The sequence below is a fragment of the Streptomyces achromogenes genome, from assembly GCF_030816715.1.
In the GTDB taxonomy this organism is placed as follows: domain Bacteria; phylum Actinomycetota; class Actinomycetes; order Streptomycetales; family Streptomycetaceae; genus Streptomyces; species Streptomyces achromogenes_A.
This window is the reverse complement of record NZ_JAUSYH010000001.1, coordinates 510,772-568,442: the sequence shown is the minus strand read 5'-3', so window position 1 is coordinate 568,442 and position 57,671 is coordinate 510,772. Positions and strand designations below refer to the sequence as shown.

Below are 57,671 nucleotides of genomic sequence, written 5' to 3'. Positions count from 1 at the left end.
CAGGCCAGCCAGCGGCCGTCGCGCATGAGCTCTCGGCCGGTCAGCTCGTCCGCCTCGCGCCAGCTCTGGACGCGGCGCGGGGTGACGCGGAACCAGCGGTATTCCGTGGTGAGGGTGCGCGGGTCGAAGCCCGTGCGTTCGGCGAACCGGTCGCCCTGCCGCGGCGACAGGGCGTCGATGCCGAGGACCTCGGCCTCGCCCTCGATCATGCAGACGTCACGGGTGTGACCGAGGGCCAGCCGGGCGGTCCGGGAGGCCGCCAGGTTCCGGCCGGTCGGGCTGTCCGCCGGGGTGGCCATGAGCAGCGTGCGGCCGTCCCAGTCGAAGGAGAGCGGCACGAGGTGGGGTGTGCCCTCGGGAGAGGCGCTGGCCACCCAGACGTCGACGTCGTGGGCGAGCCGGTGCTCGGTGTCGTGGCGGCGCACCGCGCGGGGGCGGGGGCCGGCGCCCGAGGGCCCGGGCCGCGGGCCCGTGGTCTCGTACGCCGGTGCGGACGATCCGGTCATGGTCGCTCCTGCGGTCGGTGAGGTGATCGTGAGCGGCGCCGGGGAGTCCCCGCCGGGGCTCGGACGCCGTGGTCACAGCCTCTCCCGAGCGCTGTGGCCGCCGCGTCCGTGCTCACCACGGAAAGCACCACGGAAAGCACCGCGGACAGGACACGGAGATGACCGGACCACGGACAGGACACGCGGAGGACCGGACGACGGACAGGACCGAGGAGCGGACCCGGACCGCCTGCGGCCCCGGGGCGACCGCCGCGGATAATGTCCCGGTGTCCACTCCAGCGATCTCGGCCCGGGAAGCGGAAGTGCTCGCGCTGCTCGGCGAGCACCTCAGCAACGCGGAGATCTCCGCGCAGTTGTTCATCTCGGTACGCACGGTGGAGTCGCACGTCTCCGCGCTGCTGCGCAAGCTCCGGGCTCCGGACCGGCGCACCCTGTCCCGGCGTGCGGCCGACCTCGCCCGCGCCGGGCAGACGCGCCCGACGCCCGCACTGCCGACGCCGCTGACGGCGTTCGTGGGCCGGACGCGGGAGCGCGCCGACCTCGCCGAAGCCGTGAAGACGCGCCGGCTGGTGACCGCGGTCGGGCCGGGCGGCGTGGGCAAGACCCGGCTCGCGCTGGCGGTCGCGGCGCAGACGGCCGGGGACTTCCCCGACGGGGTGTGGTTCGTGGATCTGGCCCCGGTCACCGATCCGGGACGGGTGGGCGCGGCGGTCGCCGCGACGGTGGGCACGGGTGAGCAGCCGGGTCGTGGCGTCGACGAGACGGTGCTCGCCGCGCTGGCCGACCACCGGACCCTGCTGGTGCTGGACAACTGCGAGCAGGTTCTCGAGGGCGTAACCCCGTTCGTGGAGCGGCTGCTGACGGTCTGCCCGGGGGTGCAGGTGCTCGCGACGAGCCGCGCCCGGATGCTGGTGCCGTTCGAGTGGGCCTTCGAGGTGCCCCCGCTGTCCTGGGCGGACGGCGAGGAGTCGGAGGCCGTGGCGCTGTTCGTCGAGCGGGCGGCGGCGGCCGGCCGCGCACCGGACGCGACGGCGCGCGAGGGCGTCGCGGCGCTCTGCGCCGGCCTCGACGGGATGGCGCTGGCCATCGAGCTGGCGGCCGCACGCTATCCCGCCCTGGGGCTGGAGGGCCTCACGGCCGGTCTCACCGACCAGTTGCGCATGCTCGCAGGCGGGCCGCGTGCGCACGACCGGCACCGCTCGGTGGGGGCGGTGCTGGACTGGAGCCACGACCTGCTCGACCCGCCGGACCGGGCGTTGCTGCGCCGGATCTCGGTGTTCGCTGCGCCGTTCACGGCCGAGGCGGCGACCGCGGTGGCCGCCTTCGCGCCGCTGGACCCGGCCGCGGTCGCCGACGGCCTCGGCAGACTCGCCGAGCAGAGTCTGCTGACCGCGACGCCGTCACCGGCAGGCGTTCGGTACCGGGCGCTGGAGACCGTCCGCCAGTACGGCGCCCGGCGGCTGACCGACGCCGATGAGCCGGCCGACGTCCGCTCCCGCCACCTCGGCTGGTGCCTGGGCGCCGCGTCCGCCCTGGAGGACGCCCGACGGTCCGACGCGTCGGCGGAGTTCGCGGACGAGGGCCGCTGGGCAGGGTTCGACGCGACGGCCGACGACCTGCGGACGGCCCTGGCCTGGGCGGCCGACCGGCCGGAGCGGCGCGCGGACGCCCGCCGCCTCGCACTGTCCCTGGCGGGCCTGGCCTTCGCCCGCACCCTGGTCGGCGAGGCCCAGCAGCGCTTCGAGCAGGCGGCGACGCTCGCCGACGCGGCGGGCGACCCGGCCGGCGCCGCCGCCGCGCTGCGCCGGGCCGCAGGGGTTGCCGGCTGCCGCAGGCTCGGCGACGACATGCTCCGCCTGCACCGTGCTGCCGCGGACGCGGCCCGCCGGGCCGGCGACTCGGCGGCGGCGGCCCGCGACCTGGCGGCCGCGGCCACCGTCGCGTACCGCTTCTCCAGCACGTTCGCACGGGTCCCCACCGCCCGGGAGGCGGCCGGCCTGCTCGCGGCGGCGCGCGAGCTGTCCCGCGACGGAGGCCCGGCGGCCGGGGCGGCGGTCGCGCTGGCCGAGGCCGCGGTGGTGGCGGACGCCTTCGGCGCGGTCCAGGGCGACACGGACAACACCGCGCACGAGACGGTCGGATACGCCGAGCGGGCCGTGGAACTGGCCCGGCGGGCGGACGACCCGGTGGCCGAGTCCGCGGCCCTCGACGCGCTCTCCGGCGCCCACAGCTGGGCGGGCCGGCCGTTCGGGGCGGCGGGGTCCGCCCGCCGCCGGATCGACGTGCTCGCCGCGGCGCCGCGCACGCCCGCCGCCGCGCACGAGCGCATGGACGCCCTCGCCATGGCGTCCGCGACCGCGCTGGGGGTGGGCGAGCTGGAACAGGCCCGGCGGTGGGGCCGGCAGCTCGCCGGTCACCCGCTGCTTGCCGAGGCCGGCCATCACGCCGTCTCCTGGCTGCTCGTCGCGGACGCCTTCGCGGGCGCCGCCGACGACGTGCTCACGGGCAGCGCGCGCTTCCTCGACGCGTGGGAGCGCGGCGGCCGCCAGCGGTCGTTCTCGCTCGGCCCGGCCGCCGCGTCCGTCGCGATGGTCCACGGGCTGCGCGGCGATCACGAGGCCAGGGCGGCGTGGCTCGCGATCGTCCACGAAGCCGGGCACGAGTCCGAGCACCGCCACGGCTACGGCGCGATCTTCGATGCGACGGTGTCGCTGCACCGCGGGGAAGCGGATGCGGCGCTGGAACGGGTGGCGGAGCCGCCGGACCGGGTGTGGAAGTGGGTCACCTGGGTCTGGCTGCACTGGTACGCGGCGGTGCGGGCGGAGGCGTCGGTGCTGGCCGGACACCCGGACGCCCGCGAGCGGATCGGAGCCGCACGCGCCATCGTCGCCGGCAACTCCATCGCCACCGCCCAACTGGACCGGTCCGAAGCGCTGTTGGACGGCGACCAGGCGCGCATGGCCGCCGCCGCGACGGCGTTCGGGGCGGCGGGCTGCCACTACCAGGCGGCCCGGACCCTCCTGCTCGCCGGGGACGCCCACACGGCGGCCGGCGCTGCGGCGCTCACCGGTCTCGGCCTCGCACCTCGCGCCGACTGAACACCGGCCCCCGGTAAGGCCGTTCGAAAAAGGAGAGGCGGCGGGCCCGGGGCCTTTGCGAGGATGTCCGGGCTCCTCGTCCCGAGAAAGGACCCGCAGACCGTGCCTCGTGCCGTCACCCTGATCCGCTCCGCCGCACTGTCCGACGTCGCCGAGTACGCGTACGCCGCCACGGCGCCCGCGGAGTCACGTCTGATCTTCCTCGCCGGCGCGTGCCCCCTGAACGAGGACGGCTCCACGGCGGCGATCGGGGACTACGCGGGCCAGGCTCGCAAGGCCGTCGAGAACATGCGGACGGCGCTCGCCGCCTCCGGCGCGTCGCTCCACGACGTCATCAGCACCCGGGTGCTCGTGGCGTCGGCCCGGCAGGAGGACCTCGTGACGGCTTGGGAGGTGGTCCGGGACGCGTTCGCCGACCACGACGTCCCGAGCACCCTGATGGGTGTCACCGTGCTCGGCTACCACGACCAGCTCGTCGAGATCGAGGCCGTCGCCGCAGTGCTCGATGCCTGAGCCCCGACGACCGCACCGCGCGCGTCCCGCCGCCCGGCGCAGCCTCGGAAGGCGGGCGCCGCATGGGTGCTGGTGACGGCCGTATGCCGGGAGGCCCAGCAGGTCGGCCCCGCGCCTGTGCGCGCACCGGCTCAGGCCCCCGGCGACCGTCGCGGGAGCGTGCCGCGCGGTCAGGGGTGTCCCCGGGCGCGTGCGGCGCGGCGGGCCAGCGAGTCGAGGACCACCGCGGCGTACAGCACCCCGCCCGTGACCATGAACTGCACCGGGGGCTCGACACCCAGCAGCGCCATGCCGGAGGCGATCGACTGGATCATGAGCACGCCCAGCAGCGCGGACCAGGGCGAGCCCCGCCCGCCGAAGAGGCTGGTGCCGCCGACGACGGCCGCGGCGATGGCGTTGATCAGCAGCATGCCGGAGCCCGGCACCTGGCTCGCCGAGGTGAGCCGCGACGCGACGAACAGGCCGCCGACCGCCGCCAGCGTCCCCGACACCACGAACACCGCGATCCGCACCCGCGTCACGTCCACGCCGGATCGCCGGGCCGCCTCCACGCCGCCGCCCAGGGCGAGGACTTGCCGGCCGTACGGCGTGCGACGCAGGAAGAGGTCCGAGGCGACGACGACCGCGAGGAAGATCAGCAGGGCGAGCGGCAGCCCCTCGAACCGGTTCAGGACCAGGACGGCGGCGAACGCGACGATCGCGAGCAGGGCCGCGCGCGCCCAGATCCCGCCGGCCGGCCGACCGGGCATCCCGGCCGCCTCGCGGCGCCTGCGCTCACGCAGGGAGGCGAGGAGGTAGAGGACCGGGGCGAGCGTCGCCAGGCCGTAGGTGACCGCGGCGGCGCTGAAGTAGCGGCTGGTCAGCGTGGCGACCAGACCGGTCTCGCTGAAGTTGATGGCGGTCTCCGTCCCCAGCAGGTAGAGCATCAGGCCGTTCCAGGCGAGGAGGCCGGCGAGGGTGACGACGAACGCGGGGACGCCGATCCGGGCGAAGGAGAACCCGTGCACCGCCCCGGCCGCCGCGCCGCAGAGCACCGCGATGATCACCGCGAGCCATTCGGGCATCCCGAGGTTCACGTTGAGCGCCGCGAACACGGCCCCCGCGAGGCCGGCGAGCGAGCCCACCGACAGGTCGATCTCGCCGATCAGCAGCACGAAGACGATACCGACGGCGATCATGCCGGTGCCGACGATGTCCACGCTGAGCACGGACAGGTTGCGCGGCGAGAGGAAGTTGTGGTCGAGGATCTGGAAGGTCGTCCAGGTCACGGCGAGAGCGAGCAGGACGGGGACCGGGCCGAGGTCGTGTGCGTGCAGCCGGCGGCCCACCGCGGCGGCGCGCGCCCGGAGAGCTTGCGCGCCCCGCCGTGGCCCCTCGCGCATCCGGCCTGCGTCGGGCGCGGCCTCGTCGGCGTCCGCCCCGTTCTCCCTCCCCGTCACGGCCAGGTCTCCTCGGCCCGGGTCGAGCGGTGGCCGACGGCGTTGTCCGACGCGCCGGTGATGGAGGCGATGATCTGCTCCTGGGAGGCGGTGTTCACGTCGAACACACCGTTGTTGCGTCCGAGACGCAGGACGGCGATCCGGTCGGCGACGGCCTTGATGTCGCCCATGTTGTGGCTGATGAGGAGAACTCCGAGCCCCCGGTCGCGCAGCTGCTCGATGAGGTCCAGGAGCTGACTGGTCTGCTCGACGCCCAGGGAGGCGGTGGGCTCGTCCAGCAGGAGGAGCCTGGGCTCGCCGAGCAGCGATCGGGTGATCGCGACGACCTGCCGCTGCCCGCCGGACAGGGCGGCGACCGGGACCCGCACGTCGGGGATGCGGATGGACAGGGTGTGCAGCAGATCGCGGGTGCGACGCTCCATCTCGACCTCGTCGAGGACGCCGAGCCGGTGGATCTCCCGGCCGAGGAAGAGGTTGCCGACGACATCGAGGTTGTCGCACATCGCGAGGTCCTGGTAGACGGTCGCGATGCCCAGGAGCTGTGCGTCCTGGGGGCGCTTGATCTGGATGGGGGTGCCGCGCCACTCGATGACGCCCAGGTCGGCGGGCCCGACGCCCGAGATCACCTTGACGAGTGTGGACTTTCCGGCGGCGTTGTCGCCCACCAGGGCGACCACCTCCCCGCCCCGGATCTCCAGCTCCACGTCGACCAGCGCCTGGACGGCGGCGAACCGCTTGGAGACGCCGCGCAGCGCCAGCAAGGGCTGAACCGCCACGGGCCACCTCCTGTCGGTTCCGGCAATGCCCGTCAGATGAGTCCGGCTTCGGCGCAGGCAGCCCGGAGACTCGGTGGACATATCTGAGCGATGGTGTACATACCATCCTTTACCAGAGTCTCCTTGATGGTGCCGACGGTGACGGAGACGGCGGGGAGCAGGACCGCGGGGATGTCCTTCGTGGTGGTGTTGCTGACGGCGCCGGTGGCGATCGATCCGACCGAATCGCCGCGTCCCACGGCGACGGCCATCTCGACCGCCGCGTCGGCCGCCGGCTTGAACGGCTTGTAGACGGTCATGTACTGGTCGCCCCTGACGATGCGGCGCACGGCGACGAGGTCGGCGTCCTGGCCGGTGATCGGCGGTAGCGGACGTACCTCGGCGGCCCGCAGGGCGGAGATCACGGCGCCGGCGAGGCTGTCGTTGGCGGCCAGGACGCCGTGGACGGCGTCCCCGCCCAGTGCGGCGATGGCGCTGCGCATGTCGACGAAGGCGTTCTCGGGCCGCCAGCCGACGACGTCGTACGACTTGCCGACCTTCACCTTGCCCCGGAGGACGGAGAGGGCTCCCCGCTTGAACCAGGCGGCGTTGGGGTCGGTCGTGGCGCCGTTCATCATGACGATCTGTCCGCCGTCCGCCTTCGCCCCCATGCCCTGCAGAAGCCCCTCGCCCTGGAGCCTGCCGACCTGCGCGCCGTCGAAGGTGACGTAACCGGAGATCGGGCCCTGGGCGAGCCGGTCGTAGGCGACGACCGGGATGTCGGCCCGGTGTGCGGCCTCGACCGAAGGGCGCAGCAACTCCGGGTCGACGGCGGCGACGATCAGTACGTCCACCCCCCTCGTGATCATGGATTCCAGCTGCTGCCGCTGGACCGCCGGGTCCGGTGTCGCGGCTACGGTCACCGGGCAGGACGGGCACAGTTCCTTCAGCTTCTGTTCGATCAGGGGCCGGTCGAACTGCCCGAAACGGGAGGCCCCGCCGCCCGGGAGCAGCAGGCCGACGGTGGGGTTGTCCTCCCCGTCGCCGCTTCCGCCGCTTCCGCCGCAGGCTCCTGACAGGGTCAGCACGGCGGCGACCGTGAACGCCATGAACGCACGGACGAGGGACCGGCCCTTCCCGGCCGGAAGGCTGACACGAGGACCCATCTTCGGTTCCTTAGGGGATTTTTGTCAGATTTTATCCCGTGATGAACTACTGCTGCCAAGCGTAGTCAGGCCCGTTGCCCTGTCCCGTTCCGGGCGGCGAACGGCCTATCGCGAACGCCCTCGCGAACGGCATCCCGAAGGGTCCGTCGCGGGCCGATCGAAACGGCCCCTTCAGCCCCGGGCGGAGGCGGAGGGGCCGGGAGGCGGGCCGCGCCGCCGGGCGGTCAGGACCCGAGGCGGCGATGGTCTTCCTCGTCCCACTTACGGGTGTCGCGCGGCTGGACGTACGGCTCCTCGTCGGCCGGGTGCCCTCCGGCGACGGCGCGCTGGCGCACCAGTTCGGCGTCGAACTCCAGTCCGAGCAGAATCGCCAGGTTGGTGATCCACAGCCACACCAGGAAGACGATCACGCCTGCGAGCGTGCCGTACGTCTTGTTGTACGACGCGAAGTTCGCCACGTAGAGCGCGAACCCGGCGGAGGCGATCATCCAGATCACCAGCGCGAGGAAGCTCCCCGGCGTGATCCAGCGGAAGCCGCGGACCTTGGCGTTCGGGGTCGCCCAGTACAGCAGCGCGATCATGATGGTGACCAGAACCACCAGTACCGGCCACTTGGCGATCGACCACGCGGTCAGTCCGGCGTCGCCGACGCCGAGCGCGGTGCCCGCCTGCCGGGCGAGACCGCCGGTGAACACCACGATCAACGCGCTGATCACGGCCATCACCATGAGGACCACGGTGACGCCGACCCGGACGGGCAGCACCTTCCAGACCGGCCGGCCCTCGGGGACGTCGTAGACCGCGTTCGCGCTGCGGATGAACGCGGCGACGTAGCCGGACGCCGACCACACCGCGAGCACCAGACCCACGATCGCCATGACCGAGCCCAGCCCGCTGCCGCCCTGCATCTGCTGCACGGCGTTGCGCAGGATGTCCTGTGCCGGCCCTGGGGCTAGCTTCTGGATGTTGTCCAGCACCTGCTGCGTCGCGGACTGGCCGATGATGCCCAGCAGTGACACGAGTGCGAGCAGCGCCGGGAACAGCGCCAGGATGCTGTAGTAGGTCAGCGCCGCCGCCCGGTCGGTCAACTCGTCCTTCTTGAACTCCTTGAGGGTGCCTCTGAGCACCGCTTTCCAGGAGTGCTTGGGCAGGTCCGTCGGACTGTCCGGGGCCCGCTCCTCGACCTGTTCGTCCGGCCCCGCGGTATGGGCCCGCTCCTCGACCTGTTCGTCCGGCCCCGCGGTATGGGCCCGCTCCTCGACCTGTTCGTCCGGCCCCGCGGTATGGGCCCGCTCCTCGACCTGTTCGTCCGGCCCCGCGGTGGGGGCCCTGCCGTTCTCTGCCTCCGGGGCGGCCGTGCCGTGCCCGTTGTGCCGTCCGTGCCGCTTCAGTGTCCGTACCATGCCGCTCGGGTATCCGCCCACAGGCGGCCTATGCGCATATTTGTCATATATCGGACTTACGTGTCGGCCGGGCCGGTGACGCGGGTCCGGGCTGCCTGCGTCCGCCCCTGCTTCGGACGTTCGCCACCCCGGTCCGACGCGGGCCAGACGTACGGCAGATCGTCGGGCACGTCCGGGAACCGTGCCGTGTAGAACGTCGGATCCTTGCGCACGAGCGCCGACCGGTGACTGCGGTGGAAGGCGGCGTCGCCCAGCCACGGAGGCAGCTCTCGGGCCTCGGCGAGCTCCTCCTGGGTGCGCACACCGGGCCGTCGGCCGGGGAGGTCGGCCATCAGTGAGGCGGCGCAGGTGTCCGCGCGACCGGTCGCCGTCCAGACGCCGCAGATCTCCAGGCCGTAGCGCACCAGGGCCTCCTCGTAGCCGGTCCACATGCGCACCGCCGGATGGTGGCGCCACCCGTAGCCCGCGACGGTCAGGCCGCGCAGCACCTGGAGTGCCTCGACGCGCTGTTTGCCCAGCCGCCGCGGATCCAGGGCGGCGGCCGACGCGGTGAAGTCCGGATACGGCAGGAAGGTCTGCATGGTCCGCTCCGCGTACCCCCGGCTGCCGCGACCTGCACATCGGGCGGCCAGGGGACCGGTCACGGCCTGCGTGTTTCGGGCGGACGCCGGCACGGAACCCACATGTCGCCGGGACACCGGGGAAACCGACGGTGACCACGACGCACATCAGGGAGGCGCGGACCGCATGGATCGTGACGAGGCCGAGGCCCGGCTGCTCGACGGGCTGACAGTGGACGACCGTCGGCCGGAACAGCCGGTGCTTCTCGACGACACGGGCCGGCCCATCACGACATGGCGCGAGAACTACCCCTACCACCGGAAGATCAGGCGCAGGGAGTACGAGCGCGCCAAGCGCGTCCTGCAGATCGAGATGCTGAAACTGCAGCGCTGGATCAAGGACACCGGCGGTCGCCTGGTCGTGATCTGCGAGGGGAGGGACGCGGCCGGCAAGGGCGGCACCATCCAGCGCTTCACCGAACGTCTCAATCCCCGGGGGCGCCCGCATCGTGGCGCTGCCCCAGCCCACGGAGCGCGAGAAGGGGCAGTGGTACTTCCAGCGGTACGTCGACCACCTCCCCGGACCGGGGGAGATCGTCTTCTTCGACCGCTCCTGGTACAACCGGGCCGGGGTCGAACGGGTCATGGGGTTCTGCACGCCACGCGAACACGAACTGTTCCTCAAGCAGTGCCCGCTCTTCGAGGACATGCTGGTCGAGGACGGCATCATCCTGGTGAAGTTCTGGTTCTCGGTGTCCCGGGCCGAGCAGCGGACGCGGTTCGCGATCCGCCAGGTCGACCCGGTGCGCCAGTGGAAGCTGTCGCCCACCGACCTCGACTCACTCGACCGCTGGGACGAGTACACCACGGCCAAGGTCGAGATGTTCCGCGCCACCGACACCGGCCACGCGCCCTGGACGGTCGTCAAGAGCAACGACAAACGACGGGGCCGGCTCGAGGCCATGCGCAGTCTCCTCCACCGCGTCGACTACGCGGCCAAGGACGCCGGTGCGGTCGGCCGTCCGGATCCGCTCATCGTCGGCGCCGCGGCGACCCTCCTCGAGCCGGGCGAGGAGGACACCGCCCTGTCGCCGACTCCGCTCACCCCACAGACCGAGGGCCCCGGACGGCATCCCGGCGGCACGGCCTGACCCGCACCGGCAGAGCCTGGTCGCGTCGCCCACGCTGACCCGGGAGCGCCCGGGACGTGTCCCGGGACGTGTCCCGGGTCGTGCCTAGAAGCGGCGCCTGCGACGTCGCAGGTAGCCGGCCGCGGCCAGCAGGCCCGCCGTGGCGAGGGTGGCGCCGATGCCGACGTCCCAGCCGGACGGCCCGGCGGTGACGGCGCCGCCGACGCCTCCCCGGACGCCCAGGGTGGGCAGCGGGGCTGCGCTGCTCGAGGCGCGCGCGGAGCTGCTCACGACCGGTGCGGGGCTGGCCGACCGCGGCGCGGGGCTGCTCGTCGCCGGCGCCAGCGTGGGCAGCGACCGGTGGGGAAGGACCTCGCAGGCGATGCCGTCGTCCGGTCCCCGGTCCTCGTCGAGCCGGTTGGGGTCGCTGGGGTCCTGGTCGAAGACGGCCTGGGCGTCTTCCTGGTAGGTGAAGTCGCCGCAGTCCAGGTCCTGGGCGTGGGCGACGCCGCTCAGCAGAGCGACGGTCAGGACCGCGGCGGCTATGCCTGCGACGGTGGCGCGGCGTGGCATGGGCGTCTCCTCCCGGCCGAGGTGGCCTTCGCCTCGACGCTAGGCAACGACCGGCGCCACCGCGCGGGGCGAGGGGCCGAACGGGGTGCACCGGGTCGTCGACGACTGCGCCGGCTCCCGGACGTCACCGTGGAGACCTCGACGGGCAGTCGGCCCCCTGCCGCCGTATCGCCCCCGGAGGCCGGGCGGCCTGCGCCGGGGACGGGCCGCAGCTGAACCGCGTCACCGACGTGCGCACCTGCGGGGCCGCCGCCCCCGACACGGTCACCCGGCCCGGCCCGGCCCAGCTCCGGCCCCGGCCCAGCCCCAGCCCGGTCCGGCGGGGCGCGGTCCGCTCGCCTGTTCCGTTCGTCCGGTGCGCGGACGGTCCGTATGCCTTTCTCGCCGACCGGCGGGTACTCGGCCGGCACCGCATGATGAAAAGGGGTGATGACGATGGCTGAGACGGGCCGGTACGGCGTGACCGGCGACCGCGGCGCCCGGAGCGCCGAGGACGGCGGTGAATCGGTCGGCGCACTGGTGCACCGCGCCTCGCAACAGCTGAGCGAGCTGGTGCGCGGCGAGATGCGGCTCGCGCAGGCCGAGATGGTCGAGAAGGGAAAGCGGTACGGCAAGGGCGGTGGACTGTTCGGCGGGGCCGGGCTCTTCGGCGTCCTCACCCTGCAGGCGCTGATCGCCGCCGCGATCGCCGGACTCGCGGTGCCGCTCCCGGTGTGGGCCGCCGCCCTGATCGTCACGGGCGTGCTGGCGGTGATCACCGCCGTGCTGGCGCTCACCGGCAGGAAGCAGGTCGGCCGGGCCGCCCCGCCGATGCCCGAGCGCACCGTGGAAAGCGTGAAAGCCGATGTGTCGGAGATCAAGGAGAGTGCCCGACGATGACCCAGTCCTCCCAGAACGAACCCACGAACCCCGATGAGCTGCGCCACCGGGTCGAGCGGACGCGCCACGAGCTCGGCGCGACGCTCGAGTCGCTGGCCGCGAAGACGGATGTGAAGGCCCGCGCCCAGGAGAAGGCCGCCGAGCTGAAGGGACATGCCGTCGAGCTGAAGGAGCAGGCGGGCGCGAGGGCGACGCACCTGTCCGAACAGGCCAGGGGCAAGGCGGCCGAGGCGGCCCACGCCCTGGAGGAGAAGGTCCCCGCTCCGGTGAAGGACAGGGCCGCCGCGGCCGCGGGGCAGGTCAGGACCAGGGCAGGGCAGGCCGAACAGCTGTGGCAGGACAAGGCGCCCGAGCCGGTCCGCGACCACCGCAAAGCGGTCATCGGCCTCGCCGCGGCCGCCGCCGCCCTCGCCTTCGTGCTCCTGCGACACGGGCGGAAATAGCCCCGACGACGCCCCGGGCGCCGCCACGCTCACCGAGCGGGCGGCGCCCTTTCATGTCCTCGGACCCCCTCGTTCATGTCCTCGGACCCCCTCGGCCCTTTCCGGGTTCGCGCCGACTCCTTGACCGGCGGTCCGCCCTCCACGATGCTTGTTGCGACTCATGAGGTGTGTGCCGTAATAAGCAACGCCAGTCCCTGTTTTCGCAGGCGCTCGTGGGTTCCGTAGTTGTCGTAGTTCTCGTATCAGCCGAGGAGTGGCCATGACGCACCAGGTCCGTGCCGTCGTCGCGCGGGGCAAGGGCGCCCCCGTCAGCCTGGAAACGATCGTGGTGCCGGACCCGGGTCCGGGTGAGGCGCTGGTGAAGGTCGAGGCCTGCGGGGTCTGCCACACCGATCTGCACTACCGCGAGGGCGGCATCAACGACGACTTCCCCTTCCTGCTCGGCCACGAGGCGGCCGGCGTGGTGGAGTCCGTGGGGGAGGGTGTCACCGACGTCGCCCCCGGCGACTTCGTCATCCTCAACTGGCGTGCCGTGTGCGGGCAGTGCCGGGCCTGTCTGCGCGGCCGGCCCTGGTACTGCTTCGCCACCCACAACGCGAAGCAGAAGATGACGCTCCTGGACGGCACCGAGCTCTCGCCCGCCCTCGGCATCGGCGCGTTCGCGGAGAAGACGCTGGTGGCGGCGGGGCAGTGCACCAAGGTCGACCGGGCCGCCTCCGCCGCCGCGGCCGGACTGCTCGGCTGCGGTGTGATGGCGGGCATCGGCGCGGCCATCAACACCGGCCAGGTCGGGCGCGGCGACAGCGTGGCGGTCATCGGCTGCGGCGGGGTGGGAGCGGCGGCGGTCGTCGGGTCGAACCTGGCGGGCGCGTCGAGGATCGTCGCGGTGGACATCGACGACGCCAAGCTGGAGACCGCGCGGAAGCTGGGCGCGACCCACACCGTGAACGCCAGTGAGACCGACCCGGTCGAGGCCATCCGCGAGCTGACCGGCGGCTTCGGCGCGGACGTGGTGATCGAGGCCGTCGGCCGTCCGGAGACGTACGTGCAGGCGTTCCACGCCCGCGACCTGGCCGGCACGGTCGTCCTCGTCGGCGTGCCGACGCCCGAGATGAAGCTGGAACTGCCGCTGCTGGACGTCTTCGGCCGCGGCGGCGCCCTCAAGTCCTCCTGGTACGGCGACTGCCTGCCCAGCCGGGACTTCCCCATGCTCATCGACCTCTATCTCCAGGGCCGTCTGGACCTGGACGCCTTCGTCACCGAGACCATCGCCCTGGACGAGGTCGAGAAGGCCTTCGAGCGGATGCACCGCGGCGACGTGCTGCGCTCGGTGGTGACCTTCTGATGGCCGGCGTCACCGTCGAACGGCTCGTCACCTCGGGAACGTTCGCGCTGGACGGCGGGGTCTGGGACGTGGACAACAACGTGTGGATCGTCGGCGACGCCGAGGAGGCGGTGGTCATCGACGCCGCGCACGACGCCGAGGCCATCGCCGACGCCCTCGGCGGGCGCACCCTGCGGGCCATCGTCTGCACCCATGCCCACAACGACCACATCGACGCCGCGCCCGCGCTCGCGGACCGCACCGGCGCCCCGATCCTGCTGCACGGCGCCGACCTGCCGCTGTGGAAGCAGACCCACCCCGACCGGGCGCCCGACGGCGAGCTGGCCGACGGCCAGGTCCTCACCGTGGGCGGCGTCGAGCTGACCGTGCTGCACACCCCGGGCCACGCCCCGGGCGCGGTCTGCCTCCACGCACCCGCTCTGCGGGCCCTCTTCAGCGGGGACACGCTCTTCGCCGGCGGCCCGGGGGCGACCGGGAGGTCGTACAGCGACTTCCCGACCATCGTGGACTCCATCCGGGACCGGCTGCTGACCCTGCCGGGCGACACGACCGTGCACACCGGTCACGGGGACACGACCACCGTCGCGGCGGAGGCCCCGCATTTGCAGGAGTGGATCGACCGGGGGTTCTGACCTCCGCCGACGCGGAACGCGCGCCCGCTCCGGCCCGGTGGCAGGGCAGAGGCGGGCGCGGGCTCATGTGTCCCCGACGGTGCGAGGCCGTCGTCATGGGCCCCGCACCGTCCGGGGCCGGGACGCCCGGCCCGGAGCAGTCCCCGGAGCCGGCGCGCACCTTCGCGTTGTTGCCTATAGAGCTTGACGTTTCCTGATACGCAACGATGGTCTGTCGCCCGTCCCGCCTCTCGGATGCCTTGACAAGCATTCCGGGCGACCTCAGACTGTTGTTGCGCTTATCGCAATCCGTTTCGCTATATGCACCAGCGAACGAGGTGTCATGATGATTCCCGCGTGCCGTCTCGCCGATCTCCCGCGAGGCGAGGCCTACCGGCTCGACATCGACCCGCCGGTCTCGGTGTTCCACACCGACGACGGCGGGCTCTTCGCCATCGACGACACCTGCACCCACCAGGACGCCTCGCTCGCCGACGGCTGGCTGGAGGGCTGCGAGGTGGAATGCCCCCTGCACGCCTCGAAGTTCGACCTGCGGACCGGCGCGGTGGACTCCCCGCCGGCCAAGCTCCCCGTGCGGACGCACGAGGTCGTCGTCGAGGACGGCATGATCCACGTCCGGCTGTCCCTGGAGGCCCCCAACCTGCCGCCCTGCATCGCGGCGCGGCTCGCCCCGGGCGCCGCGTGAGAACGGCGGCCGTGGTGGGCGCCTTCGCCCGCCGGACTGCCGGCGGCGCGCTCACTGCGCAGCAAGGGCTACGGCGGGCGGCTCGTCGCTCTGGTCCGACCACTGCCGAGTGAGGATCCAGTTCGCCGGTCCCGCGGCCGCCGGACCGCTCAGCCCAGGTAGCCCATGCGGCGGCTGATCTCCTCCGCGCCCTTCAGCAGCACCGGGGACAGCTCGTGCAGACGCTCGTCGGTGAGCCGGTAGGAGGGCCCGGAGGCGCTGAGAGCGGCGATGACCTCGCCGTCCCGGTCGCGGATCGGCGCGGCCATGGCGTGCAGGCCGATCTCCAGCTCCTCTCGCGCCCAGGCGTAACCGCGCTCACGGGCCTCGGCGAGGTTCTTCTCGAGCTTCGTCCGCGCCGTGATGGTGTGCGGGGTGACCTTCTTCAGGCCGGCCTCGGCGAGCAGTGCGGTGCGCTCCTCGGCCGGCAGGTGGGCCAGCAGGATCTTGCCGCTCGATGTGGCGTGCAGCGGGGTCAGCTGGCCGACCCAGTTCTGTGCCGTGACGGCGCCGGGGCCGTGCACCTGGTAGAGGTTGACCGCGTAGTGCTCCTGGAGTACGGCGATGTTGACCGTCTCGCCGATCTCCTCCGCCAGTTCCTCGCAGACCGGGCGGCCCTGCTGGGTGATGTCGATGCGCCCGGTGACCGCGCCGGCCAGGCGCACGATCCCGAAGCCGAGCCGGTACTTGCCGCGGTCGCCGGCCTGTTCCACCAGTCCGCGCGCTTCCAGGGCGCCGAGCAGGCGGAACGCGGTGGACTTGTGAACATCGATCTCGGCCGCGACCTCGCTGACGCCCGCCTCGCCGCGCTGAGCAAGGATCTCCAGGACGCTGATGGCGCGGTCGACCGACTGCACCCCACCGGCCTGGGGGGTGGATGATTCCGCGTCAGGGCTGTAGTTGCTCACAGCGAAACTATAGGCGCAGTAAACAACGCGATTGCAAGTGTCGGGACCGAGAAACAGGACGCCGGACGTCGCGTGGGGCGCAACGACATGCGTATAGCGGGACAGTAATGGTGTGTCCGTATCCACGGCGCGAGCGGGACGGGGCGCCACGGCAGCGCAGCCGGCCTGCCGACGGAGGGAGCCGGATCGTCCCCGCCACCCCCCCCGTGACGCGTGGTGCCCGTACCGCTCAGCGGAAGACGACCGTGCGGTTGCCCTCGACCATCACGCGGCTCTCGCTGTGCCACTTCACGGCGTGCGCGAGGACCTGGGCCTCCACGTCCCGTCCGACCGTGACGAGTTCGCCGGGGTCCAGCGAGTGGTCCACCCGGACGACGTCCTGCTCGATGATCTGGCCCTCGTCCAGGTCGGACGTCACGTAGTGGGCGGTCGCGCCGATGAGCTTCACCCCGCGGTCGTAGGCCTGCTCGTAGGGGCGGGCGCCCTTGAAGCTGGGCAGGAAGGAGTGGTGGATGTTGATGGCGCGGCCTTCGAGCTGCTTGCACAGGTCGTCGGAGAGGATCTGCATGTAGCGGGCCAGCACCACCAGGTCGACGTCCAGGTCGCGGACGAGCTCGAGCAGTCGTGCCTCGGCCTCGGCCTTGGTGTCCCGGGTCACCGGGACGTGGTGGAAGGGGATGTCGTACGTCTCCGCGAGCTTCTCGAACTCCCGGTGGTTGGACACGATCGCGGGGATCTCGATGTTGAGCGCGCCGGTGCGCCGACGGAACAGCAGGTCGTTCAGGCAGTGGCCGAACTTGGACACCATGATGAGTGTCCGGGTGGGCGTGGAGGCGTCGCGCAGCGTCCAGGAGATCCGGTAGGCCTCGGCGACCGGGCCGAAGCGGTGGCGCAGGCCCTCCAGGTCGACGTTCGGGTCGGAGACGTCGAAGTGGACCCGCATGAAGAAGCGGTCCTGGAGCCGGTCGTCGAACTGCTGGCTTTCCAGGATGTTGCCGGAGTTCCGGACGAGGAAGCCGCTCACGGCGTGGACCAGGCCCGCTCTGTCGGGACACGAGAGCGTCAGGACGTACTCACGGCCAGGTTGCGGTCGAGGGGACATGTGCGGCCTCCGTCGGTGCGTATTGCACAACATGGTGAGCGATACGCAACATGTTCGATGCGGAGACCCGTCCGGTCAAGGGTGGCCCCAGAACTGCTCGCCGAGCGCAATCGTCATCCGCCAACCCCTTGACGTGCGTCGGTACATTCGCAAAGGTGTTCCACCACGAGCAATTGGGTGCACAATGCGCAACGACGTTCTCTTGAAAGGCTCGGGGCGTGGCAGACCTGTATGTGGATGGTGAGTGGCGGGACGCGCTGGCGGGTGGGCGTCGGGACATCCGGTGTCCCGCTGACGGCACGCTCGCGGTGACGGTGTCGGAGGGTACGCGTCCCGATGCCGAGGCGGCGATCGCGGCGGCCCGTCGCGCCTTCGACGAGGGGTCCTGGCCGCACACGTCCGAGCGGGAGCGCGGTGCACTGCTGCTGCGCACCGCCGACATCGTCGAGCGGGATGCCAAGGTCTTCGCCCGGGCGGAGTCGCTGGATACCGGTAAGCGGGTGGTGGAGAGCGAGTACGACATCGCCGACGTCGTCTCCTGTTTCCGTTACTACGGCGGGATCGCGGGCACCGACGCGGGGCGGGTGATCGACACCGGCCGTGACGACGCCGTGAGCCGTGTCGTGTACGAGCCGGTCGGGGTGTGCGCGTTGATCACGCCGTGGAACTATCCGCTGTTGCAGGCGAGTTGGAAGGTCGCTCCGGCTCTCGCCGCGGGCAACACGGTCGTCCTGAAGCCCAGCGAGCTCACGCCCTCGACGTCGGTCCTGCTGATGAAGGCGCTGGAGGAGGCCGGGCTGCCGGCGGGGGCGGCGAACCTGGTGCTGGGCGCCGGCCCCGAGGTCGGCGCACCGCTCGGCGAGGACCCCCGTGTCGACATGGTCTCCTTCACCGGCGGCCTGGACACCGGCAGGCGCATCATGGCCTCGGCGGCGGCGACGGTGAAGAAGGTCGCGCTGGAGCTGGGCGGCAAGAACCCCAATGTCGTCTTCGCGGACGCCGACTTCGAGACGGCCGTGGACTTCGCCCTCACCGCGGTCTTCCTGCATTCGGGCCAGGTGTGCTCGGCGGGGGCCCGGCTGGTCGTCGAGGACCGCCTGCACGACCGTCTCGTCGACGAGATCGTCCGCCGGGCCCGGCTGATCCGTCTCGGCGGCCCCTTCGACCCGCGGGCCGAGACCGGGGCGCTGATCTCCGCGCGGCACCTGGAGAAGGTGGAGGCCTACGTCGCGGCGGGCCTGGTCCAGGGCGCGGTGCTGCGCGCTGCGGCGGGGAACGCCCGGGCGATCCGGCGCTGGCGGGTGGCCACTACTACCTGCCCACGGTGCTGGACGAGTGCCGGCAGGACATGCGCGTGGTGCGTGAGGAGTCCTTCGGGCCGGTGCTGACCGTGGAGCGTTTCACCGACGAGGACGACGCCGTGCGCATCGCCAACGACACCGAGTACGGGCTCGCCGGGGCGGTGTGGACGCAGGACGCCGGCAGGGCCCAGCGGGTCGCGCGGCGGCTGCGGCACGGCACGGTGTGGATCAACGACTACCACCCCTACGTGCCGCAAGCGGAATGGGGCGGTTTCGGGCATTCGGGTGTGGGCCGGGAGCTGGGACCGACCGGCCTGAACGAATACCGAGAGCCCAAGCACATCTGGCAGAACATCCAACCCCGGCCGCAGCGCTGGTTCAGCGGCTGAACGCCGAAAAGAGGTCGATCGTGACCCCCACACAGACCGAGGCGCCGCAGCGGCGCGGCACGCTCCCGGACTCGGACGGCACAGCGGTCATCTCCGTGCGCAATCTGTGGAAGGTGTTCGGGCCCAAGGCCGACTCGATACCGGGCTCGGCGGAGATGTGCGGGCTCACCCGCCGCGAACTCATGGACCGCACCGGCTGCACCGCCGCCGTGCGTGACATCGACTTCGACGTCTCGCCCGGCGAGGTCTTCGTCGTGATGGGGCTGTCGGGCTCCGGCAAGTCGACCCTGGTGCGATGTCTGACCCGGCTGATCGAGCCCACCGCGGGCGAGATCGTCTTCGAGGGCGAGGACATCCGGCAGGCCGACGACAGGCGGCTGCGTGATCTGCGCCGCCGCAAGTTCTCCATGGTCTTCCAGCACTTCGGGCTGCTGCCCCACCGCCGGGTCGTCGACAACGTGTCCTTCGGTCTGGAGATCCGCGGCATGGGCCGGTCCGAGCGCACCAGGCGGGCCCAGGAGGTCGTCGAACTCGTGGGCCTCGCCGGCTACGAGAACTCCTACCCCGACCAGCTGTCGGGCGGTATGCAGCAGCGTGTCGGCCTGGCCCGGGCGCTGGCGGGCGATCCGGACGTGCTCTTCTTCGACGAGCCGTTCTCGGCGCTCGACCCGCTGATCCGCCGCGACATGCAGAACGAGGTCATCCGTCTGCACCACGAGGTCGGCAAGACCATGGTGTTCATCACCCACGACCTGTCCGAGGCGCTCAAGCTGGGCGACCGCATCCTCATCATGCGCGACGGCAAGATGGTGCAGTGCGGCACCGGCGACGAGCTGGTGGGCGCCCCCGCCGACGACTACGTGCGCGAGTTCGTCAAGGACGTGCCCCGCGGTGACGTGCTCACCCTGCGCTGGATCATGCGCCCGCCGGCCGACGGAGACCCCCTGGACGGCCCCGAACTGGGCCCCGACGTCGTGGTGCGGGAGGCCACCCGGGCGGTGCTCGCGGCCGACAGGCCCGTCAAGGTCGTCGAGAACGGCACACTCCTCGGCATCGTCGGCGACGAGGAGATCCTCGCCGTGGTCGCCGGACAGGAAGGCGGCGCCTGATGACCGTCGCCCTGGAGAAACCGGAGAAGTCCGGGACGGCGGCGCCGGTCGCCCCCGTCAGGAGCCCGCGCACCGTCGGCCGGCGGCCCCTGCTGATCGCCGCGATCCTGGTCCTGTGGCTGGCGCTCTTCGCCCTGCTGCGCGGGAAGCAGACGCTGTCGCTGGCGGCGGCCGATCTCACCGACCTGCACCGGTGGTTCAACGACGTCAACGACTCGATCGGCGCGAACCGCGACACCAACCCGCTGTTCCTGTACTTCTTCAACGAGATCCGCCTGGTCATCGACACCCTGGTGACCTTCGTCCGGGAGCTGATCTCCCAGCCCTCGGACGCCCGGCCCCTCCCGCAGATCGGCTGGCTCGGCGTGGTCGGCATCGCCGGCTACGTCTCGTGGGCCTTCGGCAACTGGCGGGTCGCCCTGCTGGCGGTGGCCGGCTTCACCTTCTTCGGGCTGCAGGGCCTGTGGCAGGAGAGCATGGACACCCTGGCGCTGACCCTGTCCTCGGTCCTTGTGGCGCTGCTGTTCGCGATCCCGCTCGGGGTGTGGGCGGGGCTGTCCGACCGGTTCCACCGGATCATGACGCCCTTCCTGGACTTCATGCAGACCATGCCGACCTTCGTCTACCTCGCCCCCCTGACCCTGTTCTTCCTCATCGGCGGAGCCTCCGCCACCATCGCCACGGTGATCTACGCGGCCCCGCCGGCCATCCGCATCACCGCGCACGCCATCCGGTCCGTCCCCGAGACCACCGTCGAGGCGGCCGAGTCGCTGGGGGCGACGCGTCGGCAGGCGCTGGTGAAGGTCCTGCTGCCGATGTCCAAGCGGACCGTGGTGATGGGCGTCAACCAGTCCATCATGGCCGCCCTGGCCATGGTCACCATCGCCGCCCTGATCGACGCGCCGGGCCTCGGCAAGACCGTCGTCCAGGCGCTCCAGTCGCTCGACGTCGGCACCGCCTTCAACGCGGGCCTGTCCATCGTCGTCATGGCGATCGTGCTCGACCGGGTCACCACCGCCGCCAGTGTGCGCGCGGAATCCGCCCGGCGCTCCCAGAGCCGCCTCGCGGCCTGGCGCCGGCCGTTGCTGGGCGCAGGCGCGGCCGTCACCGCGGTTCTGGTGTACCTGTCGCACACCTTCGTGTGGGCGGCCGAGTTCCCCGGCGAGGGCGGTCCCGGCAGCTCTGTCGCGAGCGCCGCCGACTCCGCGACGACCTGGGTGCAGGACCATCTCTCGGGGGTCACCAACGCCTTCCGGGACGTGCTGACCAACGGTCTGCTCAACCCCTTCCAGTCTTTGCTCACCGACTCCCCGTGGTGGCTGGTGGGCGTGGTGCTGATCGCGCTCGGCGCGGTGCTCGGCGGCCTGCGGGCCGGCATCACCACGGCCGTCTGCGTCGGCCTGCTGGTCGGCACCGGCATGTGGTCGGACGCCATGACGACGCTGGCCTCGACCGTCTTCGCGACGGTGCTGGTGATGCTGCTCGGCGTCGTCTTCGGCGTGTGGATGGGCCGCAGCACCCTCGTGGACCGGGTGCTGCGGCCCACCCTGGACGCGGCGCAGGTCATGCCGCCGTTCGTCTACCTGGTGCCGTTCCTCGCGCTCTTCGGCGCGACCCGCTTCACGGCCATCGTCGCCGCCGTCGTCTACGCGGCCCCCGTCGCCATCAAGATCATCGCCGACGGGGTGCGGAACGTGCCCGCGGCCACCGTGGAGGCGGCCACCTCCGCCGGGTGCGACACCTGGCAGATCATCACCAAGGTCCAGCTGCCGATGGCACGCAGCGCCCTGACCCTCGCGACCAACCAGGGCCTGATCTACGTGCTGTCGATGGTTGTGGTGGGCGGCCTGGTAGGCGCGGGCGCCCTCGGCTACGACGTCGTGGCCGGTTTCTCGCAGGGACAGCTGTACGGGAAGGGGCTCGCCGCGGGGCTGGCCATCGTCCTTCTCGGAGTCATGTTCGACCGGATCACTCAGGCAGCGGCGCGGCGAAGCAGCGCGTAAGGAGCTACAGGCCATGGCAAGGCAAGCGAAACACTGGAGAACCGCCGCGGTAGGCGTGGCGGTCCTCGGTCTCACCCTCACCGCCTGCGGCGGTGCGAAGGTCGGCGACAGCTCCTCGGGGTCCGGCGGCGGCGCGGACGGGTCCGGCAAGTGCGGCACCTTCAACCTCGCGGTCAACCCGTGGGTGGGCTACGAGGCGGACGCCGCGGTCGTCGCGTACGTCGCGGAGAACGACCTCCACTGCAAGGTCACCAAGAAGGACCTCAAGGAGGAGATCGCCTGGCAGGGCTTCGGGACGGGCGAGGTGGACGCCGTCCTGGAGAACTGGGGCCATGACGACCTGAAGAAGAAGTACATCACCGGCCAGAAGACCGCCGTGGAGGCCGGCCCTACCGGGAACAAGGGCATCATCGGCTGGTACGTGCCGCCGTGGCTGGCGAAGGCGCATCCCGACATCACCGACTGGAACAACCTGAACAAGTACGCCGCGAACTTCAAGACCTCGGAGTCGGGAGGCAAGGGCCAGCTTCTCGACGGCGACCCGTCGTACGTGACCAACGACGAGGCGCTGGTGAAGAACCTGAAGCTGGACTTCAAGGTGGTGTACGCGGGCAGTGAGACCGCGCTCATCCAGGCCTACCGCAAGGCCGAGAAGAACAAGGAATGGGTGATCGGCTACTTCTACGAGCCCCAGTGGTTCCTCTCCGAGGTGCCGCTCGTGAAGGTGAACCTGCCTGCCTACAAGACGGGTTGCGACGCCGACGCGGAGAAGATCGCGTGCGACTACCCGGTCTACACGCTGGACAAGATCGTCAGTGCGAAGTTCGCCAAGTCCGGCAGCCCGGCCTACGACCTCGTGAAGAAGTTCAACTGGACGAACGACGACCAGAACGTCGTGGCCAAGTACATCGCCGTCGACAAGATGACCCCCGAGGCCGCGGCCAAGAAGTGGGTCGAGGCCAACCGCGCCAAGGTGGACGCCTGGATCAAGTGAGGCCGCCTGGACGCATGGTCCCCGCTCGACGGTTCCGGCGACCCCGGCAAGTCGTCCGCGTCCTTCCGGTGGAGGGCGCGGATCGGGGTACCTGGCCGACATGGCATCGAAAATCGATCACGCTGAATCCGTGCGTGCCGTGCGGCAGTTGCGGCGCATCCGCCCCGTCTACGCAGGCGGCGCCGTCCTGTGGGCCGCGTCGGCGGGCTGGACGGGATGGGAGGACCCGGGGAGCCGTCAGATGTGGGTGTCGGTGCTCTTCCTCGTCGTCTTCACGGGACTGCTGTCCGTGACGTCCCTGTGGCTGGGCCGGGGGCGGCTCTCCCGGGCGAGCGAACCGGTGCACCATGCCGCGCCGCGCAGGACCGCCTGGCGCCCTCACGTCAACGCCTGAACCACCGGACGACACGGACGACTCGGGGCCGGCGCCTGCTGGAGGCGCCGGGGTTCCCTGCCGGCACAGGCTCCGGCCCCGAGCTGATCAGCCACCTACCCGTAGGCCGGCCGACGATACGGGCGGGTGTGTGAGCGTCGGGTGAGGTTGCTGCGCACATGCGGGTGGGGCGCACCGGTGTCCGGTGCGCCCCACCCGTATTTTCATGCCGCGTCCGCCGGCGTGTGTCGGCGTGTGCCGACCCGCTCTACCAGCGGTACCAGCGGCCCCGTGTCCCGCCTGCCCCGGTCGACCGGGCGAAGAAGCCGACCAGCCAGACCACGAGGACGATCACGGCGATCCACCACAGCGCCTTGAGGGCGAACCCGGCGCCGAAGAGGATCAGGGCGAGCAGAAGAACCAGCAGCAAGGGAACCATGGTTATCAACCTCCGTTCCGCCGTGTGCCCCGCCCCGCGCCCCGCATGCCTCCCATCTTTATCTGTTTCTTATCTCCCGACGGGGGCACGCTGACGGGTTCGCCGCCTCGGCACCGTCCGCCGCCTGCCCCGCGTCACCGCGGGCCGCTCTTGTGACCCTCCGCGTCGACCGCGTCGCGCCGGCCCTCGTTCTCCCCCTGCTCGATCTCCGCGAGCTCGGGGTGGTGCAGGTCGAAGGCCGGGGACTCGGAGCGGATGCGCGGCAGCGCGACGAAGTTGTGGCGCGGCGGCGGGCAGGCGGTGGCCCACTCCAGTGAGCGGCCGTACCCCCACGGGTCGTCGACCTCGACCTTCCTGCCGTATCTCGCGGTCCTCCAGACGTTGTAGAGGAACGGGAGAGTGGACAGGCCGAGCAGGAAGGCGCCGATGGAGGAGACGGTGTTGAGGGCGGTGAAACCGTCGGCGGCCAGGTAGTCGGCGTAACGGCGGGGCATGCCCTCGGCGCCCAGCCAGTGCTGCACCAGGAACGTGGTGTGGAAGCCCACGAACAACGTCCAGAAGTGGATCTTCTCCAGTCGGTGGTCGAGCATCGTGCCCGTCATCTTCGGCCACCAGAAGCTGAAGCCGCCGAACATGGCGAAGACGATCGTGCCGAAGAGCACGTAGTGGAAGTGGGCGACCACGAAGTAGCTGTCGGTGACATGGAAGTCCATCGGCGGCGAAGCGAGGAGGACGCCGGTCAGACCGCCGAAGAGGAACGTGACCAGGAAGCCGGCCGCCCACAGCATCGGCGGCTCGAAGGAGATCGACCCGTTCCACATCGTGCCGATCCAGTTGAAGAACTTCACGCCCGTGGGCACGGCGATCAGGAAGCTCATGAAGGAGAAGAACGGCAGCAGCACGGCCTGCGTGGCGAACATGTGGTGGGCCCACACGGTCGCGGACAGGCCCGTGATGGTGATGGTGGCGCCGACCAGCCCCATGTAGCCGAAGACCGGCTTGCGGGAGAAGACGGGGATGATCTCGCTGATCACCCCGAAGAACGGCAGGGCGAGGATGTAGACCTCGGGGTGGCCGAAGAACCAGAAGAGGTGCTGCCACAGGATCGCCCCGCCGTTGCCCGGGTCGAAGACGAGCGCCCCGAACTTCCGGTCCGCCTCCAGGACGAGCAGGGCGGCCGCCAGAACGGGGAAGGCGAGCAGGACGAGCACCGACGTCAGCAGCACGTTCCAGGTGAAGATCGGCATGCGGAACATGGTCATGCCGGGGGCGCGCATGCAGATGATCGTGGTGATGAAGTTGACCGCACCGAGGATGGTGCCGAACCCCGCCAGCGCGAGCCCCATGATCCACAGGTCGCCGCCGAGATAGGCGGTGTGGTCACCGCCGCTGAGCGGGGTGTACGCCGTCCAGCCGAAGTCGGCCGCGCCCTGCGGGGTGAGGAAACTGGAGAGGACGATCAGCCCGCCGAAGGCGAACAGCCAGTACGCGAACATGTTCAGCCGGGGGAAGGCGACGTCCGGGGAGCCGATCTGCAACGGCATGATCGCGTTGGCGAACCCGGCGAACGTCGGCGTCGCGAACAGCAGCAGCATGATCGTGCCGTGCATGGTGAACGACTGGTTGTACTGCTCCTGGGACAGGAACTGCAGCCCCGGCCGGGCCAGTTCCGCTCGGACCGCCATCGCAAGCGCCCCTCCGGCGAGGAAGAACGCGAACGACGTCACCAGGTAGAGGTGACCGATCTTCTTGTGGTCGGTCGTGGTCAGCCAGGACACGACCGCGTGCCCCCGGCTGCGGCGCTCGGCGGCGGGGACGGGGGCAACGGGTTCGGTATGGGTCGCCATCAGATTCCTCGATCGGCAGCACTGCACGGGCGATGAGGGCGAAGGCCGACAAGGCCGCTCGTGTGCCCCGCCCCACCGGTGGAGCTTCGGGCGTCGGCGTAACCCGCCCAGCGCAAAGTAGTCCCGTCGGCACCTGCGCCCCTTCCGCCGGGACGCGTTTGTGGTCACGACGGGTGAGCGGTTCATCCGCCCGGCCGAGCCGGGACGTCCCCGGCGTTTCGCGCGCCGTGCCGGCGAGGGGGCGCAGGCCCTGTGCCGACGCGACGCGGTCAGCCCGTGCGTCCGTGCCCACCCGCGCCGGCCCGCCGGCCGCCCCGGTGAGCGGGACGGCCGTCGAGCCGGCCGGGATCCCGCCGGCCGGCGCATGGTCCGCGCCTGTGCGCGGGTGGAACCGCGTTCGCGTCATCTCGGGCCCCTGGGACGGGAGTTGTCCTACTGTTGAGGGATGGCGCTGCATCACCACAGTGAGAACGCGTGGCGGGTGAGGGTGGACGACGAGCGTGGGGCTCCCTGCGGTGCCGGGGTGCTGCTCGACGACCGGCACGTGCTGACCTGCGCTCATGTCGTCCGGTACGCGGGAGCGCAGCCGCAGGGCACGGCGTCCTGCGTACGGATCAGGAGTGTGGCCTGCGGTCCGGAGTGGACCCGCACCGCGCGCGTGGTCCCCGGATCGTGGGTGCACGAGCACGGCACACGGCGCGGGGACGTGGCGCTGCTCGTACTCGACGAGCCCGTCGACTGCGCGACCAGGACCACCCTGTGGAAGGTGCCGATCTCCGGCGGCAGGGTGCGGGTGTACGGCTTCCCGCAGGCCGAGCCCTACGGCATGGCCACCGACGCCGAACTGGCCGGTTCCGGCGGACGGGAGGGTGAATGGGGCCTGCTGAGGCAGATCCGCGCCGGTGACCCGTGGATCGAGGCGGGCTACTCCGGCGCCGGAGTCATTGCGCTGGACGGCGAGTTCAAGGGCAGAGTCATCGGCATCGTGGTGGCCGACTACGTCAACGGCGACGCCCGGGCGGCCTGGATGCTGCCGACCGAGACGCTGCTGACGTACCTGCCGAGCATCAAGGAGTTCACCGGCGGCCACCGTACCGACGAACTCGGCCCGTCCGGCGGCGAGTTGCCCCAGGACGTGCTGCACGACCCGCTGCGTCTCGCGCTCACCCAGGAGCTCACGCGCCTGCTCGACGGCGACTGGTCGGGCACCGTGGCCGTCGGCACCGACGCCTCGGTCGGCGCGGGCTCCTCGTGGCTGGTGCGACTCGTGCGCACGGCCGACCCGGCGGCCCGCGCGACCGTGTCCGACGCCGAGCTGACCGAGGCCCCCGGGGACACCGTGCTGGGACTCGGCTCCATCGACGCGGCGTACGACGCCTGCGGCAGGTCGGTCGCCGAGGTGCGCCGGTACCTGACGGGCCGGTTCGGACTGCGCGCGGAGGACGACCGCGAGGCGGTCCGCCGGCTGGCGCGTCGCCGGCCTCCCGCCTGCCTCGTGGTGGGCCGCGTCGACCGGGCGGCCGACCCGGACGCACTCGTACGGGATCTGCTCGGGCCGCTGGCCCGGCGGGCCCGCTCGAGCGGCCTGCGTCTGGTCCTGGGTTTCGAGGACCGGCCCCCGCAAGACCTCGCCCATGACGTGTCCCTCGACCCGGCCCCCATCGTCGGTTCGGCCTCCGCGAGCGTGACCTCGGCCCAGGCGCAGACGGCGGTCGGACAGCTCGCCGCCGAGGAGGAGGCGGCGGCCCGGCTGTGGGCGCGGTGGGGCGAGAAGTTCTTCGGCGCGCCCCGCCCGCCCCGCAGCGCCGCACCCCGCCTGCGGATCCGGCTGGCCGTCGCCCGGACCACCGAGCCGAACGCCGAGCTCACCGCGGTCCACGACCGGGCCCTCGAAGCCCGCGCCGAGGTCGCCGCCTTCGACCGGGCGCTGCGGCGGATGGTCGACGACTACGCCGACCTCTGCACGAGCCTCGAACTGCACCGGGTGCGCGCGGCGCGGTTGTTCGGCGAGGAGGACCGGCGGCTCGCCGAGCTGTACGCCCCCGCGGCGCGCGCGCTGCAGACCGTGCCGATCGACCTCGCGGCCGCCCGCAGGCGGGTCCGGCTCTACATCGACGAGGTCAACCGCCGGATCGACGAAGGGTGACGCCTTGCTGAGGTGCAACCGCCCCGACTGCGGCCTGGGCGAGATCGACAAGCAGGGCTTCTGCCCGAAGTGCGACAAGCGCCCGCTGCCGCGGGAAGGCGCCGTCTCGCCCGCCGGCGTGGCGCAGGAACAGCGCGCAGGCTCGGCGCGGGGCGTCAGCGTCGGCGTGGCGCAGGTGCGCCCGGACCCCTGGTACGGCCTCGACCTGATCGATTCCGGCCTCACCGCCGACCCTCCTGACCCGCCGCTCCCCGTGGCGGGCCCGGTCGCCGAGGAGCACCGGTTCTGCGCGAATCCCGTCTGCGGGCAGCCGGTGGGCCGAGGGCACGGCGGGGAGCCCGGCCGCACCGCGGGCTACTGCGCGAACTGCGGAACCCGCTTCGACTTCGCCCAGCCGCACGGCCTCACCATCGCCGGCCGCTACGACGTCGAGCGGGTCCTCGGCTCGGGGGCCTACGGCGCCGCGTATCTCGCACACGACCGCAACCTCGAGACGCAGGTGGTCCTCAAGGCGCTGAACCGGTCGGTGGCCAGGACGGCCGAGCACGAGCGGGACGTGCTGGTCGGGCTCCGGCACGACAGCATCGTCCGCATCCTCGGCTACGAACCCCAGGGGCCCCACCTCGTGCTCGAGTACGTGCCGGGCGTCGCCCTGTCGGCGCGCGACGGAGACCGGCTCGAGACGCTCCTCGCGCACGGCGTCCGCCTCCTCCAGGCGCTCGACTACCTGCACGCCAGAGGGCTGCTGCACTGCGACGTCAAACCCCTGAACGTCATCCGGTTCCGGGAGGAGGGCTCCGCGGGCTCCGCCCGGCCGCTGGACCGGGTGCGGCTCATCGACTTCGGTGCGGTGCGCTCCCAGGAGGAGGCCGGTCCGATCGTCGCCTACACCAAGGCGTACGCGCCCCCCGAGGACGACCCTGAGCACGTGAAGCCCACCCCCGGATTCGACCTGTACGGCCTCGGCATGACGCTGCGGGAGGTGTGCCGCTCGCACGGGATCGACCGAGCGGCGCCGGGAGTCGACTCGCTGATGCTGCTGCTGGACCGTGCCACGGACATCGTCGTGCCCGAGCGACGATTCGTTTCGGCACGCCAGTTCGGCGAGCAGCTCAGCGGGGTGGTCCGGCAGATCGTGGCGGCGCCGCCGGTCGGCCGGCAGGTGGCCCGCCCGTCGGCGCTGTTCGGCTCGATGACGGAGCCCCTGCACGGCGGGCTGGGCACGGCGCGTCCCCTCGACCACTGGGTCCGGGCGACCGTGGCCGGGGACGCCCTGCTGACCCTGCCCGCGCCGTTCTCCTGCCCGGGCCCTCGCGACATGGCGGGCGCACTCCCCACGCCCCTGTCCGACCCCGACGATCCGCGCATCGGCGACGCGGCCGGAAACGCGCTGGCCGAGAGCCGGCTCGCGCTGCGCCGCAGGGACGTCACCCGGGCCGCGCAGGCGCTCACGCGCGCGGGACTGCCCGACTGGCACTGGCTGCACGCCTGGTACTCCGGCCTGATCGCGTTGGCCCGCGAGGACGTGCCCAGAGCCGCCGGCCACTTCACCGAGGTGCGACGGGCCCTGCCGGGTGAGCTGATCCCGCAGCTCGCGCTCGGCCTGTGCGCCGAGTTCCGCGACGACCACGAGGTCGCCCGCTCGCACTACGGCACCGTCTTCGACACCACGCCCGCGCTCGGCGCGGCCGGTTTCGGGCTGGCCCGGGTGCACCTGCTGTCCGGCCGGCGCGCGGAAGCGGTGGCCACCGCGGAACGGCTCACCCAGGAGTTCCGCTACGAGCGCGAGGCGCGGGTCGCGATCGTCCGCCTGCTGGTCACCGTCCCCGCCCGGCAGACCCCACCCGCCCCGCCGACGCACGACGACCTGACAGACGCCCGTGCGGCGCTGGACGGCCTCCAGGTGGACGACGCCGCGGCCGCCGGCCTCGAGGCGGAGATCCGGTACGCCGAGTTCCTGCGCGCCCACGACCGGCTGAGGCTGTCGGAAGCGGTCCGGGGGCTGGGTGCGCACGCTCCCACCGAGCGCGCGTACGTGGCCCTGGTGGACCTGGCGAACCGACTGCGCCCGGCGCTGGAATGGAGGTGGCCGGCGTTGCGCAGGCGAACCGGTCGTTCCCGTGTCGAAGCGAGACCCGACACGCTAGGCTTCTGAGTCGCTACGCACGGGCACGCGGAGATGCGCAGGATCACGGGGAAACACGGGACACAGTCGGGTGGTGCCGGTGGGGGACAGGCCGCCGTTGACAGGGCTCAGCTTCGAAGTGGACGTGGACGCGCCTGCCGACCTGGCCCACGACGCGACGCGCGCCGACGCCCTCGTCACCGTCCGGGCCCGTCCGGCCGCCGGGCAGGCGTCGCGGACGCAGACCGCCGAGGTCCTCATCATGGACAAGTCGCTGTCCATGGCCGGGCACGGCAAGCTGGACGAGGCCAAACGCGCCATGTGCGCGGCCGTCGACACCTTGCGGGACGGGACACTCCTCGGGATCGTCGCGGGCCATCACGAGGCCGAGGTCGTCTTCCCCGTCACCGGCCGCCTCGCGTCGGTCGACGCCGACACCCGGCAGGAGGCCAAGAGCCGGATCATCGGCCAGCTGGCCGAGGGCGGCACGGCGATCGGGAAGTGGCTGGCCTGCGCGGACCGCCTCTTCGCGTCGGTGACCTCGCCCGGCGTCGTACGCCACGCGGTGCTCTACACGGACGGCAAGGACGAGCACGAGACGCCCGAACAACTGGGCAGCGTCCTGGAGACGTGCACCGACCGGTTCGTCTGCGACGCGCTGGGGCTCGGCGAGGACTGGAACTACGCGGAGCTGCTCAGGATCACCCAGGCACTGCACGGAAGCGCGCAAGCCGTAGTCACCGCCTCCGACCTCGCACAGGACTTCACCCGGACCATGCGGCAGGCCCAGCGCATCGTCGTGCCCCGTGTCTACCTGGGCCTGCGCCTCAACAGCCGGTTCCGGCTGGGCTTCGTACGCCAGACCCGCCCCGTGGAGGCGGAACTGACGGCTCGCCGGCAGCACGGCGACGAGATCCACATACCCCTCGGCTCCTGGCCGCCGGAAACCCGCCAGTACCAGGTGTCCCTGCGTTTCGACCCCGACACGCTGACCGTCGAGGAGGACCTGCGCGCCGCCCGCATCACGCTGCACTCCGAGCAGCCCGACGGGACACGCGTGCCGTGCAGCGAGCCCGGGGCCATGGTCGTACGGCGGCGCGGGACACCCGGGTTCGGCATCCCGCCGTCCGCCGATCTCACCCGCGTGGAGAACGAGCACGAGCTGGGCATGGCGATGCGGGCCTGCGCGGACGCCCAGCAGAAGGGGCAACGCGAACGCGCGGACCGGGAACTGCGTATCGCGATACGACTGGCCGAGGAACTCCGCGACACCGCGCGCCTGCGGCTGCTGCGCTCGGTGTCGGTCATCGGCCCCGACAACCTGCCGCACATGCACAGCGACGTCTCCCGTGGCCAGGTGCAACGACTGGGACTCGACTCGACCAGGACCGCGGCCCCGCCCGACGACGCGGTGGGGCTCCCGCCCGCCGACGGCGACGTCGTCCGCCGCTGCCCCCGGTGCGGTACGACGCCGTCGACGCGCTCGGCGAAGTTCTGCGAGAAGTGCGGCCACCCCCTCGACGCGACGGCGGACGAGCCGGACGGCGGGCCGGTGGACGCCTCGTGAGCGCCACGGCCGGCCGGCCCCGGCGGTCCTTCCACGAGAGGGCCTCCGAGGGGCGGCGGCGGGCGCGCGCCGTCCATCCCGTCAGAGTGCTGCGGTGGCTCAGGGCGGGCGTGCTCGCCATGGTGGCGGCCACGGCGCTGCTGTACCTGCTGGTGTCGGCGCAGGCCGGAGAACAGATGGCCGCCGCCAGGCGCACCGAGGCAGCCGTCGAGGACATCGAACAGGCCCGCGGCACGGCCGTCGCGGCAGAGGCGGCGCTCGCCAAGGTCGCCGCCACCCGGCAGGTCACGCTGATCGGCACGGGCACCGAGTTCGCCAACGACACCGCGCGGGTGAACACCCTCGTCACCTCGGCGGCCGGGGGCAACGCGGCGGGCAACCGGGGACGCACCCAGTTCGAGTACGTCCAGGGCCAGTTGACCACCTGCCTGCAACTGGCCAACACGGCGGTGCGCGACTACGCCCGCAGCGGCCCCGGCGTCCTCGACTCCGCGCGGCTGGCCCTGACCGCCCCCCGGGCGAAGGACCCGCGGACGGGGGAATGGATCCCCGGCACGGGTGGGCTCACGGCCTCCCTCACCGACCTGAAGGACCTGCAGAACGAAGCCCTCGACGCACAGAAGCGGTCGCGCTGGCTGAACCCGGTCTACGTCCGCTCCCTGCTCGTCGGGCCGACGGCCGTCATGCTCGTCTGCGTCCTGGCGACCGGCCGCGTGGTCGCCCGGCGCTTCCGGCGGTTCGTCGGCCTGCGCCTGGTCGTCGCCCTGGCCGCCACCGCGGCGGTCGGGATCACCGCCAGCCGGCTGAGCCGACGCGACGCCCTGGCCCTGCACCAGACCCCGCTGCTCGGGCACTGGCTGACCACCACGCTCGCGCTGGGCCTCCTCGCGGTCGCCGCGGTGCTCGCCTACCTCGGCTACCGCCCCCGTCTCTCCGAATACAGGTTTCCGCGCCCATGAAGAAGACGCTGACGGCGCGGCTCACGCGCTGTGTCCTGGTCCTCGGCCTGCTGCTGGCCGCGGCCGGCTGCGGCGGCGGGTCCGGGCGGCCCGACCGGGTGACGATCATGATTCCCTGGTCCGGCGACGAGTTCCAGGCCTTCTACTCGGTGCTGACGGCGTTCGAGAAGGAGACCGGCATCCAGGTGGACGTCCAGGTCACCCGCGCCCTGACCCAGCAGCTCGACGCCGCCGTGACGGCCGGGGCTCCGCCCGACCTCGCCATGCTGCCGAGCGTGGGAGCCGTCCACGGCTACGCGGAGAGGGGGAAGGGGAAGCAACGCGGACTGCAGCCGCTCGACGTGCCCACCGGCGCCTATCTGGAGCCCTTCCGCGGGCTGGCCACGGTGCGGGGCGAGGTCTACGCGGTGCCCGTCAAAGTGGACGTCAAGAGCCTCGCCTGGTTCGCGAGGGCGGCGACCGGACGGTCCGGGCCGCCCGATCTCGGCACGCCCGGGATCTGGTGCCTGGGACTGGAGTCCGGACCCACCTCCGGCTGGCCGGGCGCGGACTGGATCGCGGACATCCTCCTCGCCCGGACCGGCGCCGGGTTCTACACGAAGTGGCTGACCGGCGGTGAGAAGTGGCGGTCGACCCAGCTCGACGAGGCGTGGACCACCTGGCGCGCCCTCATGGGCGACGGCGTGCGGGGCGCGGCCGTCCGCAACTTCGGCGAGGCGGCCGCGGGAATGACCACGGCGCCCCCCAAGTGCTCCCTCGCGCACGGCGCGCTGTCCGCCATGGGCTTCGACCAGGGACACGCCCACGACTTCGTGACCTCCTCCCCGACCCGCCGACTGGAGGTCTCGGCGGACTTCGTCGGCATGTTCACCGACGACAACCCGAGTGCCGAGGCGTTCATCGCCTTCCTCGCCGGGACGAGGGCCCAGCAACTGTGGGTGGACCAGGAGGCGGGCGCGGCCTTCTCCGCCGACGGTCACGTCACCCGTTACGCCACCCCGGTGCAGCGGCGGATAGCCGGGATGCTCAGGCCGCACTCCGGCTACACCCTGTGCTTCGGCGCCGCCGACGCGATGACGCCCGACGTGTCGGCCGCGTTCTACCGGGCCGTCCTCGACTACGCGACCGCCGCGACGAAGGACCCCGACCGGTACCTCGCGGATCTCGACCAGGTCCAGGAGAAGCTGGGGAGTTCCCCCGTTCCCCGCGAAAAGCTCTGCGCCGGCCCGAGCTGAGGCCGCGGCCCCCGCCGTCGCCCCCGACCTCGCCCCCGGTCCGGTGTCCGGCCCCGGTCCGGAGGCGTACGCCCTGCGGTCAGCGGGTCACCAGCAGTCCCCGGCTGCGCAGGACCCGCCGCTCCAGCGGGCTGAAGATCAGCAGGTCGATGGCGATGCCGACGAGCAGGATCAGGAAGATGGCCAGGAACACCTGCGGCATGCTCGAGTTGCTGCGTCCGTTCTCCAGCAGCTGACCGAGACCGACACCCAGGTCGGGTGAGGAGGCGATGATCTCGGCGGCCATCAGCGACCGCCAGGCGAACGCCCAGCCCTGCTTCAGACCCGCCAGATAGCCGGGGAGCGCCGCCGGCATCACGATGTGCCAGGCCCCGCGCAGCCCGGTCGCGCCCAGGGTGCGCCCGGCCCGCAGGAACAGCGGCGGGATCTGGTCGACGCCCGCCACGAGGCCGTTGGCGATGGACGGCACCGCGCCCAGCAGGATCACGGCGTACATCATCGAGTCGTCCAGCCCGAGCCAGATCACGGCGGGCGGCACCCAGGCCACCGAGGGCAGCGACTGCAGTCCCGACAGGATGGGGCCGATGGCCGCCCGGACGAACCGCACCCGGGCGACCAGCAGGCCCAGCGGGGTGCCGATGACGAGCGCCAGCAGGAACCCGAGCAGCCCGCGCGAGACGCTGGTCCAGATGTAGTCGAGCAGAGTGCCCTGCAACCAGGCGTCGCGGATCTCGCTGCCCACGTCGGCCGGCGAGGGCAGTTTGTAGTCGGGGGCGACCTCGAACCACACCAGCAGCTGCCAGACCGCCAGGACCAGGACGACGGCGGTGACGGGCGGCAGCACCTTGCGCAGCAGGGTCTCGCGCAGCGGCGTACGCGTGGTCTGCACCGTGTCCAGCGCGTCGAGTCCGGCTTCGAGCCCGGTCAGGTCGTGCGGGTCCCCGGGCCGTGCGGCTTCCGGGTGGCCGTCCTCGTCGACGGCGACGCCGCTGTCAGTGCTGGCCATGTCGGCGGATCTCCCTACGCAGTTCTTCGGTGATCTCGACGGACAGCTCGGCGACCGCGCTGTCCTCGATGCGGCGCGGCTGCGGAATGCCGATCGTCCACTCGCGGGCGATGCGTCCCGGCCGTGAGGACAGGAGCACCACCCGCTGGGCGAGGCGCACGGCCTCCCGCACGTTGTGCGTCACGAAGAGGACCGACAGTCCCGTCTCGCGCCAGATACGGGTCAGTTCGTCGTGCAGCACGTCACGGGTGATGGCGTCGAGGGCCGCGAACGGCTCGTCCATCAGCAGCAGCCGGCTGTCCTGGGCCAGCGCACGGGCCAGGGCCACGCGCTGGCGCATTCCGCCGGAGAGTTCGTGCACGCGCTTGCCGTACGCGCCCCGCAGCCGGACGAGGTCCAGGAGCCGTTCCGCCTCCTGGCGGCGTTCGGGCGCGGCGATGCCCCGCAGTTTCAGGGCGAGTTCGATGTTCTTGCCCGCGGTCAGCCACGGGAACAGGGCGTGTTCCTGGAACATCAGGGCGGGCCGGCCGTCCGTGGCGATCGAGCCGGCGGACGGCCGGTCCAGTCCCGCGACCAGGTTGAGCAGCGTGGACTTTCCGCAGCCGGAGGCCCCCAGGAGGGTGACGAACTCGCCGGGTGCGACATCGAGGGTGATGTCGTCCAGCACGAGCTGCTGTCCGCCGGGAGCGCCCGGGGCGGGAAAGGACTTCGAGACGTGCGCGATGCGGGCGGCGGCGTGGGTCGCCGCCGTGGCGTTCTCGGCAGCCTGGGCGATCGTGGTGGCCATGGTCGTCACCTCCTGGGAGCTGTTCGGTTGTGGTGGCGGTGCGTTACTCGGCGCCGAGACCGGCGTCGCTGACCCCGGGCTTGCCCGCGGCCTTGAGGACCTTGTCGAGGGGCGTGAGGTCGTAGATGCCCTTCAGGTCGGGCTTCTCCAGCAGACCGGCCTTGACGGCGTGCTGCGCCTCGGTGTCGAGCGTGGCGGCCAGCGGGTCGTCGAGGAAGGTGATGGACTTCCAGGCCGGGTCGAGGACGTCGGCGGGCAGCGCCTTGCCCGACAGCTTCTCCAGCGCCGTGTTGGCGGACGCCTTCGCCTTGTCGGGGTTGGCGTTGATCCACTCGTTGGTCTTCACCGAGCCGCGCAGCACGGCCTCGACGACGTCCGGGTGCTCCTTGAGGAACTTCTGCGACACGATGATGTTCGTGATCACGAACTTGTTGTCCGGCCACAGCGTCGACTCGTCCAGCAGCACCTTGGCGCCCTCGGAGACCAGCTTGGACGCGGTCGGCTCGGGCACCCAGGCGCCGTCTATGGAACCGGACTTGTAGGCGTCGGGGGTGATCTTGTTGTCGGTGCGGACGACGGAGACGTCGCCCTTGCCGCTCTGTGCGTCGACCTTCCAGCCCTTCTCCGCGATCCAGTTGAGGAACGCGACGTCCTGGGTGTTGCCGAGCTGCGGGGTGGCGATCTTCTTGCCCTTGACGTCGTCGAGGGTCTTGATCTTCTCGGGGTTGACCACCAGCTTCACGCCGCCGGACGCCGAACCGCTGATGATGCGCAGGTTCTTGCCCTTGGACTTGGTGTAGCCGTTGATGGAGGGGGAGGGGCCGATCCAGCCGATGTCGATGGAGCCCGCGTTCAGCGCCTCGATCTCGGAGGGGCCGGCGTTGAAGGTGGACGCCTTGATCGTGGTGCCCCCGAGCTCCTTCTGGAACAGGCCCTCCTGGACGCCCACCAGGGCGGTGGCGTGCGTGAGGTTGGGGAAGTAGCCGATGCTGACCTCGTCGGCGGAGAGCTTCTTGGCATCCGCCGCCACCGCGGTCTGCTTGCCGCCGTCGTCGGTGGCCTCGGAGCCGTAGCCGCAGGCGGTGAGCAGGAGAGGCAGGGCGGCGAGGGCGGCGACGGTGCGCAGTGTGGCGAGCGGTCGTGCGGCAGACACGGCAGTGTCCTTTCGGGAAACGGAGCGCGGGGCGTTACGGGCGGGTCGGGACGACGGCGTTCCGCGTGCACCGGCGCACGGCACCTCGGCCGCCGACGGCTCAGGAGCCGTGGCGGGCCGGGTGACGGAGCGCGGGGGAGTGGGGGGAGCGGCGAGCCGGGGTTGTCCGGCGCGCCGAGTGCGGCGGCCGGACGGGAGTTCAGCGCTGGTGCGCGGACATGCGGCTGCGGTGACGTCGCAAGGGCCGACAGAAGGCGCTGGAGGTGCGGCCGAAGTCGATGTGACGGCGCGAGGTCAGCAGGGGCAGCGCCCGGCCGGTGCGGTCGAACGATCCCATGGCCACCCCCTGATCCCTAGTATTCCTACCTGGCTTGTAGGGATCGTGGCAGAAGTGCGCGCTTCTCCCAAGGGGGTGTTCGTATATTGGACAGACGTGTCTCGCCCAGCGGGACCGGGTCTCCCGGGCGGGGTTCGGGCGGCCGTGGTCCGCAGGTCAGGCGGGCAGCACGAACGGAGGGTGGGCGCCGTTGAGGAAGTAGTCCCCGACGTCGCGCAGACGGTGGGACACGGGCTCGTGCAGCGTGTGGGCCCGCGCGTTGCGCCAGAAGCGGTCGAAGCCCAGCCGTGCCGACGCGGAGCGGGCGCCGATGACGTCGAGGGCGCGGGTGGTGGACTCCTGTGCGGCCCTGGAGGCGGCGGCCTCGGCCACGGCCACCAGGACGGACGCTTCCGCGCACTCGTCGTAGGAGAGGTCCGCGCCGCGCGCCAGGGCTCCCTCCACCGCCGTGAGCGCCTGTCCGGCGAGCGCGGAGGCGGAGCGTGCGAGGACCGTCAGTTCTCCGTACGCGGTCAGCGTGTGCGGGTCCTGGGAGGAGCCCGCCGGCCAGGCCGGATGCCAGGGCGCGTGGCCCGCCCCCCTGCGGTACTCCCGGGCCTCGGCGAGCACCCCCTCCGTCATGCCGAGCAGGAGCTGGACCGAGAGGAGACGTCCGACCGGCGAGGCCAGCGCGAGCGCGGGCGACAGGACGTCCTCGTCGGCGGACAGGGAGCCGAGCACGTCCTGGGGGGCGAGCGGCACGGAGTCGAACTCCACGGCGCCGCCGGCCGCGAGTCGCTGGCCGAAGGCTCCGGTGTCGCCGTCGGTCCGCACCCGGCGGTCGGCCGGGTCGACGACGACGGCGAGCGGTTCACCGGTGTCCGACCGCACGGCACGCACGGCGATGCGGTCGGCGACCAGCACCCCCGAGGCGTAGCTCTGACAGCCGTCGAGTACGTACCCCTGGGCTGTGCCGGTCAGCGTCAGCGGCGGTTCCCGGCGGGCGAGGCCGCCGCCCCAGCACCAGCCTTCCGCCACGGCCTGCCGCTCGATCAGGGCGGCGCGACCGGGCTCGGTGAGCGACCGGGTGCTCCATCCCAGGAAGTAGTGACACCCGAGGAGTTGGGCGATCGCGCCGTCGGCCGCGGCGATCTCCCGGATCACCGCGTAGGCCGTGCTCCAGTCCGCGCCGCCGCCTCCCTGCCCGGCCGGGACCAGGAGTGCCAGCAGCCCCGCCTCACGCAGCCGGGACACCTCGTCGAACGGGACCTTGCCCGCCTGCTCCCTGGTCACCGCGTCCGTGGCCAGGTCGTCCGCCGTCTCGCGGGCCACGCGCAGCCAGTGCGCACGGCCGGGCGCGGTCCGGTGCTGCGGCGCGGCGGGTGCGGACGGCGCGGTGGCAACGCCCATGACGGCGGTCTCCTCGGGCTCGGGATCGGGTGCGAGATGCGGGTGCGAATACGGGTGTCGGGTGCGGCGGGGTGCGCGCATCGCGTCCGCATGGTGGTGCGGGACTGTCGGGGCATGCGCGGGCAGCGGACGGCACAGGGTGCGCGGCTCACGCCGGGCACGGGTGGCATGTGCATCATCCTGCGCATCCGGCGGGCGGGCCGTCAATGCTTTCCTAGTTATCCGATAGGAAATATAGGGAAGTTGCTCCGGCGGGGACCGGGTCCGGCAGGTCCGGCATCCGGGCAGTGGTTGACGAGATGCCCGATGTCCTGCTCAATTGGCCGCATGAACGCCGAGCAGCGCCTGGTCACCCGCGATCACATCGACTTCGGTCGCGTGTGGTCCGCAGCGTGTTGCGCCTGACGCGGCAGCGGGCCGTCTGACCGACCCTCCCCTCCCTCGGTGACACCGTCGCGAGCCGAGTGCCTTCCCACGTGGACCCGTCGTACGCATCCGCCGGCACAACGCCCCGCATCCGCGCACCGATCGGCCCCCGAGACCTGACACGCGCTGCCGCCGCACCGCCATACCGTCGCACCCGAGGCCCCTGACCGGGTGTCGTCCCCCGCTCACCCTGTTCACCGCCTGCTTCCCTCCGCCTCCCGCAGCGCCGTCGCACGGGGCCGCGCCGAGGGCCGCACCGCCGTGCCCGCGCGCCGTCCGCGGCCCGGCCCCGCGGAACGTACCGGGCTCGCTCCACCGTCACGCTCCACACCCACCTCATGTTCGCGAAGGGTCCGCCATGGCCACCGTCCTGTCCGTCTCCGGAAGTCCGTCCCCCGCCTCCCGCACCGCCCGCCTGCTGCGCCACCTGGACCGGCGGCTCACCGCCCAGGGGCATGACGTGATCCCCCTGGACGTCCGCACCATTCCCGCCGAGGCGCTCCTCGGCGCCGACTTCCGGCATCCGGCGATCGTCGAGGCGGCGGAGCTGTTCGACCGCGCCGACGGCGTCGTGATCGGCACGCCCGTCTACAAGGCCGCGTACTCCGGACTGCTCAAGTCCCTGCTGGACCTGCTCCCGCAGCACGCCCTGGCCGACAAGACCGTCCTGCCCCTGGCGACGGGCGGGAGCACGGCCCACGTCCTGGCGATCGACTACGCCCTGCGCCCGGTGCTCAGCTCCATGGGCGCCGCCCACATCGTCCAGGGCTGGTTCACGCTCGACCAGGAGATCACCGTGGCCGACGACGGGACGCTGACCGTCGCCCCGGGCACGGGCGAGAGCCTGGCCCAGGTCGTCGACCAGTTCTCCCACGCCCTCGGCAGCCGCACCGCCCTCCTGGCGGCCGCCGGATGAGCACCGCGCCACAGGCGCCTGCCCGCCCTGTGCGCCGAGTACCACCGCCCGGTCATCGAGGGCAACTCGCCGGCTACGGGGCGATGGGCAGCCGCCGTTTGTGGTCCGTGAGGTGGTAGCGGTCGACGATGGTCCGGAAGGCGCGTTCCGTGACGGTCCCGCCCTCCAGGAAGTCGTCGATCTCGTCATAGGCGACGCCCAGCGCGTCCTCGTCGGCCTTGCCCGGGTCGAGGGTCTCCAGGTCGGCCGTGGGAACCTTCCGTACCAGTTCGGCGGGCGCTCCCAGCGCGTCCGCCACGGCTCGTACCCGGCGTTTGGTGAGGCCGGACAGCGGGACGAGGTCGGCCGCGCCGTCGCCGAACTTGGTGAAGAAGCCGGAGAGCGCCTCGGCGGCGTGATCGGTGCCGACGACCAGGCCGTGGTGCGCGCCGGCGACCGCGTACTGGGCGATCATGCGCTGGCGCGCCTTGATGTTGCCGAGGACGAAGTCCTCGTGGCCGGCGTCCCGGAAGGTGACGTCGGTGGCGCGCAGGGCATCGAGGGCGGCGTCGCTCGCGGGTTTGACGTCCACCGTCAGCACACGGTCGGGGCGGATGAAGGAGAGGGCGAGCTGGGCGTGGTGCTCGTCGGCCTGGACCCCGTAGGGCAGCCGCATCGCGTAGAACCGTGCGTCGTGCCCGGAGTCCCGGGCCCGCTCGACCGCGAGCTGACACAACCGGCCGGCGGTCGTGGAGTCCACGCCGCCGCTGATGCCGAGCACGAGGGAGGACAGCCCGGTGGAGGTCAGCCGCTCCGCGAGGAAGGCCACCCGGCGCTCGATCTCCGCCTCGGCCTCGAAGCTCTCGGTGACCTGGAGTTCCCTGGCGATCTCCTGCTGCAGGGCGAGGGGCTCGGGATCGTTCACTACTGCTCCTTGCGCTCGTTGTGCTCGTCGTTCTCGTTCCCGCGGTGCCGGGCCCGGCACCGCGGGCGGCGGACACCGTGGTCCCGGAGTCCCCCGGATCACTGTCGGCCATGCGTCCGACGTCGAACGCGAGGCGCTCCGGTCACCGCTCCGGCGACCCGCCCGCGGAAGCCGACCGTTCTCGCACGGGTGCCGGGAGCGGTTTGCCCTACGGGAAGGAGCTCTTCCGCCGGCACTACCTGACGTCACCGCACCACCGGTGACGCGGATGCCGTGACCACCGGCCGGGTCCGTCATCCCGGCCCCGTCCCCCGTGGCCCCGTGCCGCGCGGACCGGGGGCGACGTCGGCCGCGTCGCTGCGGAGGCGCTGCGGAGGCGCCGTCGAGTCGAGCGGCCCGTTGGCGCGCAGGTGCTCATTCAGCCACCGCTCCGTGGTGCTCACATGCAGCAGCGCGGCGGCCTGACTGAGAGTGGCGTCGCGGGTGGACAGCGCCCGCTGGATCGCCTCGTGCTCGGCCAGGGTGCGGCCCGCGGACTGGTCGTCCGCCCGTCCGCGCCAGATGCGGGCACGCAGCGTGCGGCCGGAGACGCTCTCCAGCAGGGTGAGCAGGGTTTCGTTGCCGGTGGCGGCGACGACGGCGCGGTGGAAGGCGGCGTCGTGCGCGTAGAGTCGCTCGACATCGTCGCGGGCCTCCCGCATCGCATCCAAGTGGCCTTTTACCTCCGTCAGTTGGGCATCGGTGATCCGGGTGGCCGCGAGCGCTGTGGCCATGGGCTCGAGGAGCCGCCGCACCTCCATCAGATCCTGCAGGGCAGCCGCGTCCCTCTGCAGGAGTTCCACCGCGCCGCCGAGCCCCTCCAGCATCAGGCTGGGGTGCAGGCTGGTGACGTAGGTGCCGTCGCCCCTGCGGATCTTGAGGGCCCGCGCGACCGACAGTGCCTTGACCGCCTCGCGGGCGAGATTGCGCCCTGGCTGATGAACGTCTGCGCGTTGGCGGTCAGCTTGGCGACGTCGTTCTGCGAGTTGGTGGTCTTGAGTGAGAGGCCGAGCTCCTTGGCGTACTGCGGCGTGTACTTGATGTACGAGTTCCAGAAGTCGGTGTCGGACCGCGGGTAGTCGACGCCGACCAGCGGCTTGCCGTCGGAGCCGGCGCGGTGCCGGATCCGCCACAGGCGCTGAGCAGCGCCATCGCGGAGAGGACGGAGGCAGCGGAACAGAGGGCGGTTCTGAGTCTCATGGGTTCTTCCTCGCGCTGGTCCCGTAGCGGGAGACGTTTGGCATGGGCGACGACCGTGTGACGCGCCGTCCAGGAGAGATGGGATGTTTAAAGGTGGGCAATCGGTGGCGTGTCTAGCCCTTGGGGGCAATGTGCCGCGTAGTTCCCGCTCGCTGAGGAGTCTTACGCCTGGGGATACCTGAATCTGCCGTCGATCCATCCCATCAATCGTGGCCCTCCCTGAGGTGACTCCATCGCGAGATGCCCACCAGACATGCCATGTCTGGTAGGCGGCAAACTGGAGCGAATTAACATCAAGGCGGCAAAATGCCTGCTCAGGAGCTGGGTTTCATCCCTGCGCGCCCGTTGACACGGCAAGGGCGCATGGTCGACCTTCGTGCGTAACGAGCGGCGCCCCGACGGCGGGACCGAGTCGGGCGTCGCGTCCCCTCCTTCCCACCCCTTCCGCACCAGGGATGTGTCATGTCGAGTTCGATCAACAGACGCCGGTTCTTGGCGGGAGCCACCTTCGTGGCCGCGGCGACGTCCGCCGGAGGCGTGTTCGGCGCGGGCGGCGCACAGGCCGCCCCCAGCATGTACACCCCCGACTGGAACTCGGTCGACCAGCACCCGCCGGCCCCGGAGTGGTTCCAGGACGCCAAGTTCGGGATCTACTTCCACTGGGGCGTCTTCAGCGTGCCCGCGTACGAAAGCGAGTGGTACCCGCGCAATATGTACGCGAGCGGCAGCAATGCCAACCAGCACCACATCGCGACCTACGGCAACCCGTCGGCGTGGCCTTACCACAACTTCATCAACGGAGCGCAGGACCTGGCCGGGAACACCGTGAAGTTCGCGCCGAAACTGAAGTCGGCGGGCGGCAGCTTCGACCCCGACGAGTGGGCGCAGCTGTTCGTCGACGCCGGTGCGAAATTCGCCGGACCCGTCGCCGAGCACCACGACGGCTTCTCGATGTGGGACAGCCAGGTCAACGAGTGGAACTCGGTCGACAAGGGCCCACGGCTCGACCTGCTGCAGCTGTTCACCACGGCCATCCGGGCCAAGAACCTCAAGCTGCTGGTGGCCATGCACCACGCGTACCACTACAACGGCTTCTACGAGTACGCGCCCGCGCAGACCGACCCCAGCCTGAAGAAGCTCTACGGGCAGCTGGGCAAGGCGGCGGAGGACCAGCTCTGGTACGACAAGCTCAAGGAGGTCATCGACCGGGCCCGGCCGGACATCCTCTGGCAGGACTTCAAGCTGGACGCCGTCGACGAGACCCAGCGCCTGAACTTCCTGTCCTACTACTACAACCAGGCCGACAGCTGGGGGCGCGAGGTCGTCGCCACGTACAAGGACGGCATGAACGGGAAGGGTGAGATCTTCGACTACGAGCGCGGCGGTCCGGCCGAACTCACCACCCCCTACTGGCTCACCGACGACAGCATCTCCAACAGCAGCTGGTGCTACACCCAGGGCATCGGCTACTACAGCACCCGGCAGATGCTGCACTCCTTCCTCGACCGGGTCAGCAAGAACGGCAACGTGCTGCTCAACATCGCGCCGATGGCCGACGGCACCATCCCCCAGGCCCAGAAGGACATCCTGCTCGGCATCGGTGACCACCTGAAGCGGTTCGGCGAGTCGGTGTACGCCACCCGCGCCTGGACCGCGTACGGCGAGGGTCCGACGAAGATGGGCGGCGGATCCTTCACCAACCCGACCGCCGGCACGGCACAGGACATCCGCTTCACGCGCAACAAGGCGGGCACGGTCCTGTACGCCACCGCCCTCGGCTGGCCCGGCAGCTCCCTGACGATCAAGACGCTCGGCTCGGACCGGATCAACCTGTCCACGCTGACCTCGGTGAAGCTCCTCGACTCCACCGCGGGCTCCTACATCAGCCTGCCCACGCCGACGCAGAGCGCGTCCGGCCTCACAATCACCCTGCCTTCCTCGGTGCCCTACAGCGCGAACGCGTACGTCCTCAAGTTCGCCTTCTCCGGCACGATTCCGGACCTTCGGCCGCAGGCAGGGGTGCTCGCCTTCGCCGACGTCGGCTACTCCGGCGCCGCCGCCGTGCTCACCCTCGGCGACCACACCGCGGCCGACCTGACCGCGTCGGGCCTGGGCCTGCGCACCATCTCCTCCCTCCGGCCCGCCCCGGGCTACCAGGTGACCGGCTACTCCGGCGACAACTTCACCGGCACCTCGTGGACGTTCACCGCCGACAACCCCGACCTGCGCGTCACCGGCAACAACGACCAGATCACCTCGCTGAAGGTCCGGTTCAACCCGGCGACGTACCTCCGGATCACCAACGTCACCGACGGCCTCGCCCTCGACAGCGGAGGCAACGTCGCCTCCGGCTCCAACCTCAAGCAGTGGTCGTGGGACGGCAGCCCCAACCTGCAGTGGCAGGCGGTGGACGTGGGAGGCGGTTTCCACAAGCTGGTCAACCGCACCAACGGGATGGTCGCCGACGGCTGGGGCGCCGCCGCCGACGGCTCGCCGGCCCGACAGGCCGCCTGGAACGGCAGCCCCAACCAGCAGTGGACGATCACCTCGCGCGGCGGAGACCGCTACTCGATCGCCAACCGCGCCACGGGGCTGGTGCTCGACGGCGGCGGCAGCGTCGCCTCGGGGGCCGTCACCAAGCAGTGGACCTACGGCACCAGCACCAACCTGCTGTGGACCTTCACCGCACTCTGACCACCCCGGCCGACCGGCCGGGCGGCTGCGGGGGCGTGCTCCCCCACGTTCCCGCAGCAGCCCCTCCACCGAGGCCGACGGTGACCCGTCCGGTCGGGGCGAGCGCGCCCCGACCGGGCTGCGGCCGGCCCCTTCCGTCAGCCGGGGTCCTGCTCGCCGGACAGTGACTGCTCGAACCAGACGACCTTGCCCACGCTCACCCGCGTCGCCCCCCAGCGCTGCGCCAGCTGATCCACCAGGAAGAGGCCCCGCCCGCCCTCGTCGCTCAGCCGGGCGTGCCGCATCCGGGGGACCAGGGGCGAGTCGTCCCCCACCTCACAGCGCAGTACGTCCGTGCGGAGCAGTCGCAGGGTGATCGGACGGGAGGCGAAACGCACGGCGTTCGCCACCACCTCGCTGACCAGGAGCTCGGTGGACTCCACCAGGGAGTCCAGACCCCAGGCGTGCAGTGTCCGGCGGGTCAGCCGACGGGCCTGTCGCGCGGTCTGCGGACGCGGGGCCATGTACCAGTAGGCGACGGTTTCCGGCGGGATGCCCTCGAAGCGGGCCGCGAGCAGCGCGATGTCGTCGTCCCGGCCTCCCGACCCCAGCGTTCCGAGCGCCAGATCGCACAGTTCCTCCAGTGCCGCGGGCGTGGACCCGGTGCCCGCCGACCGCAGTCGGGCGCGCAGCCGGTCCACCCCGGTCAGCACGTCCGAGTCGCGGGACTCGACCAGACCGTCGGTGTACAGCAGCAGGGTGGCTCCGGCCGGGGCGTGCATCTCGGTGGACTCGAAGCCGCCGGCGCCCACGCCGATCGGGGCGCCGGGCGGAACCGGCAGTATCTCCGTACTGCCGTCGGGGTGGAGGAGAACCGGTGGCAGATGGCCCGCGTTGGACACCAGCAGCCGGTGCAGTACGGGGTCGTACATGGCGTACAGACAGGTCGCCGTGTGCTCGCTGCCCAGGCGCTCCGCCTGTTCGTCGAGGTGGTGCAGGATCTCGTCCGGCGGCAGGTCGAGCCCGGCCAGCGTCTGCACGATGGTGCGCAACTGCCCCATGATCGCGGCCGAGGTCATGGAGTGGCCCATCACGTCGCCGATGACCAGCGCCACTCGGTTTCCGGGCAACGGGATCGCGTCGTACCAGTCGCCGCCGACCTGCGCGGTCCGCGAGGACGGCAGATAGCGGCTGGCCAGCGCGACTCCGGTCGGCTCCGGCAGCGACGGCGGAAGCATCGTGCGCTGGAGCGTGTCCGCGACGGACGCCTCGCGGGCGTAGAGCACCGCCTTGTGGATCCCGAGAGCGGTGTGCGTGGCGAGCTGGGAGGCGACGAGCAGATCGTCGCCGGTGAAGTCCGCCCGGCCGGGTCCGCGGACGAGGACGACGCTGCCCATGGCGTGGCTGCGGCCGTGCAGTGGCGCGAGGATCAGCCGCCGCCCGGGCGGCACCGCGCCGGGAGTGTCCGTCGCCCCCAGCAGCTCGGCGACCACGGAACGAACGCCCGGCAGGTCTCCGAACACCGGCCGCCCGGCCCGCAGCAGCCGGGCGAGCAGACCGTCGGCCGCCGCCCGGACGACCTGCGCGGCCGTGACCTTGCCGGCGGGCCGCGGCGCCGGCCGGGGCCCGTGCGCGGCCGCCCTGACCACCGGTGCGCGGTCCGTGGCGCGCAGCCGCAGGACACCGGGGGAGGCGGTGATCTCGTCACCGACCGGAAGTGGTGCGTACAGGTGGACGAACGCCAGGTCGGCGAAGGCCGGTACGGCCGCCCGGCACAGTTCCCGCAACGTCTCGTCGAGGTTCATGCCGCGGGCGATCTCCCGGGTCGCCGCGTCCAGGTACCGCAACCGGTCGGTCTGCTGCCCGGCGGCGTCGCGCCCTGCGCCCTTCGCCCGTCCGACGGCGGCCTCCGCGCCCGACACGCGCATCGCTCGGCCGCCGCCCCGGTGACAGGGGCCTTCGTCCGGCCGGACGGGCGCTGACTGGACGCGTTCGCCGGACCCCGGTGACGGAGCGGGACGCTCCCGGCCGCGCCTGCGAGCAGCGGGGTCGTGCACGCCGGCCGTCTGGTCGCCGGTGCCTCTTTCGGCTCCGAAGTGGTTCGTCACGCGCGTCCTTCCTGCCGTGCGGGCCCGCCGGGCGAGGGTGGATCAGGGGCGTCAGGCGCGCCGCCCGCACCGCAGGAAGATCTGCACCTCGGGCTGGACGTCCACGGTCGCCGGAGCGTACGTGTACGAGGTCTCCGCGACGATCTCGAAACCGGTCGCCTCGACGACCTCGCGCAGTTCCTCCCGGAGGTAGCCGGACACCCGGATCGTCCGGCCGATGAAGGGGATGGGGAAGTCGTCCACATCGGCCTCGACCATCGACAACGCGAACAGTCCGTGCGGAGACAACAGGTGGTGGACGGTCCGCAGGGCGAGCGGGATCTCCGCGCGCGGCAGCATGAGCAGGGCGAAGAAGGCCGTCACCGCGTCGAAGCGGCCCAGGTCCCGTGGGCCGCCGGGCCGCAGGTCCGCGATGTCGGCCTGGTGGAACACTCCGGTGGGCACGTTCCTGCGGGCGAGCGCGACCATCTTGTCCGACAGGTCGACGCCGACCACCCGCAGCCCCGCCTGAGCCAGCCGGCGGGCGGTCGGGACCCCGGTGCCGCATCCCAGGTCCAGGACACGGGACCCGGTCGGCAGGGAGGCGATGAGCCACTCGGCGGACGCGACCTGGCCTTCCTTGTGGGGGAAGGCCTCGTCGTAGTGGTCGCCGATGGCGTCGAAGGCCTCGGCCTGACCCGCGCGGTCGATCTCCATGCTCCCGTAGCCGAGCTTGTCGGCAGGATCGCTCACGAGGACCCTCCTTCTGCCTCATATGCGATTTTTTCACAGTTACGCACACTTGGGCGTGGTCCGGTCCGGGGTGGTAGGCCGTGGGGGATCCGTCGCCTTGCCGGCACGCTGCGTCATGACGTGCGGGGCGCCGTCGGCTGTCTTCCCGCGGAGCGCACTGAGGCGCCCCGGAAGGTCCGGGGCGCCTCAGTCTCGGGGAGCCGGTGGTCTCAGCAGATGCCGGTCAGCCTGGTGTCGCTGTACGGGGTGCTGTCGGACGCCGTGGTGACGACGTGGCAGCCCGGCTGGACGCCGTCCACGCGCAGGAAGCCGTTGTCGTACGTGGCGGCGACGCTGCTGCCGTCCATGAAGACGCTGGTCGTGCCCGCTGTGCCGCCCGGCAGGTACACCGAGGCGGTCGTGTTGGCCGGCACCTTCACGCCGACGTCGACACGGCCGCCGCCGGTGGTGTCGTATGCGGCCCCGACGGTGCCGTGCGCGGTGGGAACCGTGACGTTCGCCCAGGTGACCGACGTCGGCTGCGGCTTTATCCGGAAGGTCCGGTAGCCCGGGGCGGTGGGCTGGACGCCGAACATGCTGCGGGCGATCGTGAAGGCCGGAGAGGCCGCCCACGGGTGGGAATAGGTGGTGTTGGACTTCAGCGACAGGTCCCAGGCCTCCATGGTGGCCCCCGCCCCGTCGTTGATCATGTTCATCCAGCTGCGGGTCCCGGTCGACGTCAGCAGGGTGTGGGCGAGGTCGGGCCGGTTGCCCTCGTACAGGGCCTGGATGACGAACGGGGCGCAGTACACGCTGCACGCCATGCCGCGGCTGCCCAGGTAGGAGGCGACCTGCGCGGCCTGCGAGGAGTCGGCGAGACCGAAGGCGGTGGCGAAGGCGCTGGCCTGGACGGCGTAGTGGTTGATCACCGTGCCGTCGTTGTTCAGGCCGTCGCGGTAGGCGCCCTTGGCGGAGTCCCACATCCGCGCGTTGACCGCGTCCTTGATGGCGTCGGCCTTCGCCCTGTAGGCGGTGGCGTCCGCGCTCTTGCCCAGTGCGGTGGCGATGTCGGCCATGTTCTCGTAGGCGCGGTGGGCGAGCGCGTTGACGACGGTGTTGTAGGAGGTGAAGACGTAGCCGTCGCGCTCGGAGGTGGGCCAGTCGACGATGTCGCAGTCGGTGCAGCTGCTGGCGCCCGTGCTGCCGGTGGTCTTGTGGATCAGACCGGTCGCGGACTCGTACCACTTGTCCGGCAGCTTGCCCTGCAGGGCGGTGTACGCGGCGGACAGCGGCGCGGTGTTGCCGGTCGTCTCGTAACTGTCGTGCATGGCCAGGATCACGTACATGGGCCATTCGGTGGGCCAGGTGCGGTTGGACCTGAGGAAGTTCAGGGAGTAGTCGCCCAGTGCCGTGTCACCGCCCGTGTAGAGGTTGCCCATGAGCTGCAGATAGGTGTCGGCTTCGTAGATGTCGCGTTCGCGCTCCCACGAGTCGACGTACAGGTTGAGGTTGGTCGCCTCGACGGTGTTGCGGGACAGCGCCCAGACCGCGTTGAGCGAGGTGTCGGAGGAGGCGAAGGCGCCCGCCGACCCGTCGAACGGGTAGAGGTACGCCTCGGCCTTGAAGTCGGACCCGGTCAGCCCTGTCGGGGCGCCGATCACCTGGACGTACCGGAAGACCCGCAGGCCCCAGGTCTCCAGTTGCTGACTGCCGGACTTCAGGACCCACTTGTCCTGGTAGGTGTTGCCGGCCGAGGTCTGGTACTTGACCGTGTTCGTGCCGGAGGTGACCTCGCCGTAGCGGATGTCGACCACCTGCCCGGTGGTGCCCGTCAAGCTCAGGGACAGACCGCCGATCCAGGTGCGGCCGTAGTCGAGGAAGTAGTTGCCGGAGGAGTACTCGGTGATGGAAACAGGAGCCTTGAAGGCCTGCCGCACCTTCGCGGTGGGCGCAGGCTGGAGGTTGGTGAAGGCGCTCTTGGTGACGGCCGCGGGCCACGCGGAGGCGTCGAAGGCGGACGTGGCGAAGCCGAAGGGGTAGCGGCGGGCGTCGATGTTCTCCTTGGGGGCGGTGTAGTAACTGGTGCCGATGGAACCGGCGTTGGGCAGGATGTGGGTGCCGTCCAGGGACTTCCAGCCGGCGCCGGTGCTCAGGGTCTTGGTGGTGCCGTCGCTGTAGCGGACCACCAGTTGGGCGAGGAAGCGCTGATCGCTGGTGGTGTAGGCGAGGGCGCCGACGGTGTTGACGGTGCCGGCGGTCAGCAGCGAGGTGACGTCGTATCCGTCGTAGCGGGCTTCTGAGCCGACCGGGCGGGTCGGGCCCACGCCGACGAAACTGCCGTTGACCCACAGCTTGTAGACGAACTGGCGTGCCGGAGTGGTCGACGCGCCGGTGGCGTACAGGTGGGCCCAGGCGATGCTCTTGCCGGCGGCGAGCCTGGTGCTGCCGCGCAGGAAGGACCAGCTGGGAACCGTCAGCAGCCCGGTGCCGCAGTTCTTGCCCGTACCGAGGGACAGGGCGCCCCCCGTGACGGTGCCGCAGGTGAAGTCGGCGTTGGCGGCGTCGCTGAAGTCGTTGCCGTACAGCGACCGGTTGTTGTCTCCGGTGACGGTGAGGTCGTCGAACGTGGCCTGCTCCGTGCTGCCGGTGCGGAAGCCGATGCCGCCGGCGCTGAAGGTGGTGTCGGTGGTGGTGTCGACCTGGGTCCAGGTGGTGTCGGCGTGGGCCTTGAGGGAGGTGGTGAAGGTGGAGCCGGAGGCGACGATGCGGAAGTCGTAGGTGGAGCCGGTGGTGAGGGCGAAGGGGAGGGCCGCGGCGGTCTTGAGTGCGGTGAAGGCGCCGTTCTTCTGGATCTGGGGGGCGATGGTGTTCTCGCCGTTGCCCTTGAACTGCCACAGGTAGTAGTTGCTGGTGTCCTGGGCGCGGAAGGTGACACCGGCGTACTTGGCGTTGATGACGAAGCTGCCCTGGAACGTGTAGTCCGTCCACGCGGTCGGGAAGCCGGTGCCGCAGTTCTTCGCCTTGTCGACGAACAGGGCGCCGCCCGTGACGGTGCCGCAGGTGAAGTCGGCGTTGTCGGTGTCGCCGAAGTCGTTGCTGTAGAGCGACTGGCCGCCGCTGCCGGTGACGGTGAGGTCGTCGAACGTGGCCTGTTCGGTCAGACCGGTGCGGAAGCCGATGCCGCCGGCGCTGAAGGTGGTGTCGGTGGTGGTGTCGACCTGGGTCCAGGTGGTGTCGGCGTGGGCCTTGAGGGAGGTGGTGAAGGTGGAGCCGGAGGCGACGATGCGGAAGTCGTAGGTGGAGCCGGTGGTGAGGGCGAAGGGGAGGGCCGCGGCGGTCTTGAGTGCGGTGAAGGCGCCGTTCTTCTGGATCTGGGGGGCGATGGTGTTCTCGCCGTTGCCCTTGAACTGCCACAGGTAGTAGTTGCTGGCGTCCTGGGCGCGGAAGGTGACACCGGCGTACTTGGCGTTGATGACGAAGCTGCCCTGGAACGTGTAGTCCGTCCACGCCGTGGGGGCGCCGCTCCAGATCGGGGTGGCGCCCGGCCAGGTGCTGTCCGGCCCGGTGCCGAAGGTCGCCGCCGCGGACCACGGGGACGCCGCGCCCGAGGAGTCCCAGGTGCGGACCCGCCAGTAGTAGCCGGAGGAGGCCGTCAGGGCCGGGCCGCCGTAGGAGACGTTGCTGTCGGCCGTGGAGGTGACCTGTCTCGAGTCCCACACGTCGGGGCTGCCGGTCAGGGCGGAGGAGGTCGTGGCGACCTGGATCTCGTAGGCGGTCTGCCGATCGCCGCCGACCTGCCAGCCGAGCAGCGGGGTGGAGTCGGGGGCCACGTCGACGGGCGTGGTCAGGCTGTTCACCGTCAGCGCCGCGGGGGCGCCCTGGGCGGCGCTCGCCAGGGGCAACTGTCCGGTCACGCCGCCGAAGACGGCGAAGCAGACGACCAGCAGGACCGTCAGAAGAGAACGCGGGGTTCCGGCCATGCGGGATCCACGGTGTCTTCGGGCGGCGCGGGAGGGTGGGGCGACAGGCGGCACGGTGGTTCCTTAAAACGTTTCAATCGGCGGGGAAGCGTCTTCCTGACCAGCGGCGGAGTGAGTGGCTGACATCCTGAGGCGCATATGCGGCGCTGTCAACGCCCTGTTTCATCCGGTCCCGCTCGTGTGTCACCTGTGTCACCTGTGCGCCGGGGGAAGACCGCGGGAGCGGAAGGTGCGGCGGTAGGCGTCCGGCGGCACCCCGACCGTCCGGTTGAAGTGCCGCCGCAGTGTCGTGGCGGTGCCCATGCCGGTGGCCGTCGCGATGGTGTCGACGGTGTCGTCGGTGGTCTCCAGCAACTCCTGCGCACGGCGGATCCGCTGGGTGAGCAGCCACTGCAGCGGAGTGGTGCCGGTGACCGACCTGAAGTGGCGGCCGAGATGGCGCGAACTCATCCGCGCCCGGCGGGCCAGGTCCTCCACGGTGAGCGGACGGTCCAGCCGACGCAGCGCCCAGGGGAACAGCTCGGCGAGCGGGTGGTTGCCCGGGGCGGGAATCGGCGTTCTGACGAACTGGGCCTGGCCGCCGTCCCGGTGCGGCGGCACGACCAGGCGGCGGGCGAGCGTGTTGGCGACCGACGAGCCGTGGTCGAGGCGTACGAGATGCAGGCACAGATCCATGGCGGCGGCCTTGCCGGCGGAGGTGAGCACGCTGCCGTCGTCCACGTAGAGAACGTCCGGGTCGACCGTCACCCGCGGGTGACGCGCAGCCAGCTCCTCGGCGTGCGCCCAGTGCGTGGTCGCCCGCCGGCCGTCCAGCAGACCGGCGGCGGCCAGCACGAAGGCGCCCGTGCAGAGCGAGGCCACGCGGGCGCCCGCCTCGTGGGCCGCGCGCACCGCCTCGACCAGCTCGGCCGGCGGATCGCGGTCGATGTCGGCCCAGCCCGGCACGATCACGGTGTCGGCGTGCTCGAGCCGGTCGAGTCCGTGATCGGGCTCCAGCCGGAAGTGGCCCACCCGCACCGCGGCCGGCCCGCAGAGCGAGAAGTGGTACCAGGGGTCCGCCACGCCGGTCAGGTCGGAGCCGAACACCTCGCACGCCAGGGCCAGTTCGAAGTGCAGCATGCCGTCGGTGACGGCCAGCGCGACGGTGGTCATGTCCGGAAGTGTACGAGGAATGGCGTTCCGGACGGTCGCGGCCGGGAGCGGATCTTCGCCAGGATGTCCATGACGGAGCGCGGCGGACGAAGAGCGCGCAGTAAAACGATCGAGTCGCAGGAGAGAACATGGGAACGGGACAGCGTGTGGCGGTCTTCGGCGCTTACGGGCACACCGGGCGGTTCGTGGTGACGGAGCTCGGCGAGCGCGGGTTCCTCCCGGTCCTCTCCGGCCGCGACGCCGATCAGCTGAAGGCGCTGGAGCACGAGACGGGCTGGGAGGCCCGTCCGGCGTCCGTCGACGACCCGGCCTCCCTCGACCGGGCACTGGCCGGCGCCGCGGCAGTGATCAACTGCGCCGGGCCCTTCGCCACGACGGCCGCCCCCGTGATCGAGGCGGCGCTGCGGGCCCGTATCCCGTACCTCGACGTGGCGGCCGAGATCGAGGCCAACGCCGACACCTTCGCGCGCTTCGCCGACCGGGCACGGGAGGCGGGTGTGCTGGTCGTGCCGGCGATGGCGTTCTTCGGCGGCCTCGGCGACCTGCTGGTCACCGCGGCCGCGCAGGACTGGGCGACCGCTGACGAGGTGCACATCGCGTACGGGCTGAGCAGCTGGCATCCCACCGCCGGAACGCGCACGGCGGGCGCGGTCTCCCGCCGGCGGCGCGACGGCCGACGCGTCCGCTACGCCGGCGGACAGCTGGAATACCGCGACGACGCCTCGCCGATCCTGGAATGGCCCTTCCCCGAGCCGCTGGGGCTGCGGTCCGTCGTCGGGGAGTTCACGATGGCCGACGTCGTGACCGTGCCGAGCCACCTGTCCGTCCCCGACGTGCGGACCTACATGACGGTCGAGGCGGCCCGGGACATCGCGGCACCGGAGACCCCGGTGCCGGCCGCGGCCGACGAGCGCGGGCGCTCCGACCAGACTTTTGTCGTCGACGTCGTGGTGCGCTCCGGCGACGCCGAACGGCGGGCCGTGGCCCGCGGCCGGGACATCTACGCCGTCACCGCGCCCCTGGTGGTCGAGGCGGTCGGCCGCGTTCTCACGGGGCGCATCGAGGCGGTCGGCGTCGCCTCCGCGGGTAAGGTCTTCGACGCGCCGGACTTCCTCCGCGCGCTGTCGCCGCACATCACGGTGGACCCGCGTCCGTGACGGCGGGCCGCCCGGTCGTCCGGCCCCGTTCGTCGTGGTCCGTACGACCGGACGCGGTCTCGCTCCCGCCGTCGGTGAGCGTCCGCGCGGGGCTCAGAAGGTGAGCAGCACCTTGGGTGGCGCGCCGCTCGTCCATGCCCCCCCCCGCGACGGCGGTGTTGACGTCGGCGGCCTGCGGCTTCGAGGAGGCGGTGGACCTGCTGCCGGAGGCGTTGACGGCCCGCGGTCAGCGGGTTGAGGCGGGGGCCTACTGGACGAGCTCCCAGTCCTGCGAGCCGTCGGTGGCCGAGTTCTGCAGGGTCAGTTGCCCCCCGGCGGCCGCACCGGTCAGGTACAGGCTCGGGTTCTTGACCGACTGCAGCCGGTAGAAGCCGTCGCTGGTCCTGACCAGGTTCCAGGTGCCGGTACCGCTGTTGTCGACCCACTGGCCGATCTTCTGGCCGACCGTCGCGTTGCCCGTCCAGATGGCCGCGGCCCGCCCGCCCGCCTTGTTCAGCAGGGTCACGCCGCCGCCGGGCTCGGTCGTCAGGTGCCAGAACTGGGTGTCCGCGTTCGCCGCGGAACCGGGGGACTCCAGACGGACGTCGGGAACGTCTCCGTTGCCGAGGTTGGCGTCGTTGGTCTTGTTGCCGGTCCCGATGACCTGGTCGGTCTTGCGGTTCACCAACTGGTAGTAGGCGCCGTCGGTGTGGCCGAGGTCGACTTCGGCGAACTTGAGCGTCGAGGTGCCCTGGTTGTTGAGGATCACCACGCGCCCGGTGCCGTCGACGTACTGCAGGTCGCGGCTGTAGGCGCCCGGCGAGGTCGTCTGGTACTCCTTCCACGTGCCGTCGCTGCGTCCGCTCTCGTTGACCCAGACGTTGCCGCTGCCGGCGGCGTTGTAGACCAGGCGGCCGCCGGGGAGCCTGATGAGGACCGGACTGCCGCCCATCGCGAGGGGATGGGAGCCGGCGTCGACCGGCAGTGAGTCGACCCCCGTGCCGGCGGCCGATCCGGTGGAGAACTTCAGCGGGTCGCCTGCGATCTGGTAGCGGGTGTTGGCTCCGCCGCCCCAGTACTCGTAGGTGATCATCCACTTGCCGTCCGTGGTGCGGACGAGGTTCGTCATGCCCGGCCGGCCGCCCCCGATCTCCGACTTGCCGCCGCCCATGTCCCGGGTCAGCCCGGCGATGTCGACGACGGGAGAGCTCCAGTTGGCGCTGCGGCCGTCCCAGGTCCTGTGCACGAGGATCTGGCCGAGGGAATCCGTGGCGGTGCCGTTGGCGGGGTCGAGGGTCGGGACGCCGGTGGTCGCGTTGAAGCCGGTGTAGTCGTTCTCGTCGGAGTAGTAGCAGACGAGTTGGCCCTTGTAGACCATCAGGTACGGCTCCCAGAGGGGATCCACCTGCCTGTTCGTGTTGGCGTTCGCGATGTTCTGGCCGACCGCGCCGGCGCTGCCGCCCTGCCAGCCGCCCGTCGCGACGACGTTGAGGATCTTCCACGTCGCACCCTCGTCGCTGCTGGAGTACAGGGCGATCGCCAGGTCCTTGCGGTCCCCGTCGTTGGACGGGATCCAGTTGGGGTCGGCGGCCTTGTGCTCCTTGTAGTAGTAGTCGTCGCCCGACACCACCGTCGCGAGGAGCAGCGTGCCCTGCTTCAGGTCTCCGACGTCCTGGGGGAGGACGTAGAGGTAGGGGTTGGTCCAGTTGCTCGTGTACTTCGCGTACTGCGGGTCGGAGGAGATGTACGCGGGCGCCTTGACCTCGGACAGCGGCTGCCAGGACGTGCCCTTGTCGTCGCTCCTGTAGACGGGGAGGGTCTGTCCGTCGGCGCTGCCCGACGCCGTCACGACCGTGGACTTCTCGAACGCGGCCACCAGCCGTCCGCTCGGCAGCTGCGCCGACTTGGGGTAGACCGCGCAGTTGCCGCGTCCCTTCAGACACGGCTCGCTGCCGAGCTGATACAGGGTTCCGCCCGTCGGGTTGTACGCCTGCGCTCCGGCCGGTACAGCCAGCAACGCCGAGGCCGCGGCGAACGTTGCGAGCGCTCTGCCCAGCATTCTTCTCTGCACGGTTCCTCCTTGGGGACGGCCGGGGGGACGGCCGGATTCCCTGATGCGGGTGGGGAGTCGAGGGGCCGTTCGGCGACGGAGGCGCGGACGGCCCGGTGCCCGGGTTCGGGTTCGGAATCCCCGGTGGTGCGGGCAGGGTGTGCCCGGCCGGGGAGGAACGAGGGGTCGAGCAGCCGGTACGGCGGCTCGCCCGGGGTGACGGGATCGGTGGGAAGCGGGCTGTGGTCTGGGGGAAAACGGACTGTGCTCGGGGTTTGTGCGCCCCGGGTCAGCCGTGTGTCGGGCTACCGCATAACCGCCGCCGGGGACGTCGCCGGAAGGGGACGAGGGCTCGCCGGGGCGGTGCCGTCACCGCACGGTGTGCCGTGGCGCGTGTCCCTGCCTGCCGCTCGCGTCATGAAGTCTCCAGGCGATCGCCGTCCGAACCCGGTGCAGCCGGTGTCGTCGATGATGACGCTCCGTATGACTGCGCAGCCATGTCAGCGCAGTCATACCGGTGACGTCAAGCCTCTGGACCGGATTCGTCGGTACGGACGGCACGCCGGGAAAGGCGGTCGACGCCCCTCGGACAGGAGCCGGCCGGTCGCGGGACCCCGGCGACCGGCCCGGCGGAGCATCCCTCGTCGGGTGCCGAGGAGGTCGGGCGGGCACCCGGCACGGTGCCTGCCGGGACTGTCGGGCGGTTCGCCCGGCCCAGGTCAGGGCAGCCGGGGCAGCGTGTCCCGAGCCGCATGGCTGAGGATGCGCAGGTCCTCCGCGAACTGCGCGCGGTGGTCCGCGGGAAGCGGCTCCACGAAGTGGCGCCGGATGTTCTCGGCGTGCACCCGGGCGGCCCGGACGGCCGTCTCCTCGCCCAGTGCGGTGAGGCTGACGAGCTTTCCCCGACGGTCCGCGGGGGATTCCACCCGCGCTACCAGACCCGCCGCCTCCATGCGGTCCACCAGCCGGGTGGCGCCCCCCGTGGTCAGCACCTGTTCCTGGGCGACGGCCCTCATCGACAGACCCGGGGTGCCCGCCCGCCCCAGGATGAGCAGCACCTCGAACATCAGGTGGCTGATCCCGCACTCCACCTCGAGGGCCCGTCCGAGGATGTACTCGAGCCGGTTGGCCGCGCCCTGCAAGCGCCCGAACGCCAGGATCAACTCGTGGTCGGCGGCTTCCTTCGCCGTCGTGATCGCCTGATGCTCGCTCACGGTCCCGCAGCCCCTCTCGTCGCCCTGCTCCACCGTACCGATCATGTCGCGATCCGGGAGCCGCCCGTCGGCAGGGGGCTCAGGGCGAGAGGTCGATAAGGCCCCTGCGAGCCGCTTCCGAGACGGCGGCCGCCCGGTTGTCGACCCCGAGTTTGCGGTAGGCGCGCACCAGATGCGTCTTGATCGTCGCTTCGCTCAGGAAGAGGGTCTTGGCGATGGAACGGTTGCCGTGCCCCTCGGCCATCAGCCGGACGACGTCCAGCTCACGTTGCGTCAATTCCGTCCGGACGCCGATCACCTGGCCGACGAGACCCTCGACGATCTCCGGCGTCAGACCCATGCCGCCGGCGGCCACGCCACGCACGGCACGGAACAGCTCCTCGGGCGGGCCGGCCTTCAGCACGTACCCGCGCGCGCCGGCCTCCAGCGCGCGCACGACGTCCGCCCGCCCCGCGTAACTGGTCAGCATGACCACCGGCAGCTCCGGCGCCTCGGCTGTCAACCGCCGGACCGCCTCGACGCCGTCCATGCCCCCGCCGGCGAACCGCAGATCCATCAGGACGACGTCGGGCGCGAGCTCCCGGGCCAGACGCACGGCCTCCTCGCCGCTGCCGGCCTCCCCGGCCACCTCGATGCCGGGCTCGCCCTCCAGCAGCGCCCGCAGGCCCGCGCGAACCACCACATGGTCGTCGGCGATCAGCAGCCGCACCCCGCCCGCCGTCACCGGTTCACGGCCGTTGCCGCGGGCAGCGCACGGCCCGAGGCGCGGCGGGCCGCGACCACGGCCCGTATCCGCGTGCCCCGGCCGGGCTCGCTGTCGACGTGCA

General features: G+C 71.7%; 44 protein-coding genes and 4 pseudogenes (2 of these 48 only partly in view). 21 read left to right on the top strand and 27 right to left on the bottom strand.

Features of this window, described 5'->3' with window-relative positions:
- Positions 1 to 506 carry the 5' portion of a pyridoxamine 5'-phosphate oxidase family protein gene (locus tag QF032_RS02525; RefSeq protein WP_307039592.1) on the bottom strand. 1 nt of this gene lie to the left of the window's left edge, so only the first 506 of its 507 coding nucleotides appear in the window; it begins with the start codon at positions 504 to 506; its stop codon straddles the left edge of the window (only 2 of its three bases are visible, at positions 1 to 2).
- 266 nt (positions 507 to 772) lie between these two features.
- Here QF032_RS02525 and QF032_RS02520 point away from each other — a divergent pair, with 266 nt between their 5' ends.
- Complete coding sequence (locus QF032_RS02520) at positions 773 to 3,604, top strand: ATP-binding protein (protein ID WP_307054690.1); 2,832 nt, start codon at positions 773 to 775, stop codon at positions 3,602 to 3,604.
- Positions 3,605 to 3,706: 102 nt separating this feature from the next.
- Positions 3,707 to 4,117 (top strand): RidA family protein, encoded by a 411-nt coding sequence (locus QF032_RS02515; RefSeq protein WP_306955262.1) that lies wholly within the window; start codon positions 3,707 to 3,709, stop codon positions 4,115 to 4,117.
- A gap of 170 nt (positions 4,118 to 4,287) precedes the next feature.
- Here QF032_RS02515 and QF032_RS02510 read toward each other — a convergent pair whose 3' ends face one another.
- From QF032_RS02510 to QF032_RS02490, 5 genes are all read right to left on the bottom strand, one after another.
- Positions 4,288 to 5,499, bottom strand: coding sequence for a sugar ABC transporter permease (locus QF032_RS02510; protein ID WP_307049869.1), 1,212 nt, complete (start codon positions 5,497 to 5,499; stop codon positions 4,288 to 4,290).
- Between the two features lie 53 nt (positions 5,500 to 5,552).
- Positions 5,553 to 6,332, bottom strand: coding sequence for an ATP-binding cassette domain-containing protein (locus tag QF032_RS02505; RefSeq protein WP_306955265.1), 780 nt, complete (start codon positions 6,330 to 6,332; stop codon positions 5,553 to 5,555).
- A 32-nt stretch (positions 6,333 to 6,364) separates the two neighbouring features.
- Positions 6,365 to 7,477, bottom strand: a complete 1,113-nt coding sequence (locus QF032_RS02500) for a sugar ABC transporter substrate-binding protein (protein ID WP_307054688.1) — start codon at positions 7,475 to 7,477, stop codon at positions 6,365 to 6,367.
- Positions 7,478 to 7,701: 224 nt separating this feature from the next.
- Complete coding sequence (locus QF032_RS02495) at positions 7,702 to 8,880, bottom strand: YihY/virulence factor BrkB family protein (RefSeq protein ID WP_307054686.1); 1,179 nt, start codon at positions 8,878 to 8,880, stop codon at positions 7,702 to 7,704.
- A 56-nt stretch (positions 8,881 to 8,936) separates the two neighbouring features.
- Entirely contained in the window at positions 8,937 to 9,461 is a 525-nt protein-coding gene (locus QF032_RS02490) for an MSMEG_6728 family protein (RefSeq protein WP_307054684.1), read from the bottom strand.
- Between the two features lie 166 nt (positions 9,462 to 9,627).
- On the opposite strand from QF032_RS02490, the pseudogene ppk2 reads away from it, so the two are divergent.
- A pseudogene (ppk2, locus tag QF032_RS02485) lies at positions 9,628 to 10,591 on the top strand (polyphosphate kinase 2).
- Positions 10,592 to 10,675: 84 nt separating this feature from the next.
- Here the strand turns inward: ppk2 and QF032_RS02480 are convergent.
- Complete coding sequence (locus tag QF032_RS02480) at positions 10,676 to 11,143, bottom strand: excalibur calcium-binding protein (RefSeq protein ID WP_307039580.1); 468 nt, start codon at positions 11,141 to 11,143, stop codon at positions 10,676 to 10,678.
- 429 nt (positions 11,144 to 11,572) lie between these two features.
- Here QF032_RS02480 and QF032_RS02475 point away from each other — a divergent pair, with 429 nt between their 5' ends.
- The 5 genes from QF032_RS02475 to QF032_RS02455 all read left to right on the top strand — a co-directional run bounded on the left by QF032_RS02475 (position 11,573) and on the right by QF032_RS02455 (position 15,127).
- Positions 11,573 to 12,022: a phage holin family protein gene (locus QF032_RS02475; RefSeq protein ID WP_373430278.1), complete on the top strand. Its 450-nt coding sequence runs from the start codon at positions 11,573 to 11,575 to the stop codon at positions 12,020 to 12,022.
- Positions 12,019 to 12,465, top strand: a complete 447-nt coding sequence (locus tag QF032_RS02470) for a DUF3618 domain-containing protein (RefSeq protein ID WP_307039578.1) — start codon at positions 12,019 to 12,021, stop codon at positions 12,463 to 12,465. Before QF032_RS02475 ends, QF032_RS02470 begins: the two co-directional genes overlap by 4 nt.
- 259 nt (positions 12,466 to 12,724) lie before the next feature.
- Complete coding sequence (locus QF032_RS02465; protein WP_307039576.1) at positions 12,725 to 13,810, top strand: S-(hydroxymethyl)mycothiol dehydrogenase; 1,086 nt, start codon at positions 12,725 to 12,727, stop codon at positions 13,808 to 13,810.
- Entirely contained in the window at positions 13,810 to 14,442 is a 633-nt protein-coding gene (locus QF032_RS02460) for an MBL fold metallo-hydrolase (RefSeq protein ID WP_306955279.1), read from the top strand. The genes QF032_RS02465 and QF032_RS02460 overlap by 1 nt, the downstream gene beginning before the upstream one ends.
- 322 nt (positions 14,443 to 14,764) lie before the next feature.
- Positions 14,765 to 15,127, top strand: coding sequence for a bifunctional 3-phenylpropionate/cinnamic acid dioxygenase ferredoxin subunit (locus QF032_RS02455; protein ID WP_306955282.1), 363 nt, complete (start codon positions 14,765 to 14,767; stop codon positions 15,125 to 15,127).
- A gap of 149 nt (positions 15,128 to 15,276) precedes the next feature.
- Here QF032_RS02455 and QF032_RS02450 read toward each other — a convergent pair whose 3' ends face one another.
- Together QF032_RS02450 and purU are read right to left on the bottom strand one after the other, a co-directional pair.
- Positions 15,277 to 16,023 (bottom strand): IclR family transcriptional regulator, encoded by a 747-nt coding sequence (locus QF032_RS02450; protein ID WP_307049867.1) that lies wholly within the window; start codon positions 16,021 to 16,023, stop codon positions 15,277 to 15,279.
- A 280-nt stretch (positions 16,024 to 16,303) separates the two neighbouring features.
- Positions 16,304 to 17,176, bottom strand: coding sequence for a formyltetrahydrofolate deformylase (purU, locus tag QF032_RS02445; protein WP_306955284.1), 873 nt, complete (start codon positions 17,174 to 17,176; stop codon positions 16,304 to 16,306).
- 218 nt (positions 17,177 to 17,394) lie between these two features.
- Between purU and QF032_RS02440 the strand changes: the two are divergent.
- The 5 genes and pseudogenes from QF032_RS02440 (at position 17,395) to QF032_RS02420 (ending at position 23,366) form a co-directional block, all read left to right on the top strand.
- Positions 17,395 to 18,866: pseudogene (locus QF032_RS02440) on the top strand (aldehyde dehydrogenase family protein).
- A gap of 20 nt (positions 18,867 to 18,886) precedes the next feature.
- Complete coding sequence (locus QF032_RS02435; RefSeq protein WP_307054682.1) at positions 18,887 to 19,975, top strand: quaternary amine ABC transporter ATP-binding protein; 1,089 nt, start codon at positions 18,887 to 18,889, stop codon at positions 19,973 to 19,975.
- Complete coding sequence (locus tag QF032_RS02430) at positions 19,975 to 21,978, top strand: ABC transporter permease (protein WP_307054679.1); 2,004 nt, start codon at positions 19,975 to 19,977, stop codon at positions 21,976 to 21,978. The genes QF032_RS02435 and QF032_RS02430 overlap by 1 nt, the downstream gene beginning before the upstream one ends.
- A gap of 13 nt (positions 21,979 to 21,991) precedes the next feature.
- Positions 21,992 to 22,972 carry an ABC transporter substrate-binding protein gene (locus tag QF032_RS02425; protein ID WP_307039567.1) on the top strand — a complete coding sequence of 327 codons (981 nt, stop codon included), beginning with the start codon at positions 21,992 to 21,994 and terminating at the stop codon, positions 22,970 to 22,972.
- Between the two features lie 130 nt (positions 22,973 to 23,102).
- Complete coding sequence (locus QF032_RS02420; RefSeq protein ID WP_373430277.1) at positions 23,103 to 23,366, top strand: hypothetical protein; 264 nt, start codon at positions 23,103 to 23,105, stop codon at positions 23,364 to 23,366.
- A 247-nt stretch (positions 23,367 to 23,613) separates the two neighbouring features.
- Here the strand turns inward: QF032_RS02420 and QF032_RS02415 are convergent, their stop codons facing one another.
- Positions 23,614 to 23,784, bottom strand: coding sequence for a DUF5670 family protein (locus QF032_RS02415; RefSeq protein ID WP_057580461.1), 171 nt, complete (start codon positions 23,782 to 23,784; stop codon positions 23,614 to 23,616).
- Positions 23,785 to 23,918: 134 nt separating this feature from the next.
- Positions 23,919 to 25,631 carry an aa3-type cytochrome oxidase subunit I gene (ctaD, locus tag QF032_RS02410; protein ID WP_307054678.1) on the bottom strand — a complete coding sequence of 571 codons (1,713 nt, stop codon included), beginning with the start codon at positions 25,629 to 25,631 and terminating at the stop codon, positions 23,919 to 23,921.
- 445 nt (positions 25,632 to 26,076) lie between these two features.
- Here ctaD and QF032_RS02405 point away from each other — a divergent pair, with 445 nt between their 5' ends.
- From QF032_RS02405 to QF032_RS02385, 5 genes are all read left to right on the top strand, one after another.
- The gene (locus QF032_RS02405; RefSeq protein WP_307054676.1) at positions 26,077 to 27,777 is read left to right on the top strand and encodes a S1 family peptidase; all 1,701 of its coding nucleotides are present in this window, start codon (positions 26,077 to 26,079) and stop codon (positions 27,775 to 27,777) included.
- A 4-nt stretch (positions 27,778 to 27,781) separates the two neighbouring features.
- Positions 27,782 to 29,932: a tetratricopeptide repeat protein gene (locus QF032_RS02400; RefSeq protein WP_307039560.1), complete on the top strand. Its 2,151-nt coding sequence runs from the start codon at positions 27,782 to 27,784 to the stop codon at positions 29,930 to 29,932.
- A 115-nt stretch (positions 29,933 to 30,047) separates the two neighbouring features.
- Positions 30,048 to 31,469, top strand: coding sequence for a VWA domain-containing protein (locus QF032_RS02395; RefSeq protein ID WP_307054674.1), 1,422 nt, complete (start codon positions 30,048 to 30,050; stop codon positions 31,467 to 31,469).
- Positions 31,466 to 32,428 (top strand): hypothetical protein, encoded by a 963-nt coding sequence (locus tag QF032_RS02390; protein WP_307039556.1) that lies wholly within the window; start codon positions 31,466 to 31,468, stop codon positions 32,426 to 32,428. Before QF032_RS02395 ends, QF032_RS02390 begins: the two co-directional genes overlap by 4 nt.
- The gene (locus QF032_RS02385) at positions 32,425 to 33,663 is read left to right on the top strand and encodes an extracellular solute-binding protein (protein ID WP_307054672.1); all 1,239 of its coding nucleotides are present in this window, start codon (positions 32,425 to 32,427) and stop codon (positions 33,661 to 33,663) included. The genes QF032_RS02390 and QF032_RS02385 overlap by 4 nt, the downstream gene beginning before the upstream one ends.
- A 79-nt stretch (positions 33,664 to 33,742) precedes the next feature.
- Here QF032_RS02385 and QF032_RS02380 read toward each other — a convergent pair whose 3' ends face one another.
- The 5 genes from QF032_RS02380 to QF032_RS02360 form a co-directional block, all read right to left on the bottom strand.
- Positions 33,743 to 34,669, bottom strand: a complete 927-nt coding sequence (locus QF032_RS02380) for an ABC transporter permease (RefSeq protein WP_306955308.1) — start codon at positions 34,667 to 34,669, stop codon at positions 33,743 to 33,745.
- The gene (locus QF032_RS02375; RefSeq protein ID WP_307039552.1) at positions 34,656 to 35,456 is read right to left on the bottom strand and encodes an ABC transporter ATP-binding protein; all 801 of its coding nucleotides are present in this window, start codon (positions 35,454 to 35,456) and stop codon (positions 34,656 to 34,658) included. Before QF032_RS02375 ends, QF032_RS02380 begins: the two co-directional genes overlap by 14 nt.
- Before the next feature lie 43 nt (positions 35,457 to 35,499).
- The gene (locus tag QF032_RS02370) at positions 35,500 to 36,609 is read right to left on the bottom strand and encodes an aliphatic sulfonate ABC transporter substrate-binding protein (protein ID WP_307039549.1); all 1,110 of its coding nucleotides are present in this window, start codon (positions 36,607 to 36,609) and stop codon (positions 35,500 to 35,502) included.
- Between the two features lie 199 nt (positions 36,610 to 36,808).
- Positions 36,809 to 36,946 (bottom strand): hypothetical protein, encoded by a 138-nt coding sequence (locus QF032_RS02365; protein ID WP_307039547.1) that lies wholly within the window; start codon positions 36,944 to 36,946, stop codon positions 36,809 to 36,811.
- A gap of 156 nt (positions 36,947 to 37,102) precedes the next feature.
- Positions 37,103 to 38,335: an acyl-CoA dehydrogenase family protein gene (locus QF032_RS02360; protein WP_307054670.1), complete on the bottom strand. Its 1,233-nt coding sequence runs from the start codon at positions 38,333 to 38,335 to the stop codon at positions 37,103 to 37,105.
- 784 nt (positions 38,336 to 39,119) lie between these two features.
- Here QF032_RS02360 and ssuE point away from each other — a divergent pair.
- The gene (gene ssuE / locus QF032_RS02355) at positions 39,120 to 39,677 is read left to right on the top strand and encodes an NADPH-dependent FMN reductase (RefSeq protein ID WP_307039543.1); all 558 of its coding nucleotides are present in this window, start codon (positions 39,120 to 39,122) and stop codon (positions 39,675 to 39,677) included.
- A 73-nt stretch (positions 39,678 to 39,750) separates the two neighbouring features.
- Here the strand turns inward: ssuE and nadE are convergent, their stop codons facing one another.
- The 3 genes and pseudogenes from nadE to QF032_RS02340 all read right to left on the bottom strand — a co-directional run.
- Positions 39,751 to 40,581, bottom strand: a complete 831-nt coding sequence (gene nadE, locus QF032_RS02350) for an ammonia-dependent NAD(+) synthetase (protein ID WP_307054668.1) — start codon at positions 40,579 to 40,581, stop codon at positions 39,751 to 39,753.
- A 293-nt stretch (positions 40,582 to 40,874) separates the two neighbouring features.
- Positions 40,875 to 41,549: pseudogene (locus tag QF032_RS02345) on the bottom strand (FadR/GntR family transcriptional regulator); the annotation flags it as partial.
- Positions 41,549 to 41,820 (bottom strand): annotated as a pseudogene (locus QF032_RS02340) (sugar ABC transporter substrate-binding protein); the annotation flags it as partial. The pseudogenes QF032_RS02345 and QF032_RS02340, both read right to left, overlap by 1 nt.
- Before the next feature lie 462 nt (positions 41,821 to 42,282).
- Here QF032_RS02340 and QF032_RS02335 point away from each other — a divergent pair.
- The gene (locus tag QF032_RS02335) at positions 42,283 to 44,514 is read left to right on the top strand and encodes an alpha-L-fucosidase (protein WP_307054666.1); all 2,232 of its coding nucleotides are present in this window, start codon (positions 42,283 to 42,285) and stop codon (positions 44,512 to 44,514) included.
- 137 nt (positions 44,515 to 44,651) lie between these two features.
- Here QF032_RS02335 and QF032_RS02330 read toward each other — a convergent pair whose 3' ends face one another.
- The 4 genes from QF032_RS02330 to QF032_RS02315 all read right to left on the bottom strand — a co-directional run bounded on the left by QF032_RS02330 (position 44,652) and on the right by QF032_RS02315 (position 52,444).
- On the bottom strand, positions 44,652 to 46,601 hold the full coding sequence (locus QF032_RS02330; protein WP_373430276.1) for a SpoIIE family protein phosphatase: 1,950 nt from the start codon (positions 46,599 to 46,601) through the stop codon (positions 44,652 to 44,654).
- Between the two features lie 51 nt (positions 46,602 to 46,652).
- Positions 46,653 to 47,297 (bottom strand): class I SAM-dependent DNA methyltransferase, encoded by a 645-nt coding sequence (locus QF032_RS02325; RefSeq protein ID WP_307060132.1) that lies wholly within the window; start codon positions 47,295 to 47,297, stop codon positions 46,653 to 46,655.
- Between the two features lie 245 nt (positions 47,298 to 47,542).
- Entirely contained in the window at positions 47,543 to 51,292 is a 3,750-nt protein-coding gene (locus QF032_RS02320; RefSeq protein WP_307054664.1) for a family 78 glycoside hydrolase catalytic domain, read from the bottom strand.
- Between the two features lie 192 nt (positions 51,293 to 51,484).
- The gene (locus tag QF032_RS02315; RefSeq protein WP_307039535.1) at positions 51,485 to 52,444 is read right to left on the bottom strand and encodes a helix-turn-helix domain-containing protein; all 960 of its coding nucleotides are present in this window, start codon (positions 52,442 to 52,444) and stop codon (positions 51,485 to 51,487) included.
- Positions 52,445 to 52,572: 128 nt separating this feature from the next.
- On the opposite strand from QF032_RS02315, the gene QF032_RS02310 reads away from it, so the two are divergent.
- On the top strand, positions 52,573 to 53,601 hold the full coding sequence (locus tag QF032_RS02310) for a saccharopine dehydrogenase family protein (RefSeq protein WP_307054662.1): 1,029 nt from the start codon (positions 52,573 to 52,575) through the stop codon (positions 53,599 to 53,601).
- A 247-nt stretch (positions 53,602 to 53,848) separates the two neighbouring features.
- Here QF032_RS02310 and QF032_RS02305 read toward each other — a convergent pair whose 3' ends face one another.
- From QF032_RS02305 to QF032_RS02290, 4 genes are all read right to left on the bottom strand, one after another.
- A complete protein-coding gene (locus tag QF032_RS02305; RefSeq protein ID WP_307060131.1) occupies positions 53,849 to 55,639 on the bottom strand; it encodes an RICIN domain-containing protein in 1,791 nt (596 codons plus the stop codon).
- A gap of 710 nt (positions 55,640 to 56,349) precedes the next feature.
- Entirely contained in the window at positions 56,350 to 56,844 is a 495-nt protein-coding gene (locus QF032_RS02300) for a MarR family winged helix-turn-helix transcriptional regulator (protein WP_307039531.1), read from the bottom strand.
- Between the two features lie 79 nt (positions 56,845 to 56,923).
- Complete coding sequence (locus QF032_RS02295; protein ID WP_307039529.1) at positions 56,924 to 57,568, bottom strand: response regulator transcription factor; 645 nt, start codon at positions 57,566 to 57,568, stop codon at positions 56,924 to 56,926.
- Positions 57,565 to 57,671, bottom strand: partial view of a sensor histidine kinase gene (locus QF032_RS02290; protein WP_307054660.1) — the 3' portion only. It continues 1,150 nt past the right edge of the window; 107 of the gene's 1,257 nt are visible here — the last part of the coding sequence; its start codon lies off the right edge, out of view; the stop codon is at positions 57,565 to 57,567. Before QF032_RS02290 ends, QF032_RS02295 begins: the two co-directional genes overlap by 4 nt.

Excerpts from the sequence above, each read along its gene's own strand:
- QF032_RS02510 (WP_307049869.1), bottom strand. The coding sequence starts at position 5,499 with ATGCGCGAGGGGCCACGGCGGGGCGCGCAAGCTCTCCGGGCGCGCGCC.
- QF032_RS02500 (WP_307054688.1), bottom strand. The coding sequence starts at position 7,477 with ATGGGTCCTCGTGTCAGCCTTCCGGCCGGGAAGGGCCGGTCCCTCGTC.
- QF032_RS02495 (WP_307054686.1), bottom strand. The coding sequence starts at position 8,880 with ATGGTACGGACACTGAAGCGGCACGGACGGCACAACGGGCACGGCACG.
- QF032_RS02490 (WP_307054684.1), bottom strand. The coding sequence starts at position 9,461 with ATGCAGACCTTCCTGCCGTATCCGGACTTCACCGCGTCGGCCGCCGCC.
- QF032_RS02480 (WP_307039580.1), bottom strand. The coding sequence starts at position 11,143 with ATGCCACGCCGCGCCACCGTCGCAGGCATAGCCGCCGCGGTCCTGACC.
- QF032_RS02475 (WP_373430278.1), top strand. The coding sequence starts at position 11,573 with ATGACGATGGCTGAGACGGGCCGGTACGGCGTGACCGGCGACCGCGGC.
- QF032_RS02470 (WP_307039578.1), top strand. The coding sequence starts at position 12,019 with ATGACCCAGTCCTCCCAGAACGAACCCACGAACCCCGATGAGCTGCGC.
- QF032_RS02465 (WP_307039576.1), top strand. The coding sequence starts at position 12,725 with ATGACGCACCAGGTCCGTGCCGTCGTCGCGCGGGGCAAGGGCGCCCCC.
- QF032_RS02460 (WP_306955279.1), top strand. The coding sequence starts at position 13,810 with ATGGCCGGCGTCACCGTCGAACGGCTCGTCACCTCGGGAACGTTCGCG.
- QF032_RS02455 (WP_306955282.1), top strand. The coding sequence starts at position 14,765 with ATGATGATTCCCGCGTGCCGTCTCGCCGATCTCCCGCGAGGCGAGGCC.
- purU (WP_306955284.1), bottom strand. The coding sequence starts at position 17,176 with ATGTCCCCTCGACCGCAACCTGGCCGTGAGTACGTCCTGACGCTCTCG.
- QF032_RS02430 (WP_307054679.1), top strand. The coding sequence starts at position 19,975 with ATGACCGTCGCCCTGGAGAAACCGGAGAAGTCCGGGACGGCGGCGCCG.
- QF032_RS02425 (WP_307039567.1), top strand. The coding sequence starts at position 21,992 with ATGGCAAGGCAAGCGAAACACTGGAGAACCGCCGCGGTAGGCGTGGCG.
- QF032_RS02415 (WP_057580461.1), bottom strand. The coding sequence starts at position 23,784 with ATGGTTCCCTTGCTGCTGGTTCTTCTGCTCGCCCTGATCCTCTTCGGC.
- ctaD (WP_307054678.1), bottom strand. The coding sequence starts at position 25,631 with ATGGCGACCCATACCGAACCCGTTGCCCCCGTCCCCGCCGCCGAGCGC.
- QF032_RS02405 (WP_307054676.1), top strand. The coding sequence starts at position 26,077 with ATGGCGCTGCATCACCACAGTGAGAACGCGTGGCGGGTGAGGGTGGAC.
- QF032_RS02385 (WP_307054672.1), top strand. The coding sequence starts at position 32,425 with ATGAAGAAGACGCTGACGGCGCGGCTCACGCGCTGTGTCCTGGTCCTC.
- QF032_RS02380 (WP_306955308.1), bottom strand. The coding sequence starts at position 34,669 with ATGGCCAGCACTGACAGCGGCGTCGCCGTCGACGAGGACGGCCACCCG.
- QF032_RS02375 (WP_307039552.1), bottom strand. The coding sequence starts at position 35,456 with ATGGCCACCACGATCGCCCAGGCTGCCGAGAACGCCACGGCGGCGACC.
- QF032_RS02365 (WP_307039547.1), bottom strand. The coding sequence starts at position 36,946 with ATGGGATCGTTCGACCGCACCGGCCGGGCGCTGCCCCTGCTGACCTCG.
- QF032_RS02360 (WP_307054670.1), bottom strand. The coding sequence starts at position 38,335 with ATGGGCGTTGCCACCGCGCCGTCCGCACCCGCCGCGCCGCAGCACCGG.
- ssuE (WP_307039543.1), top strand. The coding sequence starts at position 39,120 with ATGGCCACCGTCCTGTCCGTCTCCGGAAGTCCGTCCCCCGCCTCCCGC.
- QF032_RS02335 (WP_307054666.1), top strand. The coding sequence starts at position 42,283 with ATGTCGAGTTCGATCAACAGACGCCGGTTCTTGGCGGGAGCCACCTTC.
- QF032_RS02325 (WP_307060132.1), bottom strand. The coding sequence starts at position 47,297 with ATGGAGATCGACCGCGCGGGTCAGGCCGAGGCCTTCGACGCCATCGGC.
- QF032_RS02320 (WP_307054664.1), bottom strand. The coding sequence starts at position 51,292 with ATGGCCGGAACCCCGCGTTCTCTTCTGACGGTCCTGCTGGTCGTCTGC.
- QF032_RS02315 (WP_307039535.1), bottom strand. The coding sequence starts at position 52,444 with ATGACCACCGTCGCGCTGGCCGTCACCGACGGCATGCTGCACTTCGAA.
- QF032_RS02310 (WP_307054662.1), top strand. The coding sequence starts at position 52,573 with ATGGGAACGGGACAGCGTGTGGCGGTCTTCGGCGCTTACGGGCACACC.
- QF032_RS02305 (WP_307060131.1), bottom strand. The coding sequence starts at position 55,639 with ATGCTGGGCAGAGCGCTCGCAACGTTCGCCGCGGCCTCGGCGTTGCTG.